This is a genomic window from Nannocystis exedens, from assembly GCF_002343915.1.
GTDB classification, from domain to species: domain Bacteria; phylum Myxococcota_A; class Polyangia; order Nannocystales; family Nannocystaceae; genus Nannocystis; species Nannocystis exedens.
Genome location: NZ_NETK01000001.1, coordinates 5,676,545 through 5,734,215, shown reverse-complemented (window position 1 = coordinate 5,734,215; position 57,671 = coordinate 5,676,545). Strand labels below are relative to the sequence as shown.

The 57,671-nt window shown below is 70.9% G+C and carries 40 protein-coding genes and 1 pseudogene (1 of these 41 cut by a window edge); 24 read left to right on the top strand and 17 right to left on the bottom strand.

Annotated elements, in window-relative coordinates; genetic code table 11:
• Positions 1 to 269: 269 nt before the first annotated feature.
• A complete protein-coding gene (locus NAEX_RS22575) occupies positions 270 to 617 on the top strand; it encodes a BP74-related protein (RefSeq protein ID WP_096329543.1) in 348 nt (115 codons plus the stop codon).
• A 255-nt stretch (positions 618 to 872) separates the two neighbouring features.
• On the opposite strand, the gene NAEX_RS22570 is transcribed toward NAEX_RS22575, so the two are convergent.
• A complete protein-coding gene (locus tag NAEX_RS22570; protein WP_096333706.1) occupies positions 873 to 2,036 on the bottom strand; it encodes a saccharopine dehydrogenase family protein in 1,164 nt (387 codons plus the stop codon).
• A gap of 54 nt (positions 2,037 to 2,090) precedes the next feature.
• Here NAEX_RS22570 and NAEX_RS22565 point away from each other — a divergent pair, with 54 nt between their 5' ends.
• The gene (locus NAEX_RS22565; RefSeq protein ID WP_170135920.1) at positions 2,091 to 7,190 is read left to right on the top strand and encodes a protein kinase domain-containing protein; all 5,100 of its coding nucleotides are present in this window, start codon (positions 2,091 to 2,093) and stop codon (positions 7,188 to 7,190) included.
• Between the two features lie 736 nt (positions 7,191 to 7,926).
• On the opposite strand, the gene NAEX_RS22560 is transcribed toward NAEX_RS22565, so the two are convergent.
• Positions 7,927 to 8,412 carry a host attachment protein gene (locus tag NAEX_RS22560; RefSeq protein WP_143140242.1) on the bottom strand — a complete coding sequence of 162 codons (486 nt, stop codon included), beginning with the start codon at positions 8,410 to 8,412 and terminating at the stop codon, positions 7,927 to 7,929.
• A gap of 251 nt (positions 8,413 to 8,663) precedes the next feature.
• Between NAEX_RS22560 and NAEX_RS22555 the strand changes: the two genes are divergently transcribed.
• Both NAEX_RS22555 and NAEX_RS22550 read left to right on the top strand, forming a co-directional pair.
• The gene (locus NAEX_RS22555; RefSeq protein ID WP_096329540.1) at positions 8,664 to 9,458 is read left to right on the top strand and encodes an ABC transporter ATP-binding protein; all 795 of its coding nucleotides are present in this window, start codon (positions 8,664 to 8,666) and stop codon (positions 9,456 to 9,458) included.
• Positions 9,445 to 10,461 carry an ABC transporter permease gene (locus NAEX_RS22550; RefSeq protein WP_211302455.1) on the top strand — a complete coding sequence of 339 codons (1,017 nt, stop codon included), beginning with the start codon at positions 9,445 to 9,447 and terminating at the stop codon, positions 10,459 to 10,461. Before NAEX_RS22555 ends, NAEX_RS22550 begins: the two co-directional genes overlap by 14 nt.
• A gap of 14 nt (positions 10,462 to 10,475) precedes the next feature.
• Here NAEX_RS22550 and NAEX_RS22545 read toward each other — a convergent pair whose 3' ends face one another.
• The 5 genes from NAEX_RS22545 to NAEX_RS22520 all read right to left on the bottom strand — a co-directional run bounded on the left by NAEX_RS22545 (position 10,476) and on the right by NAEX_RS22520 (position 13,605).
• Positions 10,476 to 11,558: a hypothetical protein gene (locus tag NAEX_RS22545; protein WP_143140241.1), complete on the bottom strand. Its 1,083-nt coding sequence runs from the start codon at positions 11,556 to 11,558 to the stop codon at positions 10,476 to 10,478.
• On the bottom strand, positions 11,555 to 12,025 hold the full coding sequence (locus tag NAEX_RS48115; RefSeq protein WP_143140240.1) for a hypothetical protein: 471 nt from the start codon (positions 12,023 to 12,025) through the stop codon (positions 11,555 to 11,557). Before NAEX_RS48115 ends, NAEX_RS22545 begins: the two co-directional genes overlap by 4 nt.
• Before the next feature lie 218 nt (positions 12,026 to 12,243).
• The gene (locus NAEX_RS22535) at positions 12,244 to 12,477 is read right to left on the bottom strand and encodes a hypothetical protein (protein WP_096329537.1); all 234 of its coding nucleotides are present in this window, start codon (positions 12,475 to 12,477) and stop codon (positions 12,244 to 12,246) included.
• 344 nt (positions 12,478 to 12,821) lie between these two features.
• Positions 12,822 to 13,088: a hypothetical protein gene (locus tag NAEX_RS22525; RefSeq protein WP_096329535.1), complete on the bottom strand. Its 267-nt coding sequence runs from the start codon at positions 13,086 to 13,088 to the stop codon at positions 12,822 to 12,824.
• Positions 13,089 to 13,236: 148 nt separating this feature from the next.
• Complete coding sequence (locus NAEX_RS22520; RefSeq protein ID WP_170135919.1) at positions 13,237 to 13,605, bottom strand: SiaC family regulatory phosphoprotein; 369 nt, start codon at positions 13,603 to 13,605, stop codon at positions 13,237 to 13,239.
• Positions 13,606 to 13,764: 159 nt separating this feature from the next.
• Here NAEX_RS22520 and NAEX_RS22515 point away from each other — a divergent pair, with 159 nt between their 5' ends.
• The 4 genes from NAEX_RS22515 (at position 13,765) to NAEX_RS52195 (ending at position 18,270) form a co-directional block, all read left to right on the top strand.
• The gene (locus tag NAEX_RS22515; RefSeq protein WP_211302454.1) at positions 13,765 to 15,363 is read left to right on the top strand and encodes a WGR domain-containing protein; all 1,599 of its coding nucleotides are present in this window, start codon (positions 13,765 to 13,767) and stop codon (positions 15,361 to 15,363) included.
• Between the two features lie 352 nt (positions 15,364 to 15,715).
• Positions 15,716 to 16,609, top strand: coding sequence for a DMT family transporter (locus tag NAEX_RS22510; RefSeq protein WP_096329533.1), 894 nt, complete (start codon positions 15,716 to 15,718; stop codon positions 16,607 to 16,609).
• A gap of 153 nt (positions 16,610 to 16,762) precedes the next feature.
• Complete coding sequence (locus NAEX_RS22505; protein WP_096329532.1) at positions 16,763 to 17,254, top strand: type II toxin-antitoxin system RatA family toxin; 492 nt, start codon at positions 16,763 to 16,765, stop codon at positions 17,252 to 17,254.
• 293 nt (positions 17,255 to 17,547) lie between these two features.
• Positions 17,548 to 18,270 carry a hypothetical protein gene (locus NAEX_RS52195; protein ID WP_096329531.1) on the top strand — a complete coding sequence of 241 codons (723 nt, stop codon included), beginning with the start codon at positions 17,548 to 17,550 and terminating at the stop codon, positions 18,268 to 18,270.
• 166 nt (positions 18,271 to 18,436) lie between these two features.
• On the opposite strand, the pseudogene NAEX_RS22495 reads toward NAEX_RS52195, so the two are convergent.
• Together NAEX_RS22495 and NAEX_RS22490 are read right to left on the bottom strand one after the other, a co-directional pair.
• A pseudogene (locus tag NAEX_RS22495) lies at positions 18,437 to 20,293 on the bottom strand (efflux RND transporter permease subunit); the annotation flags it as partial.
• Positions 20,248 to 21,258 (bottom strand): hypothetical protein, encoded by a 1,011-nt coding sequence (locus NAEX_RS22490; protein WP_096329529.1) that lies wholly within the window; start codon positions 21,256 to 21,258, stop codon positions 20,248 to 20,250. The pseudogene NAEX_RS22495 and the gene NAEX_RS22490, both read right to left, overlap by 46 nt.
• Before the next feature lie 389 nt (positions 21,259 to 21,647).
• Here NAEX_RS22490 and erpA point away from each other — a divergent pair, with 389 nt between their 5' ends.
• Both erpA and NAEX_RS22480 read left to right on the top strand, forming a co-directional pair.
• The gene (gene erpA, locus NAEX_RS22485; protein WP_096329528.1) at positions 21,648 to 22,043 is read left to right on the top strand and encodes an iron-sulfur cluster insertion protein ErpA; all 396 of its coding nucleotides are present in this window, start codon (positions 21,648 to 21,650) and stop codon (positions 22,041 to 22,043) included.
• A 39-nt stretch (positions 22,044 to 22,082) separates the two neighbouring features.
• Positions 22,083 to 23,477, top strand: a complete 1,395-nt coding sequence (locus tag NAEX_RS22480; protein ID WP_096329527.1) for an FAD-binding oxidoreductase — start codon at positions 22,083 to 22,085, stop codon at positions 23,475 to 23,477.
• 296 nt (positions 23,478 to 23,773) lie between these two features.
• On the opposite strand, the gene NAEX_RS22475 is transcribed toward NAEX_RS22480, so the two are convergent.
• A complete protein-coding gene (locus NAEX_RS22475; RefSeq protein ID WP_096329526.1) occupies positions 23,774 to 24,850 on the bottom strand; it encodes a type I glyceraldehyde-3-phosphate dehydrogenase in 1,077 nt (358 codons plus the stop codon).
• A 216-nt stretch (positions 24,851 to 25,066) separates the two neighbouring features.
• On the opposite strand from NAEX_RS22475, the gene NAEX_RS22470 reads away from it, so the two are divergent.
• Positions 25,067 to 26,638, top strand: coding sequence for a hypothetical protein (locus tag NAEX_RS22470; RefSeq protein ID WP_096329525.1), 1,572 nt, complete (start codon positions 25,067 to 25,069; stop codon positions 26,636 to 26,638).
• A 236-nt stretch (positions 26,639 to 26,874) separates the two neighbouring features.
• Here the strand turns inward: NAEX_RS22470 and NAEX_RS22465 are convergent, their stop codons facing one another.
• From NAEX_RS22465 to wecB, 3 genes are all read right to left on the bottom strand, one after another.
• Positions 26,875 to 27,072 (bottom strand): hypothetical protein, encoded by a 198-nt coding sequence (locus NAEX_RS22465; protein ID WP_096329524.1) that lies wholly within the window; start codon positions 27,070 to 27,072, stop codon positions 26,875 to 26,877.
• A gap of 681 nt (positions 27,073 to 27,753) precedes the next feature.
• Positions 27,754 to 29,214, bottom strand: a complete 1,461-nt coding sequence (locus NAEX_RS22460; protein ID WP_096329523.1) for a glycosyltransferase family 4 protein — start codon at positions 29,212 to 29,214, stop codon at positions 27,754 to 27,756.
• A gap of 53 nt (positions 29,215 to 29,267) precedes the next feature.
• Positions 29,268 to 30,461 (bottom strand): non-hydrolyzing UDP-N-acetylglucosamine 2-epimerase, encoded by a 1,194-nt coding sequence (wecB, locus tag NAEX_RS22455; protein WP_096329522.1) that lies wholly within the window; start codon positions 30,459 to 30,461, stop codon positions 29,268 to 29,270.
• A 33-nt stretch (positions 30,462 to 30,494) separates the two neighbouring features.
• Between wecB and wecC the strand changes: the two genes are divergently transcribed.
• From wecC to NAEX_RS22390, 13 genes are all read left to right on the top strand, one after another.
• Positions 30,495 to 31,766 (top strand): UDP-N-acetyl-D-mannosamine dehydrogenase, encoded by a 1,272-nt coding sequence (gene wecC, locus NAEX_RS22450; protein WP_245913781.1) that lies wholly within the window; start codon positions 30,495 to 30,497, stop codon positions 31,764 to 31,766.
• Complete coding sequence (locus NAEX_RS22445) at positions 31,763 to 33,376, top strand: heparinase II/III family protein (protein ID WP_096329520.1); 1,614 nt, start codon at positions 31,763 to 31,765, stop codon at positions 33,374 to 33,376. Before wecC ends, NAEX_RS22445 begins: the two co-directional genes overlap by 4 nt.
• Before the next feature lie 38 nt (positions 33,377 to 33,414).
• The gene (locus tag NAEX_RS22440; protein ID WP_096329519.1) at positions 33,415 to 34,008 is read left to right on the top strand and encodes a nitroreductase family protein; all 594 of its coding nucleotides are present in this window, start codon (positions 33,415 to 33,417) and stop codon (positions 34,006 to 34,008) included.
• 794 nt (positions 34,009 to 34,802) lie between these two features.
• The gene (locus NAEX_RS22435; RefSeq protein ID WP_096329518.1) at positions 34,803 to 35,534 is read left to right on the top strand and encodes a site-2 protease family protein; all 732 of its coding nucleotides are present in this window, start codon (positions 34,803 to 34,805) and stop codon (positions 35,532 to 35,534) included.
• Between the two features lie 191 nt (positions 35,535 to 35,725).
• Positions 35,726 to 37,168, top strand: a complete 1,443-nt coding sequence (locus NAEX_RS22430; RefSeq protein WP_096329517.1) for a TIGR03790 family protein — start codon at positions 35,726 to 35,728, stop codon at positions 37,166 to 37,168.
• Between the two features lie 125 nt (positions 37,169 to 37,293).
• Positions 37,294 to 38,193, top strand: coding sequence for a DUF2804 family protein (locus NAEX_RS22425; protein ID WP_096329516.1), 900 nt, complete (start codon positions 37,294 to 37,296; stop codon positions 38,191 to 38,193).
• A gap of 160 nt (positions 38,194 to 38,353) precedes the next feature.
• On the top strand, positions 38,354 to 41,122 hold the full coding sequence (locus NAEX_RS22420; protein WP_096329515.1) for a YncE family protein: 2,769 nt from the start codon (positions 38,354 to 38,356) through the stop codon (positions 41,120 to 41,122).
• Between the two features lie 217 nt (positions 41,123 to 41,339).
• The gene (locus tag NAEX_RS22415) at positions 41,340 to 43,415 is read left to right on the top strand and encodes an AAA family ATPase (protein WP_096329514.1); all 2,076 of its coding nucleotides are present in this window, start codon (positions 41,340 to 41,342) and stop codon (positions 43,413 to 43,415) included.
• Positions 43,416 to 43,439: 24 nt separating this feature from the next.
• Positions 43,440 to 45,692, top strand: coding sequence for a cation:proton antiporter domain-containing protein (locus tag NAEX_RS22410; RefSeq protein ID WP_096329513.1), 2,253 nt, complete (start codon positions 43,440 to 43,442; stop codon positions 45,690 to 45,692).
• Positions 45,693 to 46,122: 430 nt separating this feature from the next.
• Complete coding sequence (locus tag NAEX_RS48110) at positions 46,123 to 47,550, top strand: hypothetical protein (protein WP_143140239.1); 1,428 nt, start codon at positions 46,123 to 46,125, stop codon at positions 47,548 to 47,550.
• A gap of 153 nt (positions 47,551 to 47,703) precedes the next feature.
• Positions 47,704 to 48,954: a receptor L domain-containing protein gene (locus NAEX_RS22400; protein ID WP_170135918.1), complete on the top strand. Its 1,251-nt coding sequence runs from the start codon at positions 47,704 to 47,706 to the stop codon at positions 48,952 to 48,954.
• A 95-nt stretch (positions 48,955 to 49,049) separates the two neighbouring features.
• Complete coding sequence (locus NAEX_RS22395; RefSeq protein WP_143140238.1) at positions 49,050 to 50,033, top strand: hypothetical protein; 984 nt, start codon at positions 49,050 to 49,052, stop codon at positions 50,031 to 50,033.
• A 279-nt stretch (positions 50,034 to 50,312) separates the two neighbouring features.
• A complete protein-coding gene (locus tag NAEX_RS22390) occupies positions 50,313 to 52,589 on the top strand; it encodes a cation:proton antiporter domain-containing protein (protein ID WP_096333703.1) in 2,277 nt (758 codons plus the stop codon).
• A gap of 88 nt (positions 52,590 to 52,677) precedes the next feature.
• Here the strand turns inward: NAEX_RS22390 and NAEX_RS22385 are convergent, their stop codons facing one another.
• The 4 genes from NAEX_RS22385 to NAEX_RS22370 all read right to left on the bottom strand — a co-directional run.
• Positions 52,678 to 54,609: an IgGFc-binding protein gene (locus NAEX_RS22385; RefSeq protein WP_143140237.1), complete on the bottom strand. Its 1,932-nt coding sequence runs from the start codon at positions 54,607 to 54,609 to the stop codon at positions 52,678 to 52,680.
• Between the two features lie 594 nt (positions 54,610 to 55,203).
• Positions 55,204 to 55,380: a DUF1328 domain-containing protein gene (locus tag NAEX_RS22380; protein ID WP_096329508.1), complete on the bottom strand. Its 177-nt coding sequence runs from the start codon at positions 55,378 to 55,380 to the stop codon at positions 55,204 to 55,206.
• A gap of 246 nt (positions 55,381 to 55,626) precedes the next feature.
• Positions 55,627 to 55,821, bottom strand: coding sequence for a CsbD family protein (locus NAEX_RS22375; RefSeq protein WP_096329507.1), 195 nt, complete (start codon positions 55,819 to 55,821; stop codon positions 55,627 to 55,629).
• Between the two features lie 249 nt (positions 55,822 to 56,070).
• Positions 56,071 to 57,671, bottom strand: partial view of a translocation/assembly module TamB domain-containing protein gene (locus NAEX_RS22370; RefSeq protein ID WP_096329506.1) — the final stretch only. Its footprint extends 3,406 nt past the window's final position; 1,601 of the gene's 5,007 nt are visible here — the last part of the coding sequence; its start codon lies beyond the right edge, outside the window; the stop codon is at positions 56,071 to 56,073.

Below are 57,671 nucleotides of genomic sequence, written 5' to 3'. Positions count from 1 at the left end.
TTCTCGAGCTCGCTGGGCGCGACCGATCGAAGCCACCCTTTTCGCGCGGTATCACCCACGAGGCTTTTTGCCCACCATCTCGCCGCAGCCTCGCCGCAAAACGACCCGATCGCCGTCGGCGGGATCGATACGTCAATCGATCGATGTTCACCGAATCGCGCCTTGCACTACGGTCCCGAGTCTGTCATTTTCGTGGCCTCGCAATTTGCCGGCGGTCTTGCGGCCGTCGTCGGCGGATCGTGTTTGCAAGGGCCGCAGGCAGGGAAAACATGGCAGCCTATTTCCGCTTCACCGACACCAATGGTCAGCCGCGCTTCGTGATCGAGCTGAATGACGAGGCCAAGATCGCGCACGCGCGCAAGATCCTCAGCGGCGAGGAGACGCACCGGATCCACATCCACGGGCGCATCATCAAGCGGCCCGTCCCCTACAACCCCGGCTGGTCCTTCCACCTCGACCCGCTCACCATCGATTTCTTCGAGGTGGCGATCGAGGTGTGCGACGCGAGCATGCAATACGTCGAGGACCACCTCGACGAGGCCGGCGGCGCCTTCCTGCCCGGCGGTCACTGGTGCCCGTGGTCGTCGCGGCTGGTCGACGAGGTCCGGCCGGGCTAGACCGGATCGGCCGCTCGCCGTCCCTCGCAGGACCGTACGTGCATTCGCGGTCCAGCGAATGCACGCAGTCGGCCTCTTTTTCAAACCGGCACGACCGGTCTCCCCCGTCTTTTCCATTCGGTCCACGCGATCTCTCGGACCGCGCCCGACTGCATTGGGATGAACAAGCGACTCGCTGGAACAGACCACGAGGCCGTCGCGGTACGCGGTCGGCCTCCCCTTTCGTCCTGCGGTGTTCGGGAGGCGCGACGCGCGTCAAGTCGGAGCCTCTCCGCCCCGCTTCACCGCGAAGCGCAGCCCGGCGGCCCGCAGGCGCTCGATCAGCAGCTCGCCGCAGGCGGCCGCCGTGGTCGACACGCCGCCTGTACTTTGGCACATGTCCCGCTGTAACACGAGGCAAAGCGCCGTCTCGCCGGCCATCTTGGCGGTCTCGTCGTAGCCCGGGTCGCCGCCGGAGACCTCGGCGATCACCGGCGGGTCGTCGCCGGCGCGGCCGACGAAGGTCACCTTGAACCAGCTCTTCGCGCGGACCTCGGGGCTCGGTCCGCTGCCCGGCGGGTTCATGCGGGTGAGCAGGCGGCGCACCGGGCCGATCTTGGCCGCGCCGACCAGCGCGCCGACGCCCGCGAGCGCCAGGCCGACGTGGTAGATCCGCGGCAGCGCGATGTAGTGCGCGTAGCTGAACTCGGGCCCGTAGTCGCCGCGCAGCCGGGCCGAGCGGCGCGCGATCACCGGGTCGATGGTCGGCAGCGGCACCGCCCAGCGAGCGAGCTCGCGCTGGTAGTGGATCGCGGGCCGCTTGCGTCCGCGGCCCGGCTCGCTCCGCGGCTTGCGGGGCGACGGGGGCGAGGTCAGCACGCCGAGCGCGGAGGCGAGCGTGCCGCCGGAGAACCGGCCGCGGCCCTCGAGGTAGCCGGAGATCGTCAGGGGGCGGTCGCGCGGGAGAGCGCGTGTGGTCCAAAGCACCCCGAGATCGGTGGGGATGCTGTCGAAGCCGCAACACGGCAGCACCAGCACGCCGCGGGCCCGCGCGGCCTGGTCGTGCAGCTCGATGATGCGGTCGACGAACGCGGGCTCGCCGGTGAGGTCGAGGTAGTCGGCGCCCTGCTCGACGCACGCGCGGACCACGGGCTCGCCGTAGCGCACGTAGGGGCCGACGGTGGTGAGCACCACGCGCGTACCCGCGGCCATGCGCGCGAGCGCGGCGGGATCGCCGGTGTCGGCGACGACGATCCCGACCTCGCGCCCGAGCTCGGCGGCGACCTCCGCGAGCTTGCCCGGCGACCGCCCGGCGACGGCGATGCGGACCTCCGGCGGAGCATGAGCCGCGAGATACGCGGCGCACAGGCGGCCGACGAAGCCGGTGGCTCCGAACACGGTGATGTCCCAGTCTCTCGCGGATGCAGCGGGCGGCTTCACCGCGCGAGGATACCTTGTTTCTCGCGCGCGCCCCGGCGATACACTCGCCGGGCCGTGAGCCACTATCTCGTCGTCGAACACCTGCACGACGGCGCCGTGTTCTCACTCGACCGCGCGCTCGACACCACGGACAACCGCCCGGTGGTGCTGAAGCGGCTGCCCGCGGCCCGCAGCGACCCACACGAGCGGGGCCGGTTGCGCCGCGAGTACGAGATCTTGCAACGCCTCGACCTGCCCGGGGTGGTCCGCGCGCGCGCCCTCGAGGAGGAGGACGGCGAGCTGCGGCTGGTGCTGCTCGACTTCGGCGGGCACACGCTCGACGCCCGGCTGCGCCGCGGGCCGCTGGCGCTCGCCGAGTTCTTCGACCTCGCGGTCCAGCTGGCCGACATCGTCGACGCCGTGCACCGCCGCGGCGTGCTGCACAAGGACATCAAGCCGCGCAACATCCTGGTCGACCACGCCGGCCAGGTGCAGGTCATCGACTTCGGGATCGCCTCCGAGGTGCCGCGCGAGCTCGCCGTCGCCAGCCCCCCGCGCGTGCTCGAGGGCACGCTCGCGTACATCGCCCCCGAGCAGACCGGGCGCATGAACCGGCCCGTCGACTCCCGCAGCGACCTCTACTCGCTCGGCGCGACCTTCTACGAGATGCTGACCGGCGCGCCGCCGTTCGCCGGCCACGACCCCGTCGAGCTGGTCCACGGCCACATCGCCCGCGCCCCGCGGCCGCCCGGCGAGCTCGCGGCCGGGGTGCCGGATGTCCTTTCGGACATTGTCCTCAAGTTACTGGCCAAACAGGCAGACGACCGCTACCAGAGCGCGAGCGGCCTGCGCCACGACCTCGAGCGCTGCCGCGAGCGCGTGCGAGCCGGCGAGGCGCCGACGCGCTTCCAGCTGGCGACCCGCGACGCGCCGGCCCGCTTCGAGCTGCCGGCGCGGCTGTACGGGCGCGAGGCGGCGGCCGCCGAGCTGTCGCGCGCCTACGCCAGGGTCGGCGCCGGCGCGGCCGAACTGCTGCTGGTCGCCGGGCCGCCGGGGATCGGCAAGTCGGCGCTGGTCCACGAGCTCGACCGCGAGATCGCCGGCCGCGGCGGCCGCATGATCGCCGGCAAGTTCGAGCAGCTGCGCCGCGACCAGCCCTACAGCGCGCTGCGGGCCGCGTTCGCGCAGCTCGTCGAGGGCATGCTCGCCGACTCCGAGGAGGGCCTGGCGCGCCGCACCCTCGCGCTCGAGCGCGAGCTCGGCCGCCTCGCCGGCGCGCTGCTCACCCTCCTGCCCGAGCTGCGCCCGGCGCTGCCCCGCGCCGGCGCGGCCTCGGCCGACGGCGACTCGCCCGGGGCCGCCAGGGGCCGGCTGCACCGGGCCGTGCGCGCGTTCGTCCGCGCCTTCGCCGACCCGGCCGCGCCGCTGGTGCTGCTGCTCGACGACCTGCAGTGGGCCGACTCCGCCTCGCTCGAGCTGCTCGGCGCGCTGCTGACCGGCGAGAGCACGCCCGGCCTCCTGGTGATCGCCACCGTCCGCGACGAGGCCGTGACGCCGCTGCTGCAGTCGACGCTCGAGGCGCTGGCCGAGGTGTCGCACCGCATCGACCTGCGCCCGCTGACGCAGGGCGACACCCAGGCGCTGCTCGCCGACGCCCTCCGCCGCGCCCCGGCCGAGGTCGCGTCGCTGGCGGCGCTGGTCCACGACCGCACCGGCGGCGTGCCGCTGCTGGTCGGCGCGTACCTGCGCGACCTGGCCCACCACGACCTGATCGCCTTCGACCGCGAGCGCGCCCGCTTCGTCTGGGACGAGGCCGCGATCGCCGGCGCCGCGGTGTCCGCGGATGTCGTTACGGTCATGGTCGAAAGGACACGTTCTTTGGGACAGGCGACGCGCGAGGCGCTCGGCCGCGCCGCCTGCGTCGGCGGCGAGTTCGACGCCGCGCTGCTGGCCGACCTGACCGGGCGCCCCGAGCCGGAGGTGACGGCGGCGCTGGTCGAGGCGGCGCGCTCGGGCCTGATCGTCGCCTGCGGCGGGCGCTGGCGGTTCTTCCACGACCGCGTGCAGCAGGCGGTCGAGTCGCTGCTGGCCGTCGGCGAGCGGGCGGCGATCCACCTCGCGCTCGCCCGGCGCCTGCGCGGCGGCGACGCGGTCGACGAGCGCCACCCGCGGCTGTTCGAGATCGCCGACCACTTCAACGCCGCGGCCGGCCAGGTCGAGGACGCGGGCGAGCGGCGAGCGCTGGCGGAGATCGATCTGGCGGCGGCGCGCCAGGCCCGGGCTTCGGGCGCGTTCGCGGCGACCACGGCCTACGCCGCCGCCGGCGCCGCGTGGCTCGCCCCGATCGCCGCCGACGCGCCGCAGACCGCGTTCGCGCTCGACCTGCTGCGCGCCGAGGGCCTGTTCCTCACCGGCGAGCACGCGGCCGCCGAGGCGATCCTCGCGGCGCTGCTCGAGCGGGCCCGCGAGCCGCGCGAGCGGGCCCTCGCGTGCGAGCTGTGGGCCACGCTCGACCTCCACCTCGGCCGCCTCGAGGCCTGCGTCGACCGCGGCCTCGTCGGCCTGCGCGCGATCGGCTTCGACAGCCCGCGCCGCACGGGCCTGCCCGGGGTGATGGTCGAGTTCATGCGCACGAAGTCGGCGATCGCCGGGCGCTCGCCGACGACGCTGGCCGACCTCCCGCCGCTGCGCGACCCGACGGTCAAGCTGGCGCTGCGGATCTACTTCGTCATCATCGGCGCGGTCTACCAGTTCGACATGATGACGATGATGGCGATGACCATGCGGGCGACCCGCCTGTCGCTGCAGCACGGCACGTCGAGCCTGTCGGCCGCGCAGTTTTTGAGCTACGGGATGCTGCTGGCGATCGTCCAGCGCGACGCCAAGATCGCCGACGACTACGGCCGCTTCGCCCTCGAGATGCTGGCGCGCTACCCGGACCGCGGCGTCGAGGCGGTGGTCAAGTTCCTGTACGGGGCGATGATCCAGCCGTGGAAGCACGCGTTCACGCGCTCGCTGCCGATCTTGCGCGAGGGCCTGCAGGCCGGGCTCGACTCGGGGCAGCTGATGTACGCGGGCCTGTGCGCGAGCACGCTGGTCAGCACGCGCATGCAGGCCGGCAGCCCGCTCGAGCAGGTGCGCCTCGACCTCGAGTCCGGGCTCGCGCTGGCCCGCGCCGCCCACGTCGCCAGCGCCATCACGCACCTGCAGACCGGCGCCGCGGCGTTCACCGCCCTCACCGGCGTGGCGCTCGAGGTCGGCCCCGCCGACCCGAAGCACGAGGCGGACTACATGGTCACGCTGTCGCGCGCGGTCCAGGGCGCGCAGCTCCACTTCATCTTCGGCCGCATCGACGAGGGCCTGGCCGACAGCGACCGCGCCGAGCCGAGGGCCGCGCGCGAGCTCGGCCAGGCGCCGCTGTACGCCGACCACGTGTTCTTCCGCGCGCTGCTGCTGGCCCGCCGCGGACCCGCCCCGGGCCCGATCGGCGCGCTGCGGCTGCGCCGGGCGCTGCAGTCCGCCGCCGACAAGCTGGACGCCTGGAGCCGCGGCTGCCCGGCCAACTTCGAGGCCCGCGCCCACCTCGTCCGCGCCGAGCTGCACCGCGTCGCCGGCGACGGCGCGGCCGCGCTGCAGCGCTACGAGGCCGCGCTGGCGGCCGCGGTCCGCCACGCGCGCCCGCACGACGAGGGGGTCGCCTGCGAGGTCGCGGCCCACCACTTCGCCCGCGCCGGCCTGCGCGACGCCCAGCACGTCTACCTCCGCCGCGCGCGGCGGGCCTACCTGCGCTGGGGCGCGCTGGCCAAGGTGCGCGCGCTCGACCAGCACCACCCCGGCCTCGACCGCCGCGGCCACGACCCCGACCTCGACGCCTCGCTGCCGCCGCGCGCCACCGACCTGCCCTCGCGGACATCGAGCTCCGAGCCGACGCTGAGCCGCGGCGGCCAGCACCTCGACTTCGCCACCCTGTTCAAGGCGACGCAGGTGTTCGCCGACGAGCTCGACCTCGGGCGCCTGCTCGCCGCGGTGATGCGCCTTTTGGTCGAGGACAGCGGGGCCGAGCGCGGGGTGCTGCTGCTGGCGCGCGGGGCCGGGCTGGTCGGCGCGCACATGTACGTGGCCGAGGGCGACCGGCACACGCCGCTCGGCGACGTCCCGCTGGCCGAGCTCGCGGTCGTCCCCGAGGCGGTGGCGATCCTCGCCCACCGCAGCGGCCGCCCGCTGGTCGTCGACGACGCCGAGGACGACCCCCGCTTCGCCGCCGACCCCTACGTCCGCCGCGTCCGCCCGCGCTCGCTGCTGGCCGCCCCGCTGGTCCACGGCGGCGAGCGCCTCGGCGTGCTCTACCTCGAGAACAACCTGGTCGCCGCCGCCTTCAGCCCCGAGCGCAGCGAGACCCTGCGCCTGCTCGCCGTCCAGGCCGCGATCGCCATCGACCGCGCCTTGCTGTTCGGCCGCCTCGAGGACGCCCGCCGCGCCGCCGAGGCCGCCAGCGAGGCCAAGACGCGCTTCCTCGCCAACATGAGCCACGAGCTGCGGACCCCGCTCAACGCGATCCTCGGCTACTGCGAGATGCTGTCCGAAGAGGCCGACGAGCGCGGCTACGACGGCATGCTCGCCGACCTCGACAAGATCCGCCGGGCCGGGGGGCACCTGCTGGCGATCGTCCGCGACATCCTCGACCTGACCAAGATCGAGGCCGGGCGGATCGAGCCGGCGCGCGAGCCGATCGACGTCGACTCGTTGCTGCGCGACGTCGTCACCATGGCGCTACCCGACCTGACCCGCGGCGACAACCGGCTGGTCTGCGACTTCGCGGCCGACCTCGGCGTCATGCTCGGCGACCCCACCCTGGTGCGGCAGATCCTCGTCAACTTGCTCGGCAACGCCGCCAAGTTCACCGCCCGCGGCGAGGTCACCCTCCGCGCCGTCCGCTCCGCCAGGCAGGTCCGCTTCGTCGTCGAGGACACCGGCATCGGCATGACCGCGGCCGAGCTGGCGACCGCCTTCGAGCCGTTCGTTCAGGCCGACACCTCGTCGACCCGCCGCTTCGACGGCGTCGGCCTCGGCCTGACGATCTGCCGCCGCCTGGCCGAGGCGATGGGCGGCAGCCTCACCGCCTCCAGCGAGCCCGGCCGCGGCTCGGCCTTCACGCTCGAGCTGCCGACCGGCTGACGCTCGGCCGGCTGTCCGAAAGCGCATGTGACCTGTCCTCGCGGACATCTCGGGCCTGGCGGCTGGCTCGCGCGGGCTTCGGCGCGCGGCGCTGCGACGCCTCGCCGACGTGCCGCGCAGCGAGCGGGCCGGCAGCCCGCTGCGATCGACCTCACTTCGCCGCGGGCGCGACGACGAGCGGGTCGTCGGGGCGCGCAAGATCCGAACGGACCTGCCTGAGTGGCGGCATCCGTGCCTCCCCCACGGCTCGCGGCGCCCAATCACTCGACCCGTCCGAAACGACATGTGACCGGCATCATCGCCGGACGCTCGGCCGCGCGGGGCCGAGCCGCCTCATACCTGTCTCCAAGGACATGAGCTCACGGCGCATCGCTCCCGGCGCTCGGGCCGTCGCGGGCAGCCATCTCGCGCCCGCCGCAGCTCCACGCGCAGCCACCTCACACCTGTCCTCGAGGACATACCGTGACCGCGGCGAACGCAGCGCGCTCGGCCGGGCGGCCCTGCCTCCCACCTGTCCTGGAGGACATACCGCGGCCGCGGCGGGCGCAGCGCGCTCAGCCTCGCGGCGCCCGCACGAACTGCGTTACTCGGGGGCAGGCGGGCGCGAACGGGCGGCGGCGAAACGCGGGCAGGCGCACGCGGGGCGCGACCCGCTCGGTCGCCCCCGCGCACATCAGGACGGCTTTATCTAGAGTGTCGGGCTAAGCAGGAATACACGTTAAGGAATAGGACCGAATCAGACGGCGATCGAGGGAGTGGTGGCCATCGGGCTGCGGAGCGCGTCACCGAGGCGGGCGGCGACCTCGTCGTCGGGCAGATCGATCCAGTCGTGGGAGATCTCCGCGTGCACGCGGGCGTACGCGCGCGGCGACAGGGCCTTGCGCAGATCGCTTAGGGCGCGCGGCGGGGCGACGAGGATCACGCGCTGGGCCCGGCGGTCCCCCACGCCGCGGTCGACGAACGCGGCGACCTGGCTGCTGAACTCGGTCTCTGCCTTGTCGCGCGGGTTGCTGCGCGGCTCGAACGCGTGGCGGCCGGACGTCCCGGCGAAGCCGCGCGAACGGCCGGGCCGGTCTTCACCGACCTCGTGGTTGAGCTCCCGCCCGCTCGTGAATCCGTCGCCGAACGGGCGGGTCAGCGCGGCGCCGGGTGACTCCTGCACCAGGATCCGGCCGCGCGAGCCGTCCACGAGCACGATCCATGTCGGAGTGTAAGGCTTCATGGCCGAACCCTGATCGCGGTAGCCCCCGGCCGCCACTGGAAAATTCCGGGCTGAGCGATGCCGCGCCACCGGGGCGGAGGCCCCGACATCTTGGTGAAGGCAGCCGGCCGGCGGCCCCCCGCCCGGGCGGGCTCTACGGCTCCTCAGGGGGTGCCAGCGGCGGCTTCAGGCAGATTTCACAGACCTCGCCGCACTTCCTTCTATTGACGAGTCGTTCAGCATAATGTACGCCTGAAGGGCCGAGGAAAACGATGAGCGCCGCCCTGCCGCACGCCCCGCTGTCCCTGCTGAGCCCCTCGTCCACCCCGGTTGCGCTGCGCCTGGACGGCGTCACCAAGCGCCACGGCGCCGGCGGCGACGCGGTCGTCGCGCTCGACACCATGTCGTTCACGGTGAAGAAGGGCGAGTTCGTGTGCGTGGTGGGGGCGTCCGGCTGCGGCAAGTCGACCATGCTGAACTTGGTCGCCGGGCTCGACACGCCCTCGGCCGGCAAGGTGACGGTGGCCGGCGAGCGGCCGGCGCTGATGTTCCAGGAGTCGGCGCTGTTCCCGTGGCTGAGCGTCGAGGAGAACGTGGCCTTTCCGCTGCAGATGCAAGGACTGTCGCGCAAGGCCCGGGCCGCGCGGGTGGCCGAGCTGCTGCGGCTCGTCCACCTCGAGAAGTTCGCCCACCGGCGCCCGCACGAGCTGTCGGGCGGCATGAAGCAGCGGGTCGCCCTGGCCCGCGCCCTGGCCCAGCAGGCCGAGCTGCTGCTGATGGACGAGCCGTTCGCCGCCCTCGACGCCATGATGCGCGACCACCTGCACAGCGAGCTCGAGGCGCTGTGGCAGAAGACCGGCCTCACCGTCGTGTTCGTCACCCACAACGTCCGCGAGGCGGTGCGCCTCGGCGACCGCGTGCTCCTGCTGTCCTCGCGGCCAGGTCGCCTCGTCGCCGAGTACCAGGTCGACCTCGACCGCCCGCGCCGCATCGAGTCGCCCGAGGTCGCCCGCATGGCCCGCACGATCACCGACCGCCTGCTCGAGGCCGCCCGTGCCGCAGCGTGAGCTCGCCGGCGACGCGTCGCACGCCCGCCCTCACCTGCACGCCCTCCCCGGCGGCGAGGACGGCGGGCGCGACAAGAGCTCCGATGGACATGTCCTGATCGACATGCCCGAACGGCAAGACGCCGAGGACCCGCTGCGGGCCGGCCTGCGCGCCGCGGTCGAGGGCCCGACAAGCACGGCCGAGCGCGAGGCCGCCGGCGGCGTGAAGCCGGGCCGTGGACGCGCGCTGTGGGCGGCCGCGTGGCCCAAGCTGGCCGCGGTGGCGCTGGCGCTGGCGCTGTGGGAGCTGGTAGTGCTGAGCGGCTGGCGGCCGGAGTACGTGCTCCCGGGCCCGGGGGCGGTGCTCGCCCGGCTGTGGACCGACCTGCTGGCCGGCGACATCGGCGTGGCGGCGGCGATCACGATGAAGCGGGCGCTGCTCGGCTACGCGATCGCGCTGGTCACCGGGGTCGGCCTCGGCCTGGTGCTGGCGCGGGTGAAGGTCCTGCGCACCGCGGCGGGCTCGCTGCTGACCGGCCTGCAGACGATGCCGAGCGTGGCGTGGTTCCCGCTGGCGATCTTGCTGTTCCAGCTCAGCGAGGCGGCGATCCTCGCGGTCGTGGTGCTCGGCGCGGCGCCCTCGATCGCCATCGGCCTCTTGACCAGCACCGACCAGGTCCCGCCGCTGCTGGTGCGCGCCGGCAAGGTCATGGGCGCGCGGGGCCTCGCGCTCTACCGCCACATCATCATCCCCGCCGCCCTGCCCGGCTTCGTCGCAGGCCTCAAGCAGGGCTGGGCGTTCGCCTGGCGCAGCCTCATGGCCGGCGAGCTGCTCGTCATCATCGGCCACGCGCCCTCGATCGGCGTGCGCCTGCAGTTCTCGCGCGAGCTCAGCGACGCCGAGGGCCTGCTCGCCTGGATGCTCGTCGTCATGGCGCTCGGCGTCCTCGTCGACGGCCTGGTGTTCGGCGCGCTCGAGCGGAAGATCCGCGAGGGCCGCGGCCTCACCGCCGAGCACGCGTGAGGCTCCTTCTTTGATTATAGCTGCGTCAGCCGCAGCATGAAATCCAGCGTCAAGCCGGCGATGCCGTCGACCTGAACCTCCCAGGTGCATGCCGCCAGCGGCAGCTCCTGCGTCTCGCCGCCCTTGAGCCGCTTGTAATCATAATACTCGGGCGCGAGCTCACCGGTGTCGACGCAGTCGACCGGCATGAGGCGGAGCCGCCCCCCGCCCGCCTCGAATTCCGCTCGCACCATTTTGGGCTGGGCGAGCGTGAAGCAATGGCTCCGCAACGTCACCGCGTCGATTTCCCCCGCCGGCCCAGTCGTGTGCGGCGCCTCGCAATCGACTGTATCGGAGAATTCCAGCGTCGAACCCGTCCATGGCAAGGCGCGCGCCGGATCGCAGGGCTCCGACCAAAGGTATTCCGTCGCAGCGGCGCTGCGCCAGGCGCTGTCGGCCTCGGCGATCGAAAGCCCGAAGTGCGCGGCGAACGCCTCCTCGTACGCATCTCCCCCCAGATACCGCGGATCGTTGAGGAACGCCACCAGCGCGGCATCGCCGTAAGTCGTCCGCAACCAGGACATGAAGTGGCCGGCGGTGGGATAATCCTCCGGGACGAATTTTCCCTCGCCGCGCGGAAGGGCCGCCAACATCGCGGGCCCGCGCTCGAGAGTACTTGGCAGTGCAAGCTCGGACTGCAGGTGCCAGCGAAAGCCCGACAGCACTTCCGCGAGTCCTTCCTCGAACAACCACGACCCGACGCTGCCGGGTTTGCCCTGGCTGTGTCGAACAGCATGCACGAGTTCGTGAAAGATCGAGGCGCTGGTCGCGTATACTCCACTCGCCCGGGCGCATCCGCCCCAAGTCCCTCCGCAGCCGTCCTTGACCGCAGAGTGGCCGTAGAACACCGAAATTTGTGGAGGCGGGTCAATTCCGAGGAACGCCGACACACGTTCCACCTGGGCATCCATGATCTCCAGCGATCCGTCACAGAGCACCTCGCCGTCGTACAGTTCGACGTCGAGGTGCTCCGTGACGTACCGCGGCCGTTCCGCGTCGCCGCAGGCCACGCAGCCGAGGACTGCCCAGTGGCCGATCCAGCGACGCGGGGGACTCATCGGCAGGTCCTCGCGTAGGTGATCGCCGTGGCGTCCAGATGCCCGTCGGAGTCCTTCGTCACGAGAGCGATCATGTGCGAGCCGTTGGGCAGGACCACGTCCACAGTCGAGCCCGTGGTCACCAGGGTACCCGGAACCCACCAATAGTGGGAGAAGCCAACCACGTCCGGGATCGTCTCTGCGTTCTCCTCGTCGCCGTCCTTGCCGATGCGCAGGAAGGAGCTGTCATTCCAACAGCGCGTCACCCAGCCTTCCTCCACTGAAGGGCCACACGCCATCCTTTCGATCGGAGGAAGGCCGCCATCAGTCGGATCTTCCGCGCCCGTGCTCGAGGCCGAATCCGTACCATTCGAAGTTTGACCGGCCGAGTCGGTCGTTTCGTCGGGCCACTCCGGGCCGCAGGCCGATACGATCAATGCGGTACCGAGGCACGCGAGGTTGGCAAGCACAAATTTGCGATTATCCATCCATACTCCCTCGACGCCTAGAGGCGTTCACCTGATTCGATGTTCGTCAGACAGGAATCGTCTGACCCGTAAAATTTCCACGATCGGATGGGCAGGCGCAAGGCTTTCGACATCTACGCCATTGTGAGACAAAGGCGCAAGACGAGTTGGTGGCCCCAATGACAGTTGGGAGCCAATCCTGGGGTTGCTCCACGCAATTACCATCGGCACAGCCCGGATCAGCGCATTTTTCGTTCGCGATCCCAGAGCATGGCGATCGCCGCACGGACGCGGCATCCAAGGTGCTCCAGCCCCACAACAAGAACCGCGGACTCTCGCCCTCGGCTCTCCGATTTACGCCCGCGATCGCCGCAAACGGCGATCCCGAGGATCGCCGAATGGTTCACTGCCGTGCTGGCCCCGCGGATCGCCAGGCCCGACATCATCGCCAGGTCGCCGGCCACGTCGACCATGTCTTCCTCGCCGGGGTGATGTACCAGGTCGCGCGGATCTCACCGCCGAGCACGCGTGAGTGTTTATCGAAGCTGTGTCAACCGCAGCGTGAAATTCAGGGAGGAGCCGGCTACGCCGTCGCTCTGACCTTCGAGGCGCTTCTTGCGTCTCGTCGGCCGTGAGCCGCTCGTAATCATGGTACTCGAGTCGAGCTCGCCGGTGTCGACGCAATCGCTCGGCATGAGGCGGAGGCAGCCGCCCACGTCGAGGTCCACTCGCACCATTGTATTGCGGCGCCTGGCAGGCGACCCTGCGCGCTCCGACAGGGCGACGAATCGGCGATCCGCAACCTCGCAGGGTCCGATCAGCGCGTGTTCTTGATGCTACCGCCGGGCTTGTCGAAGCCGAGCTTGCGGCAGGTCACGCTCCGCGGGCCGCCGTCCCAACCGTTCGACTCCGCAGCCGGCACGACCGGATGCAACTGCCCGCCCTCGGCCTTGCATTCGTCCTCCGGCTCGCCGTAATGCCAGCAATCGTTGCCTTTCACGCAGACCCCCTCTTGCTCGCACCCGGCGAGAAAGAGCCCGAAACCGAGCAGAATGACGAAACGCGAGCGGACGGCGAGGACCATCTCGGCTTGTACGTACCCGACCGCGGGCGTCCATCGGGCCGGGCTCTTCGAGGGGATATCCGCCGAGCGTCTCCGGGGCCGGAGGTATCCGCGAAAATGGCCGCCCATGGGGTCGGGCGGCCGCGCTCTCATGACGCCCGCGATCGCCTCAGACGGCGATCCCGAGCATCGCCGAGTGCTTCACCGCGGTGCTGGCCACGCGGATCGCCAGCCCCGACATCATCGCCAAGTCGCCGGCCACGTCGACCATGTCTTCGTCGCCGGGGTCGATGTACCAGGTCGCGCGGACCTCGGCCCCGCGGTTGGCCCATTTCTTCAATCGTCGCAGCAGGGCGAGCAATTGCGGCCGGGTGGCCGCGCTGAAGAACGTCAGGCGCAGCTCGAACACCACCGACGCGGGCGGGGAGGCGACCAGCGCGTCGACCCACAAGATCAGCGGGGCATAGAACAGCGCGGCCTCTTCGGGGTGGCTTTCGCCCTCGAGGCGTAGAAGCCCCAATTCGCCGTCGAAGTCCACGCCGGGGTGGGAAAGCTGCCGGCCTGTGCAGGCAAGTAAAGGCGTTCCGCGACCAAGAGACCCCTCCTTCGCGCCACGATCACCGAAAGCCCAGGTCTGGGCAAGAGCCCCCAACCGTGGGGCCCCCTAGGCTCCAGATCCGCAGAACTCCTCCTCTGCATGCGCGGCTACGCGCAGGCCCGCGAGCCGCGGGCGGAGGAGCGGCGGTGTACCTTCGGCATCACTCAGGAGCACGCGATGGGCGACGAGCGGACGTATCTCGAGCTGTCCGAAGAGGGTGGCGGCTCGCACAAGTTTTACGAGGTCATCGTCAGCGGCAAGCAGGTGAGCATCCGCTACGGGCGGATCGGCGACGCCGGGCAGAGCCAGAGCAAGAGCTACGCGTCGCCGGCCGAGGCCCAGAAGGAGGCGCAGAAAGCCATCCAGGGCAAGATCAAGAAAGGCTATGCGCCGGCCGTCGAGGGCGTCCGCAAGAAGCGCGCTGTGACCGAGCGGCCGGTGGCCACCAGCCGGGCGGCTGCGGCCGGCACCACCCGCGCCCCGGTGCTGTGGCGCTACGACAGCGGCGACCGCGCCTTCGGCGTCTTCGTCGACGACGAGCTGTGCTGGGTCGGCGACGACGACGGCCAGATCTCCGCGCTCGACCACGACGGCAAGGTCGTGCGGCGGATGAAGGTCCCCGAGGGCGTCATGAGCCTCGTGCGCGACGGGCAGTGGCTCTACTGCGGCTGCCAGGACGGCAAGGTCTACGACCTCTCCGGCGCCCAGCCCTTCGAGGCCTACGAGATCAGCGAAGACGTCAACATCCTCTGGCTCGACATCCACGACGGCTCGCTCGCCGTCAGCAGCAACGACGGCCAGGTCACCGTCCTCGACCACGACTGCGACAAGCTGTGGGCCAAGAAGAGTTTCAATCACGGCGGCTGGATGGTCCGCTGCGACGGCGCCGGCATCTACCACGGCCACGCCGACGGCATCACGGCCTACGACTGGGCCGGCAAGAAGCTGTGGGCCAAGAAGACCGAGGGCAGCGTCCTGTTCGGCTGGCAGGAGGACACCGAGGTCTACGCCGGCACCACCAGCGATCACGTCGAGGTGTTCACAAAGGCCGGCGTCCAGGGTCGGCGCTACAAGTGCGACGACAGCGTGTTCTCGTGCGCCGCCGCCCCCGGCGGCAAGTACGTGTTCGCCGGCGACAACGCCTCCTCGGTGTACTGCTTCGACCGCGCCGGCACGCGCCTGTGGAAGCTCGACACCACCTGCGGCTCGGCGCTGTCGATGCAGTACCACGAGGGCAAGCTCTACATCGTCACCGGCGACGGCGCCTTCGCCTGCATCGACGTCAGCGAGGCCGCGATCGCCCAGGCGCGCGAGGGCAAGGTGCCGGACCTCAAGCTCGTCAAGGCCGAGCGCAGCGTCCAGGTCGCGACCGTCGGCCAGGCGCTGCCGCAGGCCGCCGCCGGGGCCGCGGGCGTGCTCGTCGAGTGCGTCGAGGAGGGCGGCAAGGTCCGCGTGCGCCCGCTGTCGCCGGGCTATAACGGCGAATTCAACGTCCAGTTCCCGCGCGACATCCGCACGCCGGGCGCGCGCTACCTCGTCGACGGCCTCGAGCTGTCGGGCAGCGGCGGCTTCTACCGCGTGCGCGGGCAGATCCGCCTGGCTCCGGCCGGCGCGGGCGAGGCGGCCGGACCGGTCGTCGCCAAGAAGGTCGCCAAGGCTGCGCCCGCCAAGAAGACCGCGAAAAAGGTCCGCGCCTGATCGCGGCGCCCGTCGCGATTTTTCGCCGGCCGGAGCTCGCCGTCACGGCATCTGCGCCGAGCACCGCGGCCGATCACCCACCGCGTCCTGCCCGGGCCTCGTTGCATCACTCGCCGAGGCCCCCCGGATCGGTTCCTCACGCCCTCCGCCCGGTCCGCGCGGCTCGCTGCATCCACCTGCGCGCGCGGCCTCCTGCCCCGCGCTCCGCGCCTGTCCGCACCGCTCGCAGGACATGTCCTGAAGGACATTTCATTCGCCGCCTCACACGCGCGCCGCGGCGTGCGCTCGCGCCGACTCGGCGCCGCGCGCGACGGTTCGTGCGCGCGCACGCCTCGGTATACTCGCCGTCGCAGTGGCGGCCGTCGGCTACATCCTGCTGTGCCTCATCTGGGGTTCGACCTGGCTGGCGATCAAGCTCGGCCTCGACGCCGGCATGCCGCCGCTGCTCGGCGCCTCGCTGCGGTTCGCCATCGCGGCCGCGCTGCTCCTCCCGGCCGCGCGCGTCATGGCGCCGGCCTCCTTCCGCGACCGCACCGCCTGGCGGCTCGCGCTCCTGGTCGGCCTGCTCAGCTTCGGCTTCGGCTACGGCGCCACCTACGTCGCGGCGATGTGGATCCCCTCCGGCCTCGGCTCGCTGACCTTCGGCTTCTTCCCGTTCTGGGTCGCCGTGCTCGCCCACTTCATCCTCGGCGAGCGGCTCACCGTCGCCAAGCTGCTGGCCATCGTCCTCGGCTTCTCCGGCCTCGCCTTGCTGTCCTACGGCAGCCTGCGCGAGCTCGGCCCCGACACCGCGCTCGGCGTCGCCATCGTCACCTGCTCGGTGCTCGTGCAGGGCTTCCCGCAGGTCATGATCAAGCGCGACGGCAAGGACGTGCCCACCGTGTTCCTCAGCGGCGCCGGCATGCTGATCGGCAGCCTCGTCCTGCTCCTCGTCGCCGGGGCCGCCGGCGAGTGGTCGCGCCCGTTCCCGTGGACGCCCACCGTCATGCTCTCGGTCGGCTACCTCGCGCTGGTCGGCTCGATCGTCACCTTCATGATCTACTACGGCCTCCTCAAGCGCTTGAGCGCCACCCTCATGGCCCTCGTCGCCCTCATCACCCCGCCGATCGCCGTCGTCCTCGGCGGCATCTACCGCAGCGAGCAGCTGGGTACCCTCACCCTCACCGGCGGGGCGATCGTCCTCCTCGGCGTCGGTCTGTTCCAGCTCGAGGAGCGCCGCGTCGCTCGCCTGCGCCGCCGGGCCTGAGGTCGATCCGGCGCCTGGTCTTGCGGGCAGGCATCGCCGCGATGGTGCCCCCACGAGCCAGCCACGAAGGCGCGCAGCGGGCCCCGCCCTCCGCCTGCTTCCTGGCGCCCGTCGCCCCTTCGCGCCTCGCTCCGCGCTACGCTGGCGCGCGCCATGCCGACGATCGCCGCCGACCTCGAGATCGCCGCCCCGCACGCCGACCTGTTCGCGCTGGCCCAGGACTACGACCTCCGCCTGCGCTGGGACCCCTTTTTGAGGGAGATGAAGTTCCGGGACGGCGCCGGCGAGGCGGCCGTCGGCGTGCGCGTGTGGGTCCGCGCGCGCAACGGCCTGGCGATGGAGGTCGAGTACATCACCGTCAACCCGCCCGAGCAGGTCGCCATGAAGATGACCCGAGGGCCATGGCTCTTCAGACAGTTTTCGGGCGCCTGGCTGTTCAAGCCGCTGGCAGTCGACCGCACGCGCGTGGTATTCCGCTACAACTTCGCCGCCCGCCCCCGGCTCGCCGCCCCGGTGGTCGAGCCGATCGTCGCCCGCGTCCTGACCCGCGACATGCGCCTGCGCCTCGAGGGCCTGAAGCGCAGCGCCGAGACCACCGACATCCTCGCCGAGCTGCGCGCGCGCCGGTCCGCGACGCCGCGGTGACCCGCACGATATGTCCCTTTGGGCATGTCATGCCCGGCGTGGGTGCAACCGAGGGAGGGCGCCGCTCCTCGCGCGCGACGCTCGCCTCGACCTCCTCGCCCCGGCCGGTGACCCGCAGTCACCACGGCCGATGCGCTTCGCTCGACCTGTCTCATCAGTCAGGAACCTCGAACGACCGGGCTGAACCGCGAACCATCCGCACTGTCGCCCAGCGACCCCGCGCCAGTCATTGCGGCTCCGCACCCGCGCGGGGCTCCGCATCTGCGTCGCGGACGCGATACATTGCGCATCCTATGGAGCCCTCGGCCTATCGCAGCCTCGCCTTCCTGTTCTCGCTCGGAACCTTGCCGATCGCCTGCGGCCCGAAGGGCGGCGGCAACACCACCGACGGCACCACCGACCCGACCGACGGCACCACCGATCCGACCGGCGGCACCACCGACGGCACCTCGACGACCACGACCACGACCACGGGCGAGCCGACCACCGGGCCGACCACCGGCGGCGGGAGCGAGACGGCCGGCGCCGACCCGGCCTGCGCGGCCTACGTCGCCTACTACCTCAAGTGCAACGCCGACACCGCCGGGGGCCTGGAGGCCGAGGCGTACGCCTATTGTGCCATGATGCGCATGCGCGTCGGGACGATCTTCGGCGCCACCTGCCTCGCCGCCCAGGACGCCCTCTTCGAGTGCCTGGGGAACAGCCCGTGCGACCAGGAGGGCGCCTGCGAGGACGAGTTCTCCGCCTCCGCGCAATGCTACCCCGACGCGGGCGAGCTCTGCGTCGCCTTCGCCGCCAAGCAGGAGGAGTGCTACGGCATGCCGCTGCCCAGCTACGCCGCCGGCATGTGCCAGTACTACATCAACGCCCGCGCCTACTACGACGGCCCCCCCTGCGGCTCGGCCGTCGAGGAGTGGTACGCCTGCCTCCTCGACCTCCCGTGCCCCGAGTTCGAGATGCAGACCGGCTGCGACGAGCTGAAGGCCGCGTTCGACCTCGCCTGCGACAACCCGTGAGCGCCATGGACCTGTCCCTGGGGGCAGCCGTATCATCGGGCTCGCAGCGAATGAAGGAGCGCCCACTTCGCCAGGGCGCTCGCCGTCCTGGCCCCGGCTCCGCCGGCGTCACCCGCTACTTCCACGTCCCTCGTTGTCCCCGGAGACATGTCCCGAGTGACATGTCCTAATGCACCGGCGCCTTCACCGGCGCCGGCACCTGCGCGACCGTGCGCGGCGGCGGGTCGCGGCGGGCGATCACCACGTAGAACACCGGCACCAGCGCGATGCCGAGGAACGTGCCGGTCGTCACGCCGCCGAGCACCGCCACGCCGATGGCGTTCTGGGCCCCCGCCCCGGCGCCGGAGGACAGCGCGAGCGGCAGCACGCCGAGGCCGAACGCCAGCGAGGTCATCAAGATCGGCCGCAGTCGCTCGCGGGCGGCCTCGAGCGCGGCCTGGACCCCGCTCTTGCCCTGTTCGCGCAGCTCCTTGGCGAACTCGACGATGAGGATCGCGTTCTTGGCCGACAGGCCGATCGTCGTCAGCAGGCCGACCTGGAAGTAGACGTCGTTGGCGAACCCGAACAGGAGCGTCGTCGACACCGCGCCGGCGACCCCGAGCGGGACGCCGAGGAGCACGGCGATGGGGATCGACCAGCTCTCGTACAGCGCCGCGAGGCACAGGAACACCACCAGGAGCGACAGCGCGTACAGCATCATCGCCCCCGCGCCCGACATCCGCTCCTCGTACGACAGGCCCGACCACTCGTGGCCGATGCCGGCCGGCATCTGCGTCATCAGGCGCTCGAGCGTGGCCATCGCGTCGCCCGAGCTGAAGCCCGGCGCCGGCTCGCCCTGGATGAGGATCGTCGGGTAGCCGCCGAAGCGGTCGAGCTTGGGCGAGCCGAACGTCCAGCTGCCGCTGGCGAACGCCGAGAACGGCACCATCTCGCCGTTCTTGTTGCGCACGTACCAGCGGCTGATGTCGTCGGGCTGCATGCGGTACGGCGCGTCGCCCTGCATGTACACCCGCTTGGTGCGCCCGAGGTCGAGGAAGTCGTTGACGTAGACCCCGCCCCAGGTCGCCGCCAGCGTCGCGTTGATGTCGGACAGGCTGACGCCGAGCGCCGCCGCCTTCTCGCGGTCGACGTCGATCTTGTACTGCGGCGTGTCGTCGAGCCCGCCCTGGCGCACCTTCGTCAGCGACGGCTCCTTCATCGCCAGCTCGAGCAGTTGGTCGCGCGCGGCGACCAGCGCCTCGTGCCCGAGCCCCGCGCGGTCCTCGAGCTGCAGCTGGAAGCCGGACGCGTTGCCGAGCTCGCTGATCGCCGGCGGCACGAACGCGAACACCGTCGCCTCCTTGATCTTGCTGAACGCCATCGAGGCTCGCTTCGTGATCGCGCTGACCTTGAGCGCCGGGTCCTCGCGCTCCTGCCAGTCCTTCAGGCGGACGAACGCGAGCCCGGAGTTCTGCCCGCGGCCGCTGAAGCCGAAGCCGGAGATCGACAGCACCGACTCGACCGCGTCGCCCTCCTGCTGCAGGAAGTAGTCATTGATCTGCGCCATGATCACGCGGGTGCGCTCCATCGTCGACCCCGGCGGCAGCAGCACCTGCACGGTGAGCGAGCCCTGGTCCTCCTCCGGCAAGAACCCGGTCGGCATGCGCACGAACAGCAGCCCCACCCCGACCGTCAGCCCGAGGAACCCGAGCATCACCGTCCGCCGCCAGCGCATCAGCCCGGCGAGCCCGCGGTGGTAGAGCCCCGCGGTGCGCTCGTACGAGCGGTTGAACAGGCCGAAGAACCCCCGCGTCGCCGGCCCGTGCCCGGGCTTCAGCAGCGTCGCGCACAGCGCCGGCGTCAGCGTCAGCGCCACCGCCACCGACAGCGCCATCGAGGCCACGATCGTGATCGAGAACTGGCGGTAGATCGTCCCGACCGAGCCGGCGAAGAACGCCATCGGGACGAACACCGTCGCCAGCACCAGCGCGATGCCGATCAGCGCGCCCGTGATCTGGTCCATCGACCGTCGTTGTAGCCGCCGCCGAGGTCCTCGCGGAAGAAGCCGTAGCCGATCTTCTTGTCGATGACGACGCCCTTGGCCCGCTCGGGCACCAGCGGCGAGCCCTCGATCGCCCACAGCGTGTGCGCCTCGCCGAGGAAGTCGACGCGGTCACGCAACTCCTTGTAGTTGGTGAGCATCGTCAGCAGCTTCTCGTCCTTCTCGATCGCCTCCGCCCAGGCCTTGAACGGCTCGTCGACCGACTCCTTGAACGGCCGCGGCGGCACCTCCTCCTGGCCGAAGTCCTTGGCGATCTTCTTCAGCACGCTGCGGAACGGCTCGTCCTGGCCGACCAGGCGGCGGGCGTACATCTTGACGCCCATCCACTTCTTCCAGATGTCCTGCTTGCCGTCGGTGTACTCCTTGCGCATCGCCTCGGCCACGCTCTTCGCGTCGCCCGACAGCTCGCCGATCGCCTTGTCGGCCTCGGGCGTGCCGAAGAAGCTCAGCAGCTTGAGATGGGGGTACGCGTCGAGCACCTTCTGCTTGGTCTCGTCGCCGAAGCTGTACTTGAGCTTCTCGACCAGCAGCGCGAACTCCTTGCGCGCGTTCTTGCGGAACGTCCACGCGTCGGCCTCGGCCACCCCGAGGATGATCGCCCGCGCCTTGTCGGCCTTGCTGAGGCCCTTCTTGACCGTCACCACCGCCAGCACGCCCGGCTGCAGCGCGTAGTTGCGGCCGTCGGTCGGCTCGATGTCCCCCTCGGTCACGTCGGGCAGGCGCTCGGTGTTCGAGTAGATCTGGGTCAGCAGCGGCCGCAGCGCCTCCCGCATCTCGTCCGGCGGGATCTCCGGGATCGGGACGCCCTTGTCGTCCTTGCGGCCCGCCTTCTGGTACTCCATCTCGCGCTCGAGCATCTCCTGCCGGCTCTCGCCGCAGGCGGGAAGCGCGCCCGCGAACAGCGCGAGCGCGAGGAGCGTGAGGGGGGTGGCGTGGGTTCGTCGCATGCGTTCTCCGTGCTCCGGCCGACTTCGTGCGGCTGCGGCAAAACTGCCGCATCGCCACGGTAGGGGAAGGTCGCCGTCGCTGTCAAACACCCCCTGCCGCCCATTCTCACCTGGCCGCGCAGGGCGGGTGAAGGATTTCGCTTTACTTGCCACGCGTGACCGCGGTCGGCCCGACAGGGGTCCGCGGCGTCGTCCGGCGCGACGTGTTCGCCATGGGACGGTGCGCTGCATCGCCCGCGAACGCGAGCCGACAATGGCGACACCGGCCGCCGATGCGAGCGACCAACCTCGTGGTCACGTGGCCTGCCGCACCCGCGCATGCGCGCCGCAGGCTTGACCCGCCCGGGCCAGCGCACCATCCTACCCGAACGTCAACTTTGGGAGCCCTGATGTCTGCAGCAACCGAGACCGCGCCCGCGACGCCGATCCAGCACGAAGCCCACGACCCGCAGATGACGGGCGCCCTCGAGGTCACCGAGACCGCCGCCGCGAAGATCCGCGAGATCCGCGAGACCGAGGCGATCGAGAGCACCTACGCCCTGCGCGTCAAGGTCATGGGCGGCGGCTGCGCCGGCTTTCAGTACGACCTCTACTTCGACGAGCCCGCCGAGGGCGACAACCACTTCGAGAGCCAGGGCGTCAAGCTCGTCTGCGATCAGATGAGCTTCATGTACCTGATGGGCACCAGCATCGACTACGTCGAGGGCCTGCAGGGCGCGGGGTTCAAGTTCAACAACCCCAACACCACCGGCTCCTGCGGCTGCGGCAGCTCGTTCTCCGTCTAGCGCGGCGCATCCACCACGCATCCACCACGGATCGTCGGCATGGCCGTCCTCGACCTCGCCGCGCTGCACGAGCGGGTCTGCTCCGAGCTCGGGTCGGACGTCGTCGTCCGCGACCGTGAGCCGTACGCCCGGGACGACGGCGCCGAGGGGCCGTTCTTGCCGGGCCTGGTCGTGCGGCCGCGCGAGCGCGCCGAGGTCGCCCCGCTGGTCCGTCTGTGCCACGCGTTCGGCGTCCCGCTGAGCCCGCGCGGCGCCGGCACCGGCACCGTCGGCGGCTGCCTCGCCGACCATGGCGGCGTCGTCCTCGACCTCGGCGGCCTGCGCTCGATCGTCGACATCGACGAGCGCAGCATGCTGGCGATCGTCGAGCCCGGGGTCCTCACCGCCGAGCTCCACCGCGCCGTCGAGGCCCGCGGCCTGTTCTATCCGCCCGACCCGGCGAGCCTGAAGATCTGCAGCGTCGGCGGCAACGTCGCCACCAACGCCGGCGGTCCCCGGGCGTGCAAGTACGGCGTCACCGGCAACTTCGTCCTCGGCCTCGACGTCGTCGACGGCACCGGCGTCAGCCACGAGGTCGGGCATCGCTCGATCAAGGGCGTCACCGGCTACAACCTCGCCGGCCTGCTCGTCGGCTCCGAGGGCACGCTCGGCGTCCTCACCCGCTGCGTGCTGCGGCTCGTCCCGCGCCCGCCGTTCGCCGTCACCCTGCTGGCCTCGTTCGCCGACGAGGCCGCCGCCTGCGACGCGGTGCACCGCTGCCTCACCGGCGGCGTCGCCCCGGCCGCGCTCGAGCTGGCCGATCGGACATGTACCGAATTGCTGGCCCGCAGCGGCACCCTGGCCGTCGAGCTGCCGCCCGGCGCGCGCACGCTGCTGTGGGTCGAGCTCGACGGCGACGGCGCCGGCCTCGACCGCGCCCTGCTGCGCGCCGCCGACCTGTGCCGCGAGGCCGGGGCGCTGGCCGTGGCCCAGGCCACCGACCCGGCCACACGCGATGCGCTGTGGGACGTCCGCCGCGCCCTCAGCCACACCCTGCGCGCCCACTGGCCGAAGAAGATCAGCGAGGACGTCGCGGTCCCGCTGGCGCGCCTGCCCGACCTCGCCGCCGCGGCGCGGGACATCGGCGCGCGCCACCGCGTCGACGTCGCCAGCTTCGGCCACGCCGGCGACGGCAACCTCCACGTCAATTTTCTATATGACCCAAAGGCCAGCAGCGACATCGGCGAACGCGTCGACCGCTGCGTCGCCGACCTGTTCGCCGCCACGATCGCCCTCGGCGGCACGCTCTCCGGCGAGCACGGCATCGGCCTCAGCAAGCGCCCCTACATGCCGCTCGAGCAGCCGCCCGAGCTCCGCGCCCTCCAGCTCGCCCTCAAGCGCGCCTGGGACCCGCAGAACCTTTTGAACCCCGGCAAGGTGTTCCCGCCGAGCTGAGCTCGGCGGCGGCGCGACTCCTACCTCCGCAAGACGCATCTTCGCCGGCTTCAGCTCGATCTGGCGATCGATCGACGGATCCGGCAAATCCAGGAGGTCCCGCTCGCCTCCCGTGACGCGCGAATGTTCGGCGCATCATCGATCCACGGTTCTTCCTGGCGCTCTTTTTATGAGTCGCCCAGGACCCCATCCTCATCCTCGGAATCGCCGATCCGCGCCCCCTGCGATTCACCACGCGCCGAGCGGCTCCGCCTCGGACTCGAGACGAAGCCGCTCCACGCTTCCTGCCGTCGCGTTCAGCGCTTGCTGCCGCGATTGGCGACGATCCAGTTGGCGGCGATGGCGGCCAGGTCGAGCACGCGGCCCGAGTAGCCCCATTCGTTGTCGTACCAGCCGACGATCTTCACCAGCGCGCCGAGGCCCATGCACGCGTCGACGTCGACGATGCTCGAGTGCGGGTCGCCGAGGATGTCGCTCGACACCAGCGCCTCCTTGCGGACGTCGAGCACGCCGCGCAGCGCCTCGCTGGCGGCCGCCTCGCGCAGCGCCTCGATCACGCGGGCCAGGGTCGGCTCGCCCTCGAGCTGGCAGACCACGTCGTAGAGCGAGCCGTCGACCACCGGCACGCGCACGGCGGTGCCGTCGCACTTGCCCTTGAGGTTGGGCAGCACCTCGGAGATGGCCTTGGCCGCGCCGGTCGACGTCGGCACGATGTTGACCGGGGCCGCGCGGCCGCGGCGGAGGTCCTTGCCGGCGAGGCCGTCGACCAGGCCCTGACCGGCGGTGTACGCGTGCGTCGTGCCGACCAGGCCCCACTTGACGCCGAACACGCGGTCGAGCACCGCGAGCACCGGGGTCAGCGCGTTGGTGGTGCAGCTCGCGTTGGACACCAGGCGGTCCTTCGCCGGGTCGAACGTCTCCTCGTTGACGCCGATGACCAGCGTCTTGTCGACGTTCTTGCCGGGCGCGGCGAGGATGACGTGCGACGGGCCGCTCGCGTCGGCGCGGTGGCCGGCCATCTGCTCGCCGGTGGTGAACTTGCCGGTCGCCTCGATGACGATGTCGACGCCGTGGTCGGCCCAGGGGATCTTGCTCGGGTCGCGCTCCTTGAACAGGGAGATCGAGCCGTCGCCGACGTGCAGCGCGCCGCCCTCCGCGCGGGCCTTCGGCAGCTGGAAACGATGCACCGAGTCGTGGCCGAGCAGGTAGGCGAGCTCGTCGGCGTCGGCGAGGTCGTTGGCGGCGACCACTTGCATCGCCGGCCCCTTGCGCACGGCCCCCGAGCCAGCGAAGTCGGCGCTCCGCGCGAGCGCGTGTCGAAGCACGAGCCGCCCGATGCGGCCCATTCCGTTGATTCCCAGGCGGATCGTCATGACGCGGCGGAGGATAGGGCAACCCCCCCGCCCTCGCAATGCCGCGCGCCTGTCCGCGACCGTGTCCGCTCGCCACACGTCCGCTCGTCCGCGCCGACGAGAATTCTCGTCTCGGCCGCTCGCCTGAGAATTCTCGTCCCACGATCGCACCCACGCGGTGAAGCCGTGAGCCCGCGCATGCGTCCAGCGCGCCCACCTGCTACGGTACGCACGCGCATGCCCGGACCTCGCCACGTCGCCCTCGCCGCCGCCCTCGTCACTGCCACCGTCCTGGCCGCACCGGGTTGCAAGAAGGCCCCGCAGCGCGTCCCCTCGACCTCCGCCGGCGCCCCGCCGCGCGCCCGCACGCCGGCCGGCCCGGCCCTTCCGGCGCCGCACCAGCTGTCCCAAATGCCAGACGCCGGGGCCTTCATCGCCCGCCCCGCCGAGGTCGTCGCCGGCATCGACGCCTACCTGCCCGAGGTCCCCTCGCTGCCGACCCTCGCCGCGTTCGTGCTGCGCATGCAGGCCCCGGCAGAGCTCGCCGACAAGCTCGCGCCGCAGGTCGTCGGCGACCGGCCCTGGGCGGGCGTCCACGTCGCCGGCGAGGACATCGTCGTCCTGCCCGTGCGCCCCGGGCAGGGCGTCGCCGACGCGTTGAAGGGCCTCGAGTCGGTCGGCGACTTCGGAGCCGTCCGCCTGCCCGCGCCCGCCGGCGACAGCACGCCGGCCGACGGCCAGCCGCCCGCGCCGAAGCTCGCCTGGCTCGACGGCCAGACGAACAACCTCGTGTTCGCCGACACCCTGCAGGGCCTGGCCACCAGCCGTCAGCTGCCCGCGACCTACGGCTCGCGGCCGTTGTGGTTCACCCTCGCCGACACGCGCGCGCGCCTGGTCATGCCCGAGTTCCCGTACGCGCGGGTCGCCGCCGCCGGCCAGGGCCTGCACTCGCTCGACGTCCACGTGCTCGAGGCGCCCGGCAAGCCGCTGCCGAGCTCGCCGGACATCGCCGACGGCGCGCTGACCGGCATGCTCAAGGTCCCCGAGCTCGCGGCCGGCGTCAGCACGCGCTGGCCCGGCTACAAGAAGGCCGTCGCCGACGCGATCAAGCAGATGAACGCGGGCGTCGACCGGGCCGGGTTCGCCGCCAAGTTGATGCTCGACCCGCTGGTCGACCAGGCCGCGAAGGCGCTGCGGCGCTGGAACGGCCGCGTCCTGCTCGGCACCGGCCCGGCCCGCCACCTGCGGATCGGCCTCGGCGCCGACGATCCGGCCGCCGGCTATCGCGACCTCGTCGGCTGTCTGCGCACGCTGGTCGACAACCTCAGCCTCGCGCGCATGTTCGCGGATGTCCCCGGGGCCAGCTTCAAGAAGGCCGGCGACAACCCGACGGTCTACCTGCTCACCGTCGACGGCGTCTCGCGCCACGTCCCCGCCGTCGGCAAGCCGCTGCTCGACGACAAGGGCCGCCTCCGCGTCGCCCTCGCCGCCAACGAGCGCGCCGGCGGCCTCCTCGTCGTCATCGGCCCCGACCCGCTCCCCGTCGTCCAGGGCTGGGCCAAGGCCGCGGCCGAGGGCGAGCCGGCCAAGGACTCGACGAACGACCTGCTGTCCGCCGTGCTGGCCGTCAACCCCGAACGGCTGAAGCCGCTGCTCGAGACCTCGTCGCAGTCGATGCTGGTCACCAGCGCCCTCGGGCTCGACGCCGATCGCGACCCCACGCTCATGGTCCTGCAGCGCAAACCCGACCGCTACTTCGCCGCCGTCCGCGGCCCCGAGCTCGAGGTCGATCGCCGCAAGCGCAAGTAGGCCGCAGTCCTGCAGCCCCCGGCCCCGAGCTCGAGGTCGACCGCCGCAGGCGCGAGGAGGCCGCGGTCCTGCAGCCCCCGGCCCCGAGCTCGAGGTCGACCGCCGCAAGCGCAAGTGAGCCGCAGTCCTGCAGCGATCTGCCGATCGTTCGAACCTGTCCCCCGAGACAGGTCGCTACGCTCGCGCGGCCTCCCGGCGACGGGAGCTCCGCCGGCGACCTCGTCCGCGCCGCCGGCCTAGTCCTCGTCCTTCGGCTTGCGCTCGAAGTCCGCGAGGCCGACGTTGGGCACGAACGCGAGCGCCTCCGACACGTACAGGCCGGTGTGGAGGATCAGGTGCGTCACCGTCCGCACGAGCACGCCGCCGGGTACTTCGGCCGCGTACGCGGCGCCGCGGTTGCCGTCTCCTTCGTGCCTGATCTCGACCCACTTCATGAGGACCTGGCTGGACTATAGACGAGCGCCCCGGTCGCGGCCAAGCCGCCCGCAATTCCGGAGTTCCCCGGTCCAGCACGGCGCAATTTCTGTGCAGAGGTCTACATCCCCCATCGCTTGCGCAGGCAGCGTGAAGCCTCGGTTCGCCGCCGCCCGCCTCCGCCACCCGGGGGATCGCCCGGCGGCGACCGACGGCGACGCGCCTTCATGACACGAATGTGAAGACTCGTGACCGCCCCTGGATGGGCCATCCGGCGAGTGTCGAGACGTCGACGCGCCAGGTCGACATGGAATAGGACCTCGCGGGTGCGCGGTGTGTCGATTGCGTCGGCGCGACGACGCCGATACCAGCCGAGCTCAGTCCTCGTGGTCGTCCTCGGCCTCGATCCCGGCGTCGAACGGCCAGCCGTGCTCGGCGAACGGTAGCGTCAGCACGACGCTCGCGAACGACAGGATGGTATGATCGAACAGCATTGCCCTTGTACCTCCGTCGCCGCGGGGACGACACGACGAAGGGTGCATGGACTCCGCGGACGGGCCACGGCCTGGACACGACCGGGGCCACGATTCGAGGCGTCGCCGCCGCGGCGCGGCCAATCACCGTAGGACCCGCCCCGGCTCGCGAACTCCGATTCATCGCCCGCACCGGCGCCGCCTCCGGATCACGCGCTCGACTTGCGCTCAACGCCGCGAGGGCGACTGGTCGGCGAGCAGGACCACGACGCGCTCGAGCAGCACCAGCTGCTCCGGCTGCAGCTCCGGCAGGCGAGCCACCAGCGCCAGCCGCAGCTCCGCCCCTTGCGGCAGCGGCAGGCTGAGGAAGCCCCACGCCTGCGAGTCGTCGCCGCACTTCACCGCCGTCGCCGTCCCGCGCCGCAGCTCGAACCCCGGCACGCCGATGCGGCCGAGGATCGGCGTCAACGCCGGCGCCAGCGAGAGCCAGCGCGCCAGCGCGGGATCTTCTGTGTCCTTGAAGTCATGTCCTTTTCGCCTTGTCTCTTCGGCCAGGCGATCGAGGTCGGCGAGCAGCTCGACGACCGCGCGCCGGCGGTCGCGCAGCACCAGGCGGTCGCCGGTGAACGCCGGCAGGTGGCGCAGCAGCTCGTGGTACCCGAGCAGCCCCGCGACCACCAGCAGCCCCGCGCCGGCGCCCGTCAGCGTCCACCAGCCGCCGACGCCGATCACGTTGAGCAGCGCCAGCCCGGCGAACATCCCCGTCGTCAGCCACAGCACCGCCACGCCGCGGCCGTGGGTGAAGCCGCGGGCGAGCAGGCGGTGGTGGATGTGGTCGCTGTCGGGCGCGAAGATCGGCTGGCCGCGGGCGGCCCGGCGCGCGATCGACAGCCCCATGTCGAGCAGCGGCAGCGCCAGCACCAGCAGCGGCAGCGACACGTCGATGATCGCCACCCGCTCCGGCACCGGCGCGATCTGCAGCAGCAGCGCCGGCAGCAGGAAGCCGAGGAAGTAGCTGCCGGCGTCGCCCATGAACACGCGCGCCGGGTGGCGGTTGTGGACGAGGAACCCGAGCACGCCGCCCAGCGCGGCCGCGCTGACCCACCCGAGCGCGAGGTCGGGCTGCGGGTGCAGCAGCGTCGCCGCCAGCACCACCGCGAAGCCGATCGCCGTGTTGCCGCCGGCGAGCCCGTCGAGCCCGTCGCTGAGGTTGATCGCATTGACCGACGCCACCAAAAAGCCGAGCGTGATCACCGGCTCGAGCGCCGCCAGCGGGCCGAGCAGCTCCGCCATCGCCGGCCAGCGCAGGCCGACGGCGAACACCGCCACCCCAGCCGCGAACAATTGCAGCGCCAGCTTGACCCGCGCCCGCGCCCCGACCAGGTCGTCGTAGAGCCCGACGAGCCCGCACAGCAGCGCCCCGCTGAGCGGGTTGCGCGACAACCACTCGTGGACGAGCGACAGCTCGCTGGTGCCGACCAGGCCGCGGAACGCGACCGCGCCGATGCCCACCATCATCACGAATCCGCCGACCCGCGCGATCTCGCCCTGATGGACCTTGCGCAGGCTGATCTCGCGGTCCGAGCGGCCCAATGCGCGCCAGCCACGAATGGCCCACGGCATCGCCACGGCCACCAGCACGAACGCCACGATCGCGGCGATCCACAGCACCCACGTCTCGGCGCTCACGGGGACCCCCCGGCGTTCCCGCGTCCACGTGCGCCGACGTTCACCCGGCGATCCTACCTCATGTCGGTCGCAGCACGCTCGATCCGGGCCTCCGGCCACGGCGTCACCGACGCCGCCGGCAAGCCGAGGCGCCGACGCAGCGCCGCCACGCAGCGCGAAGCCGCGCGACCGTCCCCGTACGGGTTCTTGCGCGGACAGACTGCCGCGTACGCGGCCGGATCGTCGAGCCAGCGCCGCGCCGTGGAGACGAGCAGATCGGTGTCATAGCCGACCAGCACCGCGCAGCCGGCCGCCACTCCCTCCATGCGCTCCGTGGTCGTGCGGGTCACCAGCACCGGCTTTCCGAACTCCGGCGCCTCCTCCTGGAGCCCGCCCGAATCGGTGATCACGAACATGCAGCGCTTGAGCAGCCACACCGCCGCCATGTACTCGAGCGGCTCGAGCAAAAAGACGTTGCTGAGCCCACCGAGCAGCCCGCGCGCCGCCGATTGCACCGCCGGGTTGAGGTGGACCGGGTACACGAAGTCGACCCCGGGATAGGCGCGAGCCAGCGTGGCGAGGCCGGTGCAGACCGCCGCGAGGCCGCCGGCGAAGCTCTCGCGGCGGTGGCCGGTGACCAGCACGAACGGGCGGCCCTTGGCGAAGCGCACCAGCTCGGGCGCCGGGGCGCCCTCGAGCGGCAGACGGCTGGAGGCCCAGCGCAGCGCGTCGACGACGGTGTTGCCGGTGACCTCGATCGACTCCGGGGCCACGCCCTCGCCGAGCAGCGCCTCGCGGGCGGCGGGCGTGGGGGCGAGGTGGAGGCTGGCGAGGCGGGCGATGAGCTGGCGGTTGGCCTCTTCGGGGAACGGCGCCGCGAGGTCGAGGGTGCGCAGGCCGGCCTCGACGTGGGCGACGGGGATCCGGCGATGGAACGCCGCGAGGGCGCCGGCGAGGGCGGTGGTGGTGTCGCCCTGGACCACCACCCAGTCGAACCGCAGGGCGTCGAGCACCGGATCGATCCCGTCGAGCAGGCGCGCCATCAGGCTCGACAGCGACTGCGCCGGCGTCATCGCGCTCAGCTCGACCTCGCACTGCAGCCCGAACGTGTTGAGGATCGGCGGCACCAACTCGCGGTGTTGCCCGGTGCAGCACAGCGACACCTGCCAGTCGGTGTACTGCCGCAGCGCGCGCTCCACCGGCGCCAATTTGATCACCTCGGGACGAGTGCCAAGAACGATGAGGATCCGGGGCCCAGTGGACGGCATCGGCGCGACCCAGATAGCATGCCCGAAAAGCCGGTGACCATTTCACTTAACGAACCCCCATCCGACGGCTCGGCCGCGCTCGATCTCGACGTCTGCGTCGTCGGCCTCGGCTACGTCGGCCTACCCACCGCCGCCGTCCTCGCCACGCGCGGTCGTCGCGTCGCCGGCTTCGACCTCCGGCGCGACATCCTCGACACCATCAACGCCGGGCGGATCCACATCGTCGAGCCCGAGCTCGACGCCCTCGTGCGCGCCGCCGTCCTCGCCGGCACCCTGCGCGCCGTCGCCGAGCCCGTCCCCGCGCGCACGTTTTTGATCTGTGTACCCACACCGATCACCTCCGACCACCGCCCCGACCTCGCCGCGGTCGAAGCCGCCAGCCGCGCCCTCGTGCCGGTGCTGCGGCCGGGCAACCTCGTCGTCCTCGAATCGACCGTCCCGCCCGGCACCCTGCGCGACCTCGTCGCCCCGATCTTGCGCCAGAGCGGGCTTGTCGTCGGCAAGGATCTGTTCCTCGCCCACGCCCCCGAGCGCGTGCTGCCGGGCGCCGTCCTGCGCGAGGTCGTCGAGAACGAGCGCATCGTCGGCGGCCTCACCGACGCCTGCACCGACCGCTGCGCCGCCTTCTACGAGGGCTTCGTGCGCGCCGAGGTCCACCGCACCAGCGCCGAGGTGGCCGAGTTCACCAAGCTGGCGGAGAACGCCTACCGCGACGTCAACGTCGCCTACGCCAACGAGCTGGCCAACGTCAGCGCCCATTTGAACCTCGACGTGTGGGAGGTGATCCGGCTGGCCAACCGCCACCCGCGGGTCCAGATCTTGCGCCCCGGGCCCGGCGTCGGCGGGCACTGCATCGCCGTCGACCCGTGGTTCATCGCCGCCAGCGCGCCCGAGCACACGCCGCTGATCCAGGCCGCGCGCCAGGTCAACGACGGCCGCCCCGAGCGCATTCTCGGGCAGATCCGCCGCCTCGCCGGCAAGCTGCGCGCGCCGACGATCGCCCTGCTCGGCCTGTCCTACAAGCCAGACATCGACGACCTGCGCGAGAGCCCCGCGCTGCACATCGCCGAGGCCGTCCACCGCGAGGCGCTCGGCGAGGTGCTGCTGGTCGAGCCGCACCTCCAGAGCTCGCCGATCGCCGGCCGCCCGCTGGTCTCGCTCGACGACGCGCTCGCGCGGGCCGACATCCTCGCCGTCCTCGTCGCCCACCGCGACTTCCGCCGCCTGCGTTCCGCCGACCTGCTCCGCGTCATGGTCGTCGACGCGGTCGGCCTGCTCGCCGGCGCCGACAACAAGCGCGTATGACCACCTCCCGGCTCTTCCGTCACGGCCCCGGGACGCTTTTCCGCACGGCGTCGCACCTGCCTCCGCGGCAGATCGCCTACCAGCTGCGCAGGCGCCTCGGCGGCCCCGCGCGTCGGCCCAGGGCCACCAGCCTCGAGGGCCTCACCGGCCTGCTCGCCCGCATGCCCGCGCCCACGCCCGAGGGCGAGCCGGGCCCCGACGGCGTCTGTCTCTTGGGACAGCCCCCGCACGACCCGCTGCGCGCCGGCTGGGACCCGCCGGTCGGCCTGCTCTACCTCTACACCCTGCATTACCACGGCTGGCTGCAGCGGCTCGCGCCGGAAGTGGCGCTGGCGACGATCGACCACTGGATCGCCAACCATACCGAGGGCGTCGGCTGGGAGCCGTACCCGACGGCGGTGCGATCGCTGCACTGGCTCGGCTGGCTCTCGGGACATATCGACGCTCTCGACGGCATGACCCGCCGGCGCCTGCTCGCCTCGCTCGCCGGGCAATTGCGGCACCTCGAGCGGCACCTCGAGCACCACCTCGACGGCAATCACCTGTGGACCGACCTCGCCGCGCTGGCCGCCGGCGCGCTGGCCCTCGACGGTCCGCGCGCCCACCTGCTCGCGCCCGCGGTCGCCCGGTTCGCGGCGGTCACCGCCGAGCAGCTCGCGCTCGACGGCTTCCACCGCGAGCGCACGCCCTCCTATCATTGCCTGCTCGCCGAGCAGCTCGCCGGCGTGGTCGCCCTCGGCCCCGAGCGTGCCGATCCGCGGGCCGGCCAGCGCTTGCGCGACGACCTCGCGCGCATGCTCGCCGTCCTGCCCGCCTTCACCCACCCCGACGGCGACGTCGCGCTGTTCGGCGACAGCCAGCGCGGCCTCGTCACCCCCGCCGCGCTGGCGACCCGCTGCGGCGGGAGCCTGTCTCAGGGGACAGATTACAACGCCCCCGCCTCCGGCCTGTTCCGCCGCGCCTGGGGCCCGTGGACCTTGTTGTGGAACGCCGGCGGCCTCGGCATGCCGCAGCAGGTCGGCCACATCCACGGCGACTGGCTCGGCTACGAGCTGTCGCTCGGCGGCGAGCGGGTGGTCGTCGACGCCGGCGTCGGCACCTACGAGGTCGGCCCCGAGCGGACCTACGCCCGCAGCACTCGCGCCCACAACACCGTCACCGTCGGCCCCGGCGACCGCGACCAACATGAACTTTGGGCCAGCCACCGGATCGGCGGCCGCGGCGAGCTCGTCGATCTGTCCTTCGGGACATCCGAGCTCTCGGCCGGCGTGCGCGGCTTCCGCTCGCCGGCGGTCCACCACCGGCGGCTGGCCTGGGACGGCCGGGTCCTGCGCTGCCTCGACCGCGTCGTCCCCGACCACGGCGAACCTGTCCCTGCGACCATGCGGGTCCACCTCCCGCAGACCTGCGCCCTCGAGGTCGACGGCCCGCGGGTCCGCGTGTGTACGCCGGGCGGTCGCCGCTTCGCCGTGCGCGGTCCCGCCGACCTGCGCTGGCAGACCACCGCCGCCCCGGGCTGGACCGCCATGGCGAGCCCGGCACCGCGTCACTGCCTCGCCCTGCCGGTCGGTCCCGGCGGCCTCGAGATCGCCTTCGAGCCGCTGCCCTGAGCCCCGCAGACCGGGCCCTGTGCTAGATCGGTCGCCCCATGACCGCGACAACCCGCACGCCCGACGCCGACGTCCACCCCATGTTCCTCGACCGCTGGTCGCCGCGCGCCTTCCGGCCCGAGCCGCTGACCGACGCGCAGCTCGCCAGCCTGTTCGAGGCCATGCGCTGGGCCCCGTCCAGCTACAACGAGCAGCCGTGGACGGTCGTGTACGGTCACGGCCCCGGCACCGAGGACCACAAGCGCGTACTCGGCTGCCTGGTCCCGTTCAACCAGTCGTGGGCCCACAACGCCCCGCTGGTGATGATCCTGTTCGGTCGCCGCCGCTTCGCCGGCTCCGGCAAGCCCAACCGCCACGCCGGCTTCGACTGCGGCAGCGCGTGGATGTCCCTCGCCCTGCAGGCCCGCGTCCTCGGCCTCTACGCCCACGCCATGGCCGGCTTCGACGAGGCCAAGGCCTACACCGAGCTCGGCGTCCCCGAACCCGACTTCGAGGCGATGGCCGCGATCGCCGTCGGCGCCCCCGGCGACCCCGCCGACCTGCCCGAGAGCCTGCGCGCCCGCGAGAGCGCCAGCAGCCGCGTCCCCGCCGCCAGCTTCGTCCACCGCGGCCGCTACAGCCCCGCCGGCTGACCTGCGCTGCGGGACAGCCGTCGACGGTGCGCCTTGGCTGTCCCCGAGGACAGCCGCGAGCCCGCGACCTCGGCCGTACGAGCCGGCTGTCCCCGGCAGAAACCTGTCCCTTCGGACATCTCGCCCCGCGACCGCGGGCTGTCCTCTGGGACCGCCTGAGCAGGCGGTGCACGCGCGCTTCTCCGACATCGTCACCTGTCCTTCCGGACATCTTTCGCGCGGAGGCGCGCACTGCCCACGAGCGCTTCTCCGACATCGTCACCTGTCCTTCCGGACACCCTCCGCGCGGAGGCGCAGGCTGCCCACGCGCGCTTCTCCGGCATCGTCACCTGTCCTTCCGGACATCCTCCGCTGAGGCGCAGGCTGCTCACGGCGCTTCTCCGGCATCGTCACCCGTCCTTCCGGACATCCTCCGCGCGGAGGCGCAGGCTGCTCACGAGCGGCTCTCCGGCATCGCCACCTGTCCTTTTAAACATCCTCCGCGCGGAGACGCAGACTGTCCTCGAGGACACCCCCGCCGCCGGCGCCTGTCCTCTCGGACCCCTTGGTTCAAAGTGCGGGTCGCCCCGAGGACCTCACGCTTCGGGCGCGCCTCGCCGCCGCCGGGGAATAACCCTCGCAAACCACCTGTCCCTCGCGCCAGGTTCAGCACCGGCCGGACGCAGACCTCCCGGCCGCGCCATCGCCGCCGCCGCTCGCCCGGGAGCGTCCCCGTGCGCTTCGCCTCACCGCTGCCTGCCTGGCGCGCCCGGCGACCTTGACCCTCGCCGACGCGTGCGCATGGTGGCTTCATCATGCAATGGTCATGGTCGCTTGGCCGACTGTTCGGCATCGAGACGCGGGTCCACGCCTCCTTCGTCCTCGTGCTCTTGTGGGCGGTTCTGAGCAGCTACGGCGGCGGTCCCGCCGCCGTCGTCTCCGGTCTGGCCTTCCTCCTGGCGGTGTTCGCCTCGGTCGTGGCGCACGAGTTCGGCCACGCCCTGACGGCGCGCAGCTTTGGGATCTCGACCCGGCAGATCTTGCTCCTCCCGATCGGCGGCGTCGCCCAGATCGAGGGCGCGCACATGCCTCCGCGTGAGGAGTTCATGGTCGCCATCGCCGGCCCGGTCGTCAGCTTCCTGCTCTCGGGCCTGTTCTTCGGCCTCTCCGCGCTCACCGGCGACGCCACCCCGCACTCCTTCGTCGGCGCGCTCGCGTGGGCCAACCTCGGCCTCGGCGTCTTCAACCTGCTGCCGGCCTTCCCGATGGACGGCGGCCGCGTCTTCCGCGCCCTGCTGTCGGCGCGCATGGGCCCGCTGCGCGCCACCGAGATCGCCGCCGCCGTCGGCAAGTTCGCCGCCTTCGGCCTCGGCGCCTACGCGATCGCCAGCGGTCGCACGATGATGACCGTCGTCGCCGTCTTCCTCTGGTTCGCCGCCAACGGCGAGGCGGGCCTCGCCGCCCGTCGCTACTCGCGCGGCCCCGACGACCCCGCGCTGTGGCGCAGCACCAGCGGCTTCCCGCGCCGCGGCGGTCGCGGCTACTGAAGCCTCGGACGCCTCGCAACCTGGCGCCGTCGGCACGTGCGCCGGGGCGCTCCGGGGATCGAAATCTCGCGCAAGTGCTCGCACGCGTGACCGGTCCTTCACGCCTCGGGCTCGGGACGCGGCCGTTGAGGCCTCGGAACGTCGTCTCCGGCCCCCAGAGCGCGCGAGGGGCCGGCTGATACGCTCGCCGCATGTCTCAGCCCGCGCGCCTCTCCGCGGCCCTCCTGTTCGCGTGCGCCTGCAGCCCGAGCGCCGGCGACGGCACCGACACCGCCGCGACCACGGGCAGCACGACGACCGCGACCACCGCCGACCCGACCGCCGCGCCGACCACCTCGACCACCGGCGATGAACCTGGCTCTTCGACCAGCTCGAGCGCCGGCACCACCACCGCCGAGCCGCTCACCACCACCGGCAGCACCACCGGCGGCCCGGTCGCGCCGACCGTGATCCTCCCGCGCGCCTCGATCCAGCCGGAGGAGCTGGCCGTCCTCGCCAACGACCAGGACCCGCAGTCGATGGCCGTCGCCGAGTACTACCTCGCGGCCCGCGGCTTGCCGGCGGACAACCTCGTCGTCCTCAGCTTCGCCCCGCCCGGCGACGCGCTCGCGGCCGACGTCTTCGCCGGTCTCAAGGGACAGGTCGACGCCGCCCTCGGCCCCGACATCCAGGCGCTGGCGATCACCTGGACGAAGCCCTACCGCGTCGAGTGTCAGTCGCTCGTCAGCGCCTTCGCGCTCGGCCACGACCCCGACAAGTACTGCAGTCAGCCGTGCAGCGAGACCGCGCCGAGCGGCTACTACGATTCGAGCTCGCTGCGGCCGTTCACCGATCACGGCCTGCGGCCGGCCATGCACCTCGCCGGCACCTCGCTCGAGCACGTGCAGGCGCTGATCGACCGCGGCGTCGCGGCCGACGGCACCGCGCCGAGCGGCACCGGCTACTTCGTGCGCACCACCGACCCCGACCGCAGCGTCCGCTGGCCCTCCTTCATGGCCACGGTCGACCAGTGGAGCCCGGAGCGGATCGCCATGGAGTACATCGACAACGCCATGGGCATGGGCTCGAACGCGCTCGAGGGCGAGACCGACATCCTCTTCTACTTCACGGGCCTCGCCGACGTGCCCGGGATCGCCGACAACACCTACCTGCCCGGCGCTGTCGCCGACCACCTCACCTCCTACGGCGGGCAGATCTGCGACAGCGGGCAGATGAGCATCTGCCGCTGGCTCGAGGCCGGCGCGACCGGCAGCTACGGCACCGCGACCGAGCCGTGCAACTACCCGACGAAATTCCCCGAGACGCAGGTGCTCGTGCCGCACTACTGGCGCGGCGAGACGCTGATCGAGGCCTACTGGAAGTCGGTGAATTGGCCCGGCGAGGGCGTATTCGTGGGAGAACCGCTGGCGCGCCCGTACGCCGGCGCGACGATCGAGTTCGACCCCGACGCCCTCGCCCTCCGGATCCGGACGACGCAATTCGCGCCGGGCGTGACGTACACCATCGAATCGGGCCCGAGCGAGCGGGGCCCGTGGACGGCGCAGGGCGATTTCACCCCGCCCTTCAACGCGATCCACGAAGTCGACATCCCCGACGCGACCGAACCCTTCTACCGGATCGTCGGGCCCGGCTGAACTACTGTCATTTGTTGGATTGCGCCGGGGTTTCATCGCCTCGCGCGACGCTCCGCACGCCCGCGCCGCGATCCGCGGGCGTCGGCCGCGACGCTCATCAAACATCGTTATTGACAGGACTTAATATGCAGCTCGAAGAGAAGTGGCTCGTCCGCACGCCCCGCGCCGAGGGCGCGCTGCGGCAGAAAGAGTGGTGGTTCTCCGATCTTCACGACCCGCGCGCAGGGGTTTACATGAGTTGGTCGTTTGCGCGCGCGTTCGCGGTCGACAAGTTCCGCCTGTGGCTGTGCGACCTCGCCGGCGATGACAGTTGGTCGGTCGACCGCAACCTCTACCTCGACCGCGCGCAGACCCCGGGCGTGCTCGACCTGCGGCACCGCGGCGCCGTCGACCTCGAGTACCGCGGCGACGGCGACGGCCGGGCCGCGTTTCGCGCGCGCACGCCGGAGCTGCGGGTCGACCTCGAGATCTGCCGCGAGGGCCTGCCGTTCACCCGCCGGGACAACTATTTCCGGTGCAGCTACGCCCTGTTGCATCGATTCTTCAACCGCGTCCGCGGCGAGGTCGAGGTCTCGGGGCGGCGCTTCGTCGTCGACACCGCGCGCTCCTACTACGATCATTGCTTCGGCGTCGTCCCGCGGCGCGCCTCCTGGCAATGGCTCGCGGTGCAAAATGACGACATCGCGCTCGCCTCTCTCGTCAACCACGGCGCTTATGCCCAGCGCTACACCCAGGTGTTCTGGCGCGGGGCGTGGCACCGCCTCGACCCCGACGTCGACTTCGATTACGACCGCGGGGACCTCGCGGCGCCCTGGCGGGTCCGCTCGCGGGAGCTCGACCTCGTCGTGCGGCCCCGGCGCGTCCATCGCGACCGTGTGACGATTCCGCCGCTCGTGCCCTTCCTCGTCGACCTCCAGCACAATGAACTGTTCGTCGAGGTCGAGGGCGAATTGCGGCTCGGCGGGGCCTCGGTGCCGCTTCAGGGCCTCACCGGGGTCGCCGAGGAGCACGACGGACGGTGGTGAGAGCGGGCGCGAGGCGTGTTCGGGACGCCCCTGATGATCCCCTTGCCGCACTGTACATACATGTGCTCTCGATTCTGTCTTCCCATGACATTCAGAATCATCACAGGGGGCATCGATCGGTCCTTGTCGGCGGCGGCGGCGCCTCGGTATTGTGACTGCGATGGAAACTCGCAATCTGTGCATCAGCTCGCTCGTCACGCTCCTCGTCATAGGCGGCACCATTGAGTCCGCACGCGCCGCCGCCCCGTTCGCCGCCTTCGAGAGCGGCCAGGTGCGCCCGCTGGCGATGAATCAGGCTCGGACCCGCCTCTACGCGGTCAACACCCCGGACAACCGGCTCGAGGCCTACGAGATCAAGCACGACGGCAGCCTCGAGCACCTTGCGTCGGTGCCCGTCGGGCTCGAGCCCGTCGCCGTCGCGGTCCGCAACGACGACGAGGTGTGGGTCGTCAATCACCTCTCGGACAGCGTCAGCATCGTCGATGTCGACGACGACACCCCGTATGTCAAGCGCACGCTGCTGGTCGGCGACGAGCCGCGGGATATCGTGTTCGCCGGGCCCGGCAAGTCGCGGGCGTTCATCACCGCGGCGCACCGCGGCCAGAACGCGCCGTTCGACCCGCAGCTGACCACCCCGGGGGTCGGCCGCGCCGACGTCTGGGTCTTCAACGCCAACAACCTCGGCAGCAGCCTCGGCGGCACGCCGCTGACGATCGTCAACCTGTTCAGCGACGTCCCGCGCGCGCTCGCCGTCTCACCGAACGGCAGCAAGGTCTACGCCGCCTCGTTCGTGTCGGGCAACCGCACCGCCGTCGTCGCTCTCGGCGTGATCCCCGACACCGGCCAGGCCGACGGCGGCATCCCGCTGCCGAACACCAACCACGCCGGCATCCCCGAGCCCGACATGAGCCTCATCGTCAAGTACGACGGGGCGCACTGGGTCGACGAGATCGGCCGCTGGTGGGACAGCAAGATCAAGTTCAACCTGCCCGACAAGGACGTCTTCGTCATCGACGCCAACGCGGCCACGCCGGCGCTCCTGCCCGGCAACGCCGGGTTTTACCGCAGCGTCGGCACGGTCATCTTCAACATGATCGTCAACCCGCAGAACGGGAAGGTCTACGTCAGCAACACCGAGGCGCGCAACGAGGTCCGCTTCGAGGGCCACGGCGAATTCGCCGGCTCGACCGTCCGCGGCCACACCGTCGACAACCGCATCACCGTGCTCGGCAGCGGCGGCGCGGTCCACCCGCGCGACCTCAACAAGCACATCGACCGCGACGACTGCTGCGGCGAGATCCCCAACGACACCGGCGCCCTCAGCGTCTCGCAGACCCTCGGCATGGCGATCACCGCCGACGGCGACACGCTCTACACCGCCGTCCTCGGCAACGACAAGGTCGTGATCTACGACACCGACGACCTCGAGGACGACGACCACTGGCCCGACGAGATCGATCAGATCGCGGTCAGCGGCGGCGGCCCGACCGGCCTGGTGCTCGACGAGTACCGCGACCGGCTGTACGTCCTGACCCGCTTCGACAACGGCATCTCGATCATCGACACCGACGACCGCCAGGAGATCGGCCACGTCACCATGCACAACCCGGAGCCGCCGTCGCTGGTGGCCGGCCGGCGGTTCCTCTACGACGCCGCGCTCACCTCGAGCAACGGCGACCAGGCCTGCGCGTCGTGTCACATCTTCGGCGACAAGGACGAGCTCGCGTGGGACCTCGGCGACCCCGACCTCGACGTCGTCGACCCGCCGAACATCCTCAAGGACGAGTTCTTCGACTTCCAGGTCCCGTTCCATCCGAACAAGGGGCCGATGACGACCCAGAGCCTGCGCGGCCTCGCCAACCACGGGCCGATGCACTGGCGCGGCGACCGCAACGGCGAGGGCCAGGGCCCCAACGTCCAGCCCGACGGCGGCGCCTTCAGCGAGGCCGCCGCCTTCAACGCCTTCAACGTCGCCTTCGAGGGCCTGCTCGGGCGCAACGAGCCGCTGACGGCCGAGCAGATGCAGGCCTTCACCGACTTCCAGTTGCAGGTGATGTACCCGCCGAACCCGATCCGCGCGCTCGACGACAGCCTCAACGCCGACCAGGCCGCCGGCCGCGACTTCTTCGTCAACGTCGAGACCTTCGCCTTCGTGCCCGAGCGCAAGTTCACCTGCGAGGGCTGCCACCGCCTCGACCCGACCGCCAACCCGACCGACCCGCACCCCGGCTTCTTCGGCAGCGACGGCGAGGTCGTCGGCGGCGAGTTCTCGCAGACCTTCAAGATCCCCCACCTGCGCAACATGTACACCAAGGTCGGGACCTTCGGCTTCCCCGCCGGCGACCCCGTCTTCAACGACCCGGTCGCCAGCGCCTTCTTCGACGACGCGCACAAGGGCGACCAGATCCGCGGCTTCGGCTACACCCACGACGGCTCGAAGGACACGCCGATGCGGTTCTTCAACGCCTTCGTCGCCACGCCGGTCACCCCGAACGGCTTCACCAACTTCGAGCAGATGCGCCAGGTCGCCGAGTTCACGTTCGCCTTCGACACCAACCTCAAGCCGATCGTCGGCCAGCAGATCAGCCTCACCGCCAGCAACGGGGCGGTCGTCGGCCCGCGCATCGACCTCCTGCGCCAGCGCGCCGACGCCGGCGACTGCGACCTCGTCGCCAAGGCCCACGTCGGCGGCCACGAGCTCGGCCTCTCCTACTCGGGCGGCAGCTACACCGCCAGCTTCTCGGCGATCCCGCCGCTCAGCGACGCGGCCGTGCGCCTGCTGGCCCAGACCGGCAAGCCCGTCACCTACACCTGCACGCCGCCCGGCTCGGGCTTCCGCCTCGGCGTCGACCGCGACGGCGACGGCCACCGCGACGGCGACGAGCTGCTGCACCACAGCGACCCGGCCGACCCGAACGACACGCCCTGAGCCGCGCGGCGCGCGGTGACATGTCCTTCGGGACACATAAAATGTCTCTCGGGACAGCTCTCCCGGGCCGCGCGAGCCTGTCCCGAGGGACAGCTCCGGCGGCCCCCGCCGTCCGCGCGGGGCAGGTGTGCGCCTGTTCAGGGCCGCGCTGACGGCGCGGTAACGCACCTTTCATCGCCTTCACCGCCGACGGGCCTCGAGCTGATATCCTCGGCCGGTGATCCTCGACCCTCAGCTCGCCCGGCTGGCTGAGTGGTTCGCGGCGCTCCAGGGGCGGGCCGGCGAGCTGCTCGACCAGCGTTTGCGCGGAGACTGCCTCGGCGGCCTGGAACAGGTCGCGTTGACGCTGGAGCAGCAGATGCAGCCGGCGCCGCCGCCGGAGGAGGCGCTCGTCACCCTGGCGGACGACGACAACCGCCACCCGCTGTCGCGGACGCGCTGGCGCGCGGTGCTCGAGCACGAGATCCGCCCCGCCATCCACGGCGCCCGCGACACCCTCAACGCCACCGCGGCCTCCTTCACCGGCGGCATGGCGGCGGCCGGCCTCCTGACCGACCTCGCGCGCACCGTCGCCGAGGAGCCCGAACTGTACTTCCTCGATCGCGCCGCCGAGGACTCCGGGGTCGCCAAGGCCGGCCCGGTGCAGATCGCCGTGCCGCTGCGGCGCTGGCTCGAGGAGGTGTTCGCCGAGCCGGTGCGCGGCCTCATCATCGAGCTCACCCGCCGCGCCGCCGCCCTCGCGCGCGACGCCGCGGCCGAGCTCGAGCGGATCGAGACCGTCCTCGACTACCACCTCTTCATCGTCGAGGACAGCCGCGAGGTCGAGGCCCGCGACGAGTCGGCCCACACCGGCCTCGGCCACGCGATCCGCCTGGTCCGGACCCTGTCCGAGCGCAGCGCCCGCGACGTCCGGCGCCTGTTCGCGTGGTTCGTCGCCGAGAGCTCCGCGCGCATGGACGACGCGCTCGCCCCGCTGCGCACCCACCGGCCCGACGAGCTCATGCAGCAGCTCGAGGCGCGCGCCGCCCGGGCCCGGCCGTCATGGCTGCGGGCCCAACGCGACCGGGCCCGCCACGGGGCCTCGGCCCTCTACACCCGCGCCGCGCCGCTGGTCCGCGAGCTGGCCCAGGACATGCGCCGCACCCTCACCGGCGAGGGCCCGCGGATCGGCTACTGGGACCTCTTGATCGCCGGAGAGGACCGCGCCAGCAGCCTGCCCGCGATCTACCGCCGCCTGTTCGGCGAGGTCCCGCTCGGCCTGTCCGACCTCTACCAGCCGCGCCCGCGCCTCGAGGCCCCGTGCCGCAAGGTCTTCGAGACCTGGCTCGCGGGCCAGCGCACCGCCCTGCTCGTCACCGGCGACCGCGGGGCCGGCAAGCGCACCCTCGTCAACCGCGTGCGCGCCGAGCTCCACGGCGAGCTGCCGATGCACTGGATCTCGATGGGCCCGCACCTGGCCAGCGAGGCCCGCCTGTGCGCCGCCCTGTGCGAGGCCACCGGCGCCCCCTACGCCAGCAGCTTCGCCGAGTTCGCTCGCATGGTCCCGCTGGTCGGCAAGCGGCGGGTGCTGATCCTCGAGAACGCCGAGCAGCTGTTCGTGCGCACCCCCGAGGGCCTCGCGCGCATGCAGGCCTTCCTCGACATGGTCCGCGTCACCGACGAGGCCATGCTGTGGGTCGTGCTGATGGCCGCGCCAGCCGCGACGCTGCTCGAGACCTGCCTGCGGCTGCCGCTCTACTTCGGCCAGGTCGTCGAGGTGCCGGCCGAGACCGGTCGCTTCATCGAGAACATGATCCGCTCGCGCCACCGCGTCAGCGGCTTCGGCCTGCGCTTCCGCGAGCGCCGCACCCCCGCGCTGCAGCGCCTGCGGCGGCCCTTCACCCGCGCCGACATGCTGCCCGACCCCGGCGAGGAGTGGTTCATCGACCTCGAGCGGATGTGCGCCGGCAACCTGCGCCAGGCCCTCGACTACTGGCTGCTGTCGGCCCGGCTCGACCCCAAGACCGAGCACGACATCCTCGTGCGCCCGCTGCCGCGCCGCCGCGGCACCGCCCTCAACGACCTGTCGCTGTCGCAGCGGCAGGTGCTGGTCAGCCTGGTCCAGCACGGCGCGCTGACCGAGGCGCAGCTGCAGGAGATCGTGCGCAGCGGGGGCGGCGGGATCGGCCCCGAGATCGACGACCTGCGCCGCCGCCACCTCGTCGATCAGGGCGGGCCCGGCGGCTTCCTCACCCTCCGGCCCACCGCCGTCGGCCCCGTCACCCACGACCTGCGCTGGCGCAGCATGATCTGAACCTTCGGACCTGTCCCTGACACTATGGTCTTTCAAACAGCCGCAACGCTGCTGACGGACGCGGTCGCCGAGGCCGGCGCGGCCGGCCCTGCCGTCCTGAAGTCGCTCGGTCACCACGCGGTGTTCCTGCTGCTGCTGCAGCTCGCGGTGCTGCTGGCGACCGCGCGGCTGCTCGGCGAGCTCCTGCGCAAGCTCAAGCAGCCGGCGGTGATCGGCGAGCTGGCCGCCGGGGTGCTGCTCGGGCCGTCGGTGCTCGGCGCGCTGGCGCCCGAGCTGCAGCACTACATCTTCCCGCGCGACCAGCACCAGGCCGACCTCCTGTCGGTGGTGTCGTGGCTCGGCGTCCTGTTCCTCATCATCGTCACCGGGCTCGAGACCGACATCGGCCTCATCAAGCGCCGGGGCAAGAGCGCGCTCTTGATCTCGAGCTGCGGGATCACCATCCCGCTGCTCGCGGGGGCCACCTTCGGCTGGTACCTGCCCGAGGTCTACCTGGCCGACCCGAGCAAGCGGCTGGTGTTCGCGCTGTTCATGGCGGTGTCGATGAGCATCTGCGCGGTCCCGGTGATCGCCAAGGTGCTGATGGACCTCAAGCTGATCCGGCGCGACATCGGCCAGCTGATCCTCGCCTCGGCGATGACCGACGACACCGTCGGATGGATCCTCCTCGCCGTGGTCGCCGGCCTCGCCACCGCCGGACAGGTCGACCCGATCTCGGTCGCCGAGGCCGTCGGCGGCGCGCTGGTGTTCCTCGGCCTGATGCTGACCGTCGGCGTGCCGATCGTCGCCCGCATCATCTCCGGCGTCGACCGGCGGATCGGCGGCGTCAACGCCCAGACCTCGCTGGTCATCGCGCTCGCGCTCGGGGCCGCCGCGCTGACCCACCAGATGGGCATCGAGGCGGTGCTCGGCGCGTTCGCCATCGGCATCCTCGCCGGCCAGGCGCCGCGGTTCCGCCGCGAGGTCGGCCACACCCTCGAGGTCGTCACCGCCAGCTTCCTCGCGCCGATCTTCTTCGCCTCGGCCGGCGTCAAGGTCGACCTCGCGCGGCTCGCCAACCAGGAGGTCGCGCTGGTCGGCCTCGGCGTGCTCGGGCTCGCGTGCGCGTGCAAGATCACCGGCGTCTACGTCGGCGCCACCCTGGCTCGCCTGTCGCACTGGGAGCGGCTGGCCATGGGCTTCGGCATGAACGCCCGCGGGGCGATGGAGATCGTCGTCGCCACCGTCGGCCTCGGCCTCGGGATCCTCACCATCGAGCTCTACTCGATCATCGTCATGGTCGCGATCGTGACCTCGATGATGGCGCCGCCGATGCTGCGGTGGGCGCTGTCGCGGGTGAAGATGGGCGAGGGCGAGGCCAAGCGGCTCGAGGCCGAGGCGATCGCGGCGAGCAGCTTCGTGCGGCAGATCCGGCGCGTCCTGCTGGTCAGCCGGCACGCGCACAGCGTCGACCTGCCGGCGCAGATCATCGGCTACCTCAGCCACGAGCAGCCGATCGAGGCCACCGCCGTGTACGCCCGGCCGCAGGCGGTGAAGAGCTCGTGGTGGCAGTTCTGGAGCCGTCGCAGGCGGCGCTACGCGGCCGTCGGCGCCAAGGCGCTCGAGCGGATCGCCCGCCCGCTGCGGCTGCTCAAGGGCTCGCGGCCCGAGCTCAAGATCATCAGCGACGCCGACCCGGCCGAGCAGGTGCTGACCGAGGCGCACCGCGACTACGAGCTGCTGGTGCTGGGCGAGGTCCACCGCGGCACCGAGTCGCTGTTCGGGCCGATGGCCGACCGCATCATCCACAAGGCGCCGTGCCCGACCCTGATCGTGCGCGAGCCGGCGCGGGAGCTCGCGCCGGGTCAGCCGCCGCTGTACCGGCTGTGGTCGCCGCGGAAGATCCTCGTGCCGACCGTCGGCACCGAGTACAGCAAGAACGCGGTCGAGCTCGCGGCTGTCCTCGCGGCCAGCACCCGGGCCGAGGTCACGATCCTCCACATCTCGCGCACCGGCTCGAACGACGTCGAGACCGCGCGGCCGCACGAGATCGGCGCGCAGATCGTCGCCCGCGAGGCCGAGCGGGCCAAGAAGTTCGGCGCCAGCGTCGAGACCGTCGTCAGCGAGGGCGTCAGGCCCGAGGAGGACATCGTCCGCCTCGCCGCGCAGGGGAGCTTCGACCTCATCGTGCTCGGCAGCAGCCTGCGCGCCGTCTCGACCCGCGCCTTCTTCGGCCACCGCGTCGAGAGCGTCTTGAAGCACGCCCCCTGCCCGGTCGTGCTGCTCAGCGCCGGCTGAATTCGGCGAATGGCGGCGGCAGGCTCGATCGCCACCGGAGGTCGAATCAATGGACGACCGCGCCCCCTCACGCGCTGAAGAGCAGTCCTTTATTAAGTCGCCTGACTCGGTCATCCCATTGTAGAGGCGCGACGCTCGACATCGCGATATCGCTCCACCAGACGGCTCGATATGGCACCCGCTGCGAAGCGGGCTTCCCACCGCGGCCGACGCGCAGGTCGTTCTCGACGCAGGTCATCGGGAAACGCTTTAGCCTGCGTGACCGGAAACATGCAGTCTACTTCGCCAAATCAATCGCTCGGTTCGAGGCACCAGCGGCATCCCCGAGCAGCCGCTGAGGCTGCACCCTATTCTGCTGACCTCTGCAAAATGATATAGTTTTGGCCACGACGCAACTGACGACGTCGCAATCATTGGTTCAAGGAAATGTATGATGTCGAAGACACGTGTTCAGAAGCTCATGTGTGGATTGGTAATGCTGCTCAGCGCCGCCTCGGTCGGTTGCGGCGATGATGGTCCGATGGGAACGGACAGCGATGGCGCCACGTCGACCACGGATCCGATGCCGACGACCACGGATGTGCCAACAACCACGACGGACCCCGAGTCGTTCGTGGGCTATGTCATGAATTGCGATCCGGCCGCAGATCCCGCCCTGGACTTGCTCTGCATCAACAAGAAGGACTGGAACTGCGCTCATCGCGACCACTACGTCCGTGAATCCCTGTGCGCCCTCGTTCATGGTGGAACCCCGGGAGATTACGACGACAAGCCTGTTCTCGTCGGTATTGAGGATTGCGCAAACCCGCCGGCGGGTGTCGTGGACGCCTACAGTTGGGTCGGGGAAGGCTGTGACGACTGCCGTGTGTGTGGAAATCAGCTCGCGGGAATTGCCACGTACCAGCAAGGTAACCCCAACCTGCCTGGATGGGACGAACACCCGTGGTGTCCGCAAAACTACAACGATCTGGAGACATTCTGCGAGGGCGGCGAGATGCCCGACCCAACCGAGGGTGAGCCTGAGGAACCACCTCCTTCCGGCATCTGGATCTGCAACGGCTCGACATCGACCTGTGGGACCATGCAGGACAACATACCTGCAACTTGGATGTACGGGGTCTGCATGGCAGGAAACATGGGCAGCCCCCCGGATTGTGTCCTCGCAACCGACGTTTCTAACGCGCGTGACAACTGCTTTGACCTCTGTGAGGAAAAAGATGCAGCGTTGGAGATGGACGCGATCAACAATGGATGGTACTGGGACAATTTCTTGTGCGGTGATCTCTACAATTTCCCGCTTCCTCCTGTTGAGGCGACGAACCCCGCCACACAGTGCTCGGGTGGCGCGCCCATGGGACTGGTCGACCCTCTGCCGTTCACCGGCGAGGCGGTCTTGAACTTCTTCGGGGGCGCCTACGCGCTCAGCAACCATCTGAGCGGCGTGGTGGACTTCAGCGTCGGCACCTGCGTGCTCGGGATCTGCAAGGTCTCGCTGAACGAACTCCGCCTCAACTCCAGCGACGTGCTGGGCGTCTACCATTACGTGGACCAGAACAACGTTCCACAGTCGCTCCCCTTTACGATCGAGGGTCTCGAAGTCCGCACGCTCCAGCCGGCGAAGGGTCAACTGGTGACGAGTACGGACGCCATCACGTTCCCGACCGACAACTTGTATGCGGTGCTGTCTTCCTCGTCGACGGATCTCGGCGCGAACACCATCAATAGCGGCTTCGAGGATCGCTTCGTCGTGATCGAAAACCTGTCGGGGACCTGGGACGGCACGGAGCTCACGCTCAACATCGAGTGGGCGACGCTGGACGGCTTCCTGCAATTCGAGACGCAACTCACCACGAACTAAGCGCAATACGCGCTGACGATATCCGCCTCTGGCGCGCCGATGGCGCAGGAGGCGGATATGCCTGCTTTCGGCCGTCACAGCCTTGACGAAAGCGCGGTCGCACGATAACGTTTTCGGCCTATGTGGGCGTTTCGATCGCTCGGACGAGCTCTCATGGCCGCGTGTGCGGCGAGCGTTTCGTTCGGGTGCACACCCGAGCAGAAAGGATGCATCGACGCGGCAGCGTTGTGGGGCGAGCCGCCGGACGGGCCCATCTGCATCCACGGCGATCTGGTTATCACAGGCCGCTCCGAGGCGGAACTGGCGGCGCTGCAACGTGTCGAGACGATCGAGGGCTCCCTGCGGATCTTCGACAATCCAGGCCTTGAGGTGTTACCCGCCTTCGCTTCGCTCGCAATTATCGAAGGTTCGCTCTCCATCTCGGATAACGAGGACCTCGCGGTGATCGAGGGTTTCCCGGTCTTGACTGCGGTGGAAGGGGAGCTGTATCTCGGCGAGAACGCCGCGCTCCTCGAGTTCACCCTCGGGCCCGGCGTCGCCGAGCTCGACGACCTGTTTGTCGCCCTCAACCCCAGGTTGACGCGCATCGGCGGCATGCCCGGCCTGAGCCGCGTCAACGGAGATGTACTCGTCATCGGCCACGAAGCCGCAAAGATCCTCGAGTATCCTGCGTTGACCACCGTCGCCGGCGATTTCGTCCTGCACGACAACCTCGCCCTCACCGCGCTCGATCTCCCTGCGCTCACCGACGTCACGGGTCGGTGTTCGCTGCGGAGGAACGCGGCGCTCGCCTCCATCACCGGTGTCCCGTCGTTGGCGCGGGTCGACGAAGTGAACATCGGCGATAACGACCAGTTGACCGCGATCGAGTGGATGGGGCCGCTGGAGCTCCGTCGCCTCGATGTCCGGCACAACGCCCGGCTCGAGCGCATCAGGCTAGGAGGCTCCACCGCGAGCGCCGGGGACATCATCGTGGTCGGCAACCCCATGCTGCACGACATCGCCGGTTTTACCGATGTCGAGACGGTCGTGCGACTCGAGATCCGCGGCAACGGAGCGCTACGCGAGCTCGCCGCTTTCTCCGGGCTTACAGAGATCATCGGCGATTTACAGCTCATCGACAATCCGAGCCTGATCGGCCCCGAGAGTTGGTTTCCGGCCTTGAAGGCCGCGGGCGGGCTGTGGATCTACCGCAACCTGTCGCTTCCGCCTCAGGTCGTGGACGCGCTCGAGGAGCGCCTGGTCGTGGGGGGCACCCCGCGCGTGGGCGACAACGGCGGAGAGAATACGATGCTGGAGCCCTGTCCATGGCCCGAAGACGGCATCTGCGACGCCGATTGGGGTTGGAACGGGAGAGGGACGGGCTTGTGTGCTTCAGACCAGAAGGATTGTGCGGCGCCATGAGATACGTGTTCGGAGGCACCGTCGCGCTGGGCCTGTCAGCGACCCTCGCCTGTGCTTCGCCTGCATCCGAGCCCCCTCAGGGGCACCTCGAGTTGGTGCTCGAGAACCTCGAGCGTGAGCCCTGCGCGGGCTCCATGTCTCATCTTGAAGCGCACGTCGAGCGAATCTTCGAGTTCCTGGGCGTCGCGGTTCCCGGGGATTTCCGGGTCCCGGTGTATGTCGAGGACGATGTCCCTTGTGGCTTTTACGCGTGCTATCTGCCCGCCACCCGATCGGTCCATGTTCCCGATCTCGACCGCGGTAGTCGCAGGCCCACCGGTGTGATCCGCCACGAACTGGCTCATGCGGTGATCGATCGCGCGTGGGGTCGCAGCGTCCCCTTCTTGACGGAAGGGCTCGCCGAGGCGATGGCCCGATCTACAGCCTGGCCGGTGCTCCCCGAGCCGACGCTCGCCATCGGCGACATGCTGGATGCGACCGGGTTGGCGCTCGATTATCAGGCGGCCGCGCGGTTCGTTCGGTTCTTGATCGACACCCGTGGGCTGGCGGCGTTCGAGCAGTTCTTCCGCTCGACGCAAGAACGATCGCAGACGGCCATCCGAGCCAGCATCGAGGCGGTCTACGGTGAGGACTTCGACTCGCTCGAGAGCGAGTTCCTGGCGGGTCCGGCCTGCCAGTACCAGCTCGACCTGTGCGACGAGCGCGGGGCAGACCGACTCGACGAGGCCTGGCTCGAGGTGTTCGCGGCCTCGTGCCTCGATCCCGACTTTTACGGGAGCGATGGCGCAGACCGGCCGTTGTTCGCCACGCGTCGCACGCTTCGGCTCGACGAGGGAGGCAGCTATCGCCTGCGGCTCGAGGGCGAGTTGGTCGTCTCGCCAGGAGGGATCCCGCGCCTTCCCCAGGTGGCGCTCGTACGTTGCGGCGGCTGCGACCAACAGTTCACGCGGGTGTTCCAACCCGGCGAACACGAGCTCCAGCTCGACGCTGGACTCTACGCCCTGGAGCTCCTGCCGGCAGACACGTCCGTCTTGACCGTCGCCATCGACCGTGTCGACGAAGGCGAATCGCCCCCGTAGACCTCCGGCCCGTGGCCGGTACGAAGTGGTCTCGCTCCCCCGTCGCCGACTCGGCACCCTCTTTTTAGACCTTCGGATCACCTGGCCCGCCGCCGCCGGCCTCGGGGGCGACCGGGCCCGGCTCGAAATAGCGCCGCGGTGGAGCGCTCCACGAAGACCTCTTCGTGATACACCGAAAGGGCAAGAATCGCCGTCGCGACTGGTCTCGCCGGGGACCCACGCGGCATCGACCCTCCCGGACGCGTCCTGAGCGGACCCAAGGGACCTGTGACCGTGACCATGTCCTTCTGCGCCACCCTCGCGTCCTCGTCCGACCTCACCTCCTTGTTCGCGACCCTGAGCGAGGCAGCCGCCGAGGCGCCGACCGCCGTCATCAAGGGCCTCGCACACCACGCGGTGCTGATGCTGCTCGTGCAGATCGCCGTGCTGCTGGCGATGGCGCGCTTCCTCGGCGAGATCATGCGCAAGCTGAAGCAGCCGCCGGTGGTCGGCGAGCTGATGGCGGGCGTCGTGCTCGGCCCCTCGATCCTCGGCGTCGTCTGGCCCGAGGCGCAGCACGCCCTGTTCCCGAAGGACCAGCACCTGGCCGACCTGCTGGCCGCGATCTCGTGGATCGGCGTGCTCTTCCTGCTGATCTGCACCGGCCTCGAGACCGACCTCGGCCTGATCAAGCGGCGGGGCAAGACGGCGCTGATGATCTCGGCCGGCGGCATCCTCGTCCCGTTCGCCACCGGCTTCGCCCTCGGCGAGATGTTGCCGGAGGCCTACCTCGCCAACCCTGACGCGCGGCTGGTGTTCAGCCTGTTCATGGCGGTGGCGATGAGCATCTCGGCGGTGCCAGTGATCGCCAAGGTGCTGATGGACCTCAAGCTGATCCGGCGCGACATCGGTCAGCTGATCCTGGCGGCGGCGATGACCGACGACACGATCGGGTGGATCTTGCTCGCCGTGGTCGCCGGCCTGGCCAAGACCGGCGTGGTCGACGTCGTCACCGCGCTGAAGTCGGTCGGCGGCGCGGTGGTGTTCATGCTGTTCGCCTTCACCCTGGGGGCGCCGCTGATCGCCCGGGTCATGGCCACCGTCGACAAGCGGTTCGGCGGGGCCGGCTCGCAGATGTCGCTGGTGCTGGCGATCGCGTTCGCGACCGCCGCCTTGACCCACGAGATGGGTATCGAGGCCGTGCTGGGCGCCTTCACCGTCGGCATCCTCGCCGGTCAGGCGCCGCGGTTCCGCCACGAGGTCGGGCACACGCTCGAGCTCGTCACGGCCAGCTTCCTCGCCCCGATCTTCTTCGCCTCGGCCGGCGTCAAGGTCGACCTCATGCGCCTCGCCGACCCGGACGTCGCCACCGTCGGCGCGATCGTGCTCGGCATCGCCTGCTTCGGCAAGTTCGTCGGCTGCTACCTCGGCGCCTGGGTCTGCGGGATCTCCCACTGGGAGCGGCTCGCGCTCGGCTCGGGCATGAACGCCCGCGGCGCCATGGAGATCATCGTCGCAACCATCGGCCTCAGCCTCGGCGTGCTCAGCGTCGAGATGTATTCGATCGTCGTCATGGTCGCGATCGCCACCTCGCTGATGGCCCCGCCGCTCCTGCGCTGGACCCTCTCGAAGGTCAAGATGGGCGAGAGCGAGGCCAAGCGGCTCGAGATGGAGGCGCTGGCGGCCAGCAGCTTCATCCGCCAGGTGCGGCGCGTCCTCATGGTCAGCCGCAACGCCCACAGCGTCGACTTGCCGGCGCAGATCCTCGGCTACCTCAGCCACGAGCAGCCGATCGAGGTCACCGCCGTCTACGCCCGCCCGCAGGCCGTGAAGACCCCGTGGTGGCGCGGCCTGGCGCGTCGCGTGCGGCGCTACCACGCCACCGGCGCCAAGGCGCTCGAGCGGATCGGCCGGCCGCTGCGGCTGCTCAAGGGTTCGCGGCCCGAGCTCAAGCTGATCACCGACGCCGACCCGGCCGAGCAGGTGCTGGCCGAGGCCGCGCGCGACTACGAGCTGCTGGTGCTCGGCGAGACCCAGCGCAGCACCGAAGCGCTGTTCGGGCCGGTCGCCGACCGCATCATCCACAAGTCGCCGTGCCCGACCCTGATCGTGCGCGAGCCGGCGCCCAAGATCGCCAAGGGCGAGAAGCCGCCGCTGTACCGCGTGTGGTCGCCGAAGAAGATCCTCGTGCCGACCGTCGGCACCGAGTACAGCAAGAACGCGGTCGAGCTGGCCGCCGTGCTCGCGGTCAGCACCCGGGCCGAGGTCACGATCGTCCACATCTCGCGCACCGGCTCGAACGACGTCGACACCGCGCGGCCGCACGAGATCGGCGCGCAGATCGTCGCTCGCGAGGCCGAGCGGGCCAAGAAGTTCGGCGCCAGCGTCGAGACCGTCGTCATGGAGGGCGCCAGGCCCGAAGAGGACATCGTCCGCGTCGCCGAGCAGGGCGGCTACGACCTCCTGGTCATCGGCAGCAGCCTGCGCGCCGTCTCGGCCCGCGCCTTCTTCGGCCACCGGGTCGAGAACATGCTGAAGAACGCGCCCTGCCCGGTCGTCCTGCTCAGCGCCGGCTGACGCGGCGAGCGCATGAACGAAGGGACATGCCCTGGCGAGCATGTCCCTTGTCTCATGTCCGGAGAGTCGTGCCCTCCCGGACGTGCGCTCACTGCGGGTTGATGATCTTGAGCCGCATGCCGCCGGGGTAGGCGTAGGACGTCACGCCGGTGTAGCCGACGCTGACGATGCCGAACGGCTCGGTGCTCTCGGCGAGGTGGCCGCCCTGGTTGATCTTCCAGTCGGCCACCTCGTAGTCGCCGACGCTGTAGTAGCCGCCGACGGTGACGCCGTCGACCTTGACGTCGGCGCCGCCCTTGACGCGGATGACCTGGACGTAGTCGGCGGTGTAGCCGGTGCCGGTGGCGAACGCGTAGCGGTCGAGGAACTGCTCGACCGGGATCATCTGGTACATCGCGGGGTCGCCGGTGCCGGCGCCGCCGTCCTGGCCCTCGAGGTACTGGACCGGCAGGAACGGCTTGTCGCCCGAGAACATGAAGCTGGTGTTGTTCGGGGTCACCAGGTCCTTGTACTGGCCCTTGTTGAGGGTGAAGGGCGTCCCCGGCTGGACCGGCTCGGTGGTGACCGTGGTGTTGTCCTCACCGGCGAACACGCGCCAGTAGTGCTTCTCGTTGCCGCGCTTGGGCGAGTGGGCGCCGACGTAGGTCTTGCCCCAGTAATCGAGCGGCAGCATCTGCTCCTCGATGTGGTCGCAGTACGTGACCGCGACCGTCGGGATGTTGACGCACTCGACCGCGCCGACCACCCAGATCGGCTTGTCGGCCTCGATGAAGGTGCCCGACACGTCGCTGCCCGTCTGCGGGCCACGGACCTGCAGGGTGTCGAAGCGGTTCATCGCCACCTGCCCGGTCGCCCCGGCGTTGACCGCCGGCACGCCGGCGCCGGCCAGCGTGTTCTGCGGCGGGGTCCACTTGACGGTCGTGCCGTCCTGCAGCGCGATCACGGTGAAGTAGCTGGGGTACTGGTTGTGCGTGTCCTTCCACGAGGCCACGATGTAGTTCTGGCGCAGCGCGTACTCGGGCAGCAGCATCGACGCGTCGTTGGTGGCCTGCTGGCCGAGCGGCGAGTGCAGGTAGGCGATGATCGGGATGTTGCTGTTGACGCGGTAGACCCCGCCCTTGCGCAGCTCGGACTTCTTGTCGAGCGCGGCGTTGTTCATCGTGTACGTGTAGGTCATGCCCGGCGCGAGGTTGATCGGCGCGCCCTGGGGCTGCTCGACGTTGGTCCCGTTCGGCACGAAGTAGAGCTGGACCTGCGCGGTCTTGGTCGGGTGGGTGTTGCCGACGATCAGCGAGTCCGCCTGCCCGTCGTTGAAGTTGTCCATCTTGTGGCCGAGGAACGAGCAGCCGATCGAGCTCGGGCTCGACTGCACGAGGTCGCACAGCTCGGTACAGCCGCCGAAGTCGCACTGCTGGGTCGCGCTGCACGCGACCGGCGGGTCGTAGCCGTCGCCGTTGGCGTTGCAGGTCTTCTCGGCGTCGAGGCCCTCGCACACGACCTGACCCGGGTTGCACAGCATGGAGCCGCACGCGCCGTTCTTGCAGGTCTGACCGTTGACCGGGCACGGCTGCGGCTCGAAGCCCTGACAGTCGTCGCTGCACACGAGGATCTGGTCGCCCTCGCAGCCGTTGAGGTCGCCCGGGTTGCAGACGCACGGTCCGACGGTGGTGTCGGTGTCGCTCGTGGTCGTCGAGGTCGAGGAGACCGGCCCGGTGGTGTCGGTCGTGGTCGTCGTCGAGACGTCGGTGGTGCTCACCGAGCTCGCGTTCGTCGTCGAGGCGTCCGTCGTCGCCTCGCTCGCGCTGGCGGTGCCTGTGCCCTCGGTCGTGCCCACCGAGGTCGTCGGCGTGCCGGTCGTCGAGGTCGGCGTGTCGGTCGTCCCCGGCACCGTCGTCGCCTCCGTCGACCCCGTCACGTTCGTCGCCCCCGACGCGGCCGTCGTCGCGCCGTCGTCACCACACGCCGGCAGCAGCACGGCCGCCGTCACCCCAAGCTTGAACAAGTCTTCCCGCTTCAGCATCAGCCACGTGTGCCACACACGGCCGAGCCGCTCAAACGCAAAGTGCCGGCCACAGCGGCCCGAGCAGCGACGCGCGCGGCGACCGGGGAAGTTGCCGGCCTGCATGTGCGGCCCGTCGGCGCGCTCGTGACCCGTGCGCTCGCTCGCCACTTCCGCGTCTGCGGGTCGACGGCGACATGCGTCGAGGGCTGCACATGTCTCTCGGAGCACATGGCGCACGGGACAGATCGGTGGACCTCGCAGCACGCGGGGCGCGCGCCACGGGGTTTTGTCTGTCCTTCGAGACATCTGGCGGTGCGGCCGGGCCCGGGCGCGAGTTCGTCGCGGGCGCGCAACCAGCCTGTCCTTCGAGTCATCCTCGGGGCACCCAACCCCGCGGGCGCGAGTCCGTCGCGGGCGCGCCGCTTGAGCTCGGCTGTCGCCGGCGCGCGCCGCTTGAGCTCGGCTGTCGCCGAAGACCGGGGCCGCGAAGGTCCTCGCCGACCGGGCACGGCCGAGCTCGTCGCTCGCGTCCCCGGGGCGCGTCCCGCCGCGGCCGCGGTACGCCCTCCGGCGCGGCTGCCCCGGGCGGGACAGCGCGCGCCCGGAGGTGCGTCAGCCCGAGATGCTCTTGCCCGCCACGAGGCCGGCGACCAGCATCACCGCGAAGATCACGATGAAGATGAAGAACAGCACCTGCGCGATGTCGGAGGCGGCATTGGCGACGCCGCCGAAGCCGAAGATCGCAGCGATGATCGAGATGATGAAGAAGACGACGGCCCAACGAAGCATTGTTTTTTCCTCCTGCAATATAAATAGCCGTAAATATCAGCACGGCAACCTCGACCGTCGCAGTTTAATCATTTCAGTATGCACAATCAATCCCTGTCGGTCCATTCGCGCACCTGCCCCGCGCAGCGAGCCCAGCGCCCCGCCGCGGCCGCAGAGGCCTTAAAAAGGACCGCGCCCGCCCCCGATTGCACGAGGGGGCAGGCGCGGCGATTCAGCCGACGACCTCTCGTCGCCGGCGCTTCGTTGCTATGGCAGATGGAGGTCCTCGAGTTTGCGTTGAATCGCCTCCTTTCCGTCGCCGAAGCGCTCCTGAATGATGCCGTACAGCTTGTCGGCCGAGCCCTCTGCCTTGAGGAAATCGTCGTCGGTCAGTTCGCCCCAGATCCGCTTGGCCTTGCCCTTGAGCTGGTCCCACTTCCCTTGCGCCTGATCCTGATTCATCGTTCGCATTTCGTTCTCTTCTCCTGCCTCGATTCTGATCGCTGTTGCCCGCGGGGCGAACTCGATTACGCCCTCGAAACGCCGTTATTTCGGCATCTGCGGACGATCCAGCCGGGCGCGGCTGGCGACGCGGCGAGCGCGCGAGTCACCGCGCGGCCACCGCAATCGCAATTCGCCAATGCACGACCTGTCCTTGCGGGCAGACGGCGCAGCGCCTGCGCGTCGCCGCGGCCTCGCGTTTTCGCGGCCTCAGCGGCCCGTCCCGGCCTTCGCCGTCTGCTTCGTCGGCGTCGGCGTCGGCGCCGGGTCGCGCGGCGGCACCGGGCCGAGCTTGCCCTCCGTGCCGGTGCGGCCGAAGCTGCGGCGCCAGAACAGGTCGAGGCCGCCGACCGCGGCGTCGCCGAAGAACGTCTCCACCGACCACCGCGGCTTGAAGCGGTACTCGACCGAGCCCTCGATGCGGTTGGTCCGCGCCGGCGCGTTGTGGTGATAGGTCGTCTCGGCGTAGATCTTCTTCGTCAGGTGCTTGCCGACGCTGAGCACCGGCTGCGTCACGTCGTCGGCGAAGCCGAACTTGATGCGGTCGATGCCGAGCTTCTGGTCGGCGAAGCGCGACAGCGTCGGGTTGCTGAAGTTGACGAGCAGGCCGGCGGCGCTGGCCTGCGTCTTCTTCGGGTCGCTCTCCTGCGTGTCGGCGGTGCCGGTGAGCAGCAGCGCGAAGATCTGCCCCTCGGCCAGCGACGGGCGCGAGCGCAGCTTCAGCTCGGGCCGGCTGAGGCGGCCGCGGATCGCCACCGTGACCTCGGCCTGCGGCGTGGTCGTGTCGGCGGTCAGGTCGAGGTACGGGTCGACCGTCGAGGCGTCCTCGGGCAGGAACACGCGGCCCTGGTCGATGGTGAAGCGGTTGCCGAGCAGCTCGAAGCGGCCGCGGTCCGAGCGGAACCCGCCGGTCACCTCGGCCTCCTCGCCCTTGCGGTGCAGCGCCAGCGCGCCGCTCCAGTTCATGTCCATCGACGGCCCCTTGATGTGGACCGGCGCCTTCAGCCGCACCTCGAGGTCGAGCTGGCTGCGCTCGATCTCCGTCGAGGGCGGGGCCTTCGTCGGCGGGAGCGTCCGCTCCTCGGCGAGCACCACCGGCGGCTCCCTGTCGCTGGCCGCCGCGGCCTGGCTGCCGACGGCCGCCTGCAGCTTCGGCAGCGGCCCGGTGACGATCTTGACGTGCTCGTTCTCGGGCAGCGGGTCGGGGGCGCGCGTGGTCAGATCCGACACCCACACCTCGGCGCCGTGGACGTCGATCGCCACGCCGAGCCCGGCCGGGCTGCGCTTGACGCCGGCGCGCACGCGGGTGTCGACGATCATCTGCGGCAGGCCCGGGCGGACCACGGGGAACTTGCTCAGGCTGAGCTCGGCTTCGGCGTCGAGCTTGCCGCCGCTGGCGAAGGTCACCCCGCCGGAGCCCTTGAGCCGGCCCTCGCCGCTGGTGGCCGTGAGGCTGGCGAGCTTGACCTCGGGCCCGTCGGCCACGACCTCGAAGTTCAGGTCGCGGAACCGCTGCTGCAGCGCGACCACCGTCACGCCGCCCTTCTGCAGCCGCGCCGTCCCGCGCAGCTTCGGCTTGCCGAGCACGCCGCCGGCGGTGATCTCGCTGGTGAAGAAGCCGGTGAAGTCGTAGATCGCCTCGGGGAAGAAGCCGCTGAGGTAGCGGAGGTCGGTCGCGCGCGCCTTGAGCTCGCCGCGCAGCGGCGCATCGGTCAGTTTGGCCTGCTTGGCCCGGATCGCGGGGATCGACGCGGAGGTGTCGACCGCGAACGTCAGCGAGCCCTTCTCGGTGCGTCGGCCGAAGCTGCCGC

What these genes read in the sequence shown, in the direction of transcription:
- NAEX_RS22575 (WP_096329543.1), top strand. Translation starts at nt 270, where the DNA reads ATGGCAGCCTATTTCCGCTTCACCGACACCAATGGTCAGCCGCGCTTC.
- NAEX_RS22560 (WP_143140242.1), bottom strand. Translation starts at nt 8,412, where the DNA reads ATGAAGCCTTACACTCCGACATGGATCGTGCTCGTGGACGGCTCGCGC.
- NAEX_RS22555 (WP_096329540.1), top strand. Translation starts at nt 8,664, where the DNA reads ATGAGCGCCGCCCTGCCGCACGCCCCGCTGTCCCTGCTGAGCCCCTCG.
- NAEX_RS22545 (WP_143140241.1), bottom strand. Translation starts at nt 11,558, where the DNA reads ATGAGTCCCCCGCGTCGCTGGATCGGCCACTGGGCAGTCCTCGGCTGC.
- NAEX_RS48115 (WP_143140240.1), bottom strand. Translation starts at nt 12,025, where the DNA reads ATGGATAATCGCAAATTTGTGCTTGCCAACCTCGCGTGCCTCGGTACC.
- NAEX_RS22535 (WP_096329537.1), bottom strand. Translation starts at nt 12,477, where the DNA reads ATGGTCGACGTGGCCGGCGACCTGGCGATGATGTCGGGCCTGGCGATC.
- NAEX_RS22525 (WP_096329535.1), bottom strand. Translation starts at nt 13,088, where the DNA reads ATGGTCCTCGCCGTCCGCTCGCGTTTCGTCATTCTGCTCGGTTTCGGG.
- NAEX_RS22515 (WP_211302454.1), top strand. Translation starts at nt 13,765, where the DNA reads ATGCGCGGCTACGCGCAGGCCCGCGAGCCGCGGGCGGAGGAGCGGCGG.
- NAEX_RS22505 (WP_096329532.1), top strand. Translation starts at nt 16,763, where the DNA reads ATGCCGACGATCGCCGCCGACCTCGAGATCGCCGCCCCGCACGCCGAC.
- NAEX_RS52195 (WP_096329531.1), top strand. Translation starts at nt 17,548, where the DNA reads ATGGAGCCCTCGGCCTATCGCAGCCTCGCCTTCCTGTTCTCGCTCGGA.
- NAEX_RS22490 (WP_096329529.1), bottom strand. Translation starts at nt 21,258, where the DNA reads ATGCGACGAACCCACGCCACCCCCCTCACGCTCCTCGCGCTCGCGCTG.
- erpA (WP_096329528.1), top strand. Translation starts at nt 21,648, where the DNA reads ATGTCTGCAGCAACCGAGACCGCGCCCGCGACGCCGATCCAGCACGAA.
- NAEX_RS22480 (WP_096329527.1), top strand. Translation starts at nt 22,083, where the DNA reads ATGGCCGTCCTCGACCTCGCCGCGCTGCACGAGCGGGTCTGCTCCGAG.
- NAEX_RS22475 (WP_096329526.1), bottom strand. Translation starts at nt 24,850, where the DNA reads ATGACGATCCGCCTGGGAATCAACGGAATGGGCCGCATCGGGCGGCTC.
- NAEX_RS22470 (WP_096329525.1), top strand. Translation starts at nt 25,067, where the DNA reads ATGCCCGGACCTCGCCACGTCGCCCTCGCCGCCGCCCTCGTCACTGCC.
- NAEX_RS22465 (WP_096329524.1), bottom strand. Translation starts at nt 27,072, where the DNA reads ATGAAGTGGGTCGAGATCAGGCACGAAGGAGACGGCAACCGCGGCGCC.
- wecB (WP_096329522.1), bottom strand. Translation starts at nt 30,461, where the DNA reads ATGCCGTCCACTGGGCCCCGGATCCTCATCGTTCTTGGCACTCGTCCC.
- NAEX_RS22445 (WP_096329520.1), top strand. Translation starts at nt 31,763, where the DNA reads ATGACCACCTCCCGGCTCTTCCGTCACGGCCCCGGGACGCTTTTCCGC.
- NAEX_RS22440 (WP_096329519.1), top strand. Translation starts at nt 33,415, where the DNA reads ATGACCGCGACAACCCGCACGCCCGACGCCGACGTCCACCCCATGTTC.
- NAEX_RS22435 (WP_096329518.1), top strand. Translation starts at nt 34,803, where the DNA reads ATGCAATGGTCATGGTCGCTTGGCCGACTGTTCGGCATCGAGACGCGG.
- NAEX_RS22430 (WP_096329517.1), top strand. Translation starts at nt 35,726, where the DNA reads ATGTCTCAGCCCGCGCGCCTCTCCGCGGCCCTCCTGTTCGCGTGCGCC.
- NAEX_RS22425 (WP_096329516.1), top strand. Translation starts at nt 37,294, where the DNA reads ATGCAGCTCGAAGAGAAGTGGCTCGTCCGCACGCCCCGCGCCGAGGGC.
- NAEX_RS22420 (WP_096329515.1), top strand. Translation starts at nt 38,354, where the DNA reads ATGGAAACTCGCAATCTGTGCATCAGCTCGCTCGTCACGCTCCTCGTC.
- NAEX_RS22410 (WP_096329513.1), top strand. Translation starts at nt 43,440, where the DNA reads ATGGTCTTTCAAACAGCCGCAACGCTGCTGACGGACGCGGTCGCCGAG.
- NAEX_RS48110 (WP_143140239.1), top strand. Translation starts at nt 46,123, where the DNA reads ATGATGTCGAAGACACGTGTTCAGAAGCTCATGTGTGGATTGGTAATG.
- NAEX_RS22400 (WP_170135918.1), top strand. Translation starts at nt 47,704, where the DNA reads ATGGCCGCGTGTGCGGCGAGCGTTTCGTTCGGGTGCACACCCGAGCAG.
- NAEX_RS22390 (WP_096333703.1), top strand. Translation starts at nt 50,313, where the DNA reads ATGTCCTTCTGCGCCACCCTCGCGTCCTCGTCCGACCTCACCTCCTTG.
- NAEX_RS22385 (WP_143140237.1), bottom strand. Translation starts at nt 54,609, where the DNA reads ATGCTGAAGCGGGAAGACTTGTTCAAGCTTGGGGTGACGGCGGCCGTG.
- NAEX_RS22380 (WP_096329508.1), bottom strand. Translation starts at nt 55,380, where the DNA reads ATGCTTCGTTGGGCCGTCGTCTTCTTCATCATCTCGATCATCGCTGCG.
- NAEX_RS22375 (WP_096329507.1), bottom strand. Translation starts at nt 55,821, where the DNA reads ATGAATCAGGATCAGGCGCAAGGGAAGTGGGACCAGCTCAAGGGCAAG.